The sequence below is a fragment of the Streptomyces kurssanovii genome (assembly GCF_040677245.1).
Classification (GTDB): Bacteria; Actinomycetota; Actinomycetes; order Streptomycetales; family Streptomycetaceae; genus Streptomyces; species Streptomyces kurssanovii.
Genome location: NZ_JBFAQK010000013.1, coordinates 1 through 55,755 on the forward strand (window position 1 = coordinate 1; position 55,755 = coordinate 55,755).

General features: G+C 71.8%; 52 protein-coding genes and 1 pseudogene (1 of these 53 only partly in view). 22 read left to right on the forward strand and 31 right to left on the reverse strand.

Features of this window, described 5'->3' with window-relative positions:
* Positions 1–100: 100 nt before the first annotated feature.
* Together AB0K36_RS12320 and AB0K36_RS12325 are read right to left on the reverse strand one after the other, a co-directional pair.
* A complete protein-coding gene (locus AB0K36_RS12320; protein ID WP_189465124.1) occupies positions 101–304 on the reverse strand; it encodes a cold-shock protein in 204 nt (67 codons plus the stop codon).
* Between the two features lie 337 nt (positions 305–641).
* Positions 642–1,850, reverse strand: a complete 1,209-nt coding sequence (locus AB0K36_RS12325; protein WP_364592071.1) for an NAD(P)/FAD-dependent oxidoreductase — start codon at positions 1,848–1,850, stop codon at positions 642–644.
* Between the two features lie 174 nt (positions 1,851–2,024).
* On the opposite strand from AB0K36_RS12325, the gene AB0K36_RS12330 reads away from it, so the two are divergent.
* Positions 2,025–2,678, forward strand: coding sequence for a GyrI-like domain-containing protein (locus tag AB0K36_RS12330; protein WP_364592074.1), 654 nt, complete (start codon positions 2,025–2,027; stop codon positions 2,676–2,678).
* A 105-nt stretch (positions 2,679–2,783) separates the two neighbouring features.
* Positions 2,784–3,290, forward strand: a complete 507-nt coding sequence (locus AB0K36_RS12335; protein ID WP_364592077.1) for a DinB family protein — start codon at positions 2,784–2,786, stop codon at positions 3,288–3,290.
* A 53-nt stretch (positions 3,291–3,343) separates the two neighbouring features.
* Here the strand turns inward: AB0K36_RS12335 and AB0K36_RS12340 are convergent, their stop codons facing one another.
* Complete coding sequence (locus AB0K36_RS12340) at positions 3,344–3,898, reverse strand: hypothetical protein (RefSeq protein ID WP_364592080.1); 555 nt, start codon at positions 3,896–3,898, stop codon at positions 3,344–3,346.
* Positions 3,899–4,077: 179 nt separating this feature from the next.
* Between AB0K36_RS12340 and AB0K36_RS12345 the strand changes: the two genes are divergently transcribed.
* Positions 4,078–5,007: an ankyrin repeat domain-containing protein gene (locus AB0K36_RS12345; RefSeq protein WP_435877852.1), complete on the forward strand. Its 930-nt coding sequence runs from the start codon at positions 4,078–4,080 to the stop codon at positions 5,005–5,007.
* A 100-nt stretch (positions 5,008–5,107) separates the two neighbouring features.
* Here the strand turns inward: AB0K36_RS12345 and AB0K36_RS12350 are convergent, their stop codons facing one another.
* The 4 genes from AB0K36_RS12350 to AB0K36_RS12365 all read right to left on the reverse strand — a co-directional run bounded on the left by AB0K36_RS12350 (position 5,108) and on the right by AB0K36_RS12365 (position 8,671).
* Positions 5,108–6,289 carry a glutathionylspermidine synthase family protein gene (locus AB0K36_RS12350; protein ID WP_364592086.1) on the reverse strand — a complete coding sequence of 394 codons (1,182 nt, stop codon included), beginning with the start codon at positions 6,287–6,289 and terminating at the stop codon, positions 5,108–5,110.
* A 6-nt stretch (positions 6,290–6,295) separates the two neighbouring features.
* Complete coding sequence (locus AB0K36_RS12355; protein WP_364592089.1) at positions 6,296–6,595, reverse strand: hypothetical protein; 300 nt, start codon at positions 6,593–6,595, stop codon at positions 6,296–6,298.
* A 439-nt stretch (positions 6,596–7,034) separates the two neighbouring features.
* Positions 7,035–7,754 (reverse strand): TetR/AcrR family transcriptional regulator, encoded by a 720-nt coding sequence (locus AB0K36_RS12360; protein WP_364592092.1) that lies wholly within the window; start codon positions 7,752–7,754, stop codon positions 7,035–7,037.
* 164 nt (positions 7,755–7,918) lie between these two features.
* On the reverse strand, positions 7,919–8,671 hold the full coding sequence (locus AB0K36_RS12365; RefSeq protein ID WP_364592095.1) for an SDR family oxidoreductase: 753 nt from the start codon (positions 8,669–8,671) through the stop codon (positions 7,919–7,921).
* A gap of 231 nt (positions 8,672–8,902) precedes the next feature.
* Between AB0K36_RS12365 and AB0K36_RS12370 the strand changes: the two genes are divergently transcribed.
* The gene (locus AB0K36_RS12370) at positions 8,903–9,514 is read left to right on the forward strand and encodes a GNAT family N-acetyltransferase (RefSeq protein WP_364592098.1); all 612 of its coding nucleotides are present in this window, start codon (positions 8,903–8,905) and stop codon (positions 9,512–9,514) included.
* 158 nt (positions 9,515–9,672) lie between these two features.
* On the opposite strand, the gene AB0K36_RS12375 is transcribed toward AB0K36_RS12370, so the two are convergent.
* From AB0K36_RS12375 to AB0K36_RS12395, 5 genes are all read right to left on the reverse strand, one after another.
* On the reverse strand, positions 9,673–10,275 hold the full coding sequence (locus AB0K36_RS12375; protein ID WP_364592100.1) for a DinB family protein: 603 nt from the start codon (positions 10,273–10,275) through the stop codon (positions 9,673–9,675).
* A 349-nt stretch (positions 10,276–10,624) separates the two neighbouring features.
* A complete protein-coding gene (locus tag AB0K36_RS12380; RefSeq protein WP_364592103.1) occupies positions 10,625–11,530 on the reverse strand; it encodes a transporter substrate-binding domain-containing protein in 906 nt (301 codons plus the stop codon).
* Between the two features lie 9 nt (positions 11,531–11,539).
* Positions 11,540–12,277: a hypothetical protein gene (locus AB0K36_RS12385; RefSeq protein ID WP_364592106.1), complete on the reverse strand. Its 738-nt coding sequence runs from the start codon at positions 12,275–12,277 to the stop codon at positions 11,540–11,542.
* Complete coding sequence (locus AB0K36_RS12390) at positions 12,274–12,723, reverse strand: hypothetical protein (RefSeq protein WP_364592109.1); 450 nt, start codon at positions 12,721–12,723, stop codon at positions 12,274–12,276. The genes AB0K36_RS12385 and AB0K36_RS12390 overlap by 4 nt, the downstream gene beginning before the upstream one ends.
* A 219-nt stretch (positions 12,724–12,942) precedes the next feature.
* Positions 12,943–15,858 (reverse strand): glycoside hydrolase family 48 protein, encoded by a 2,916-nt coding sequence (locus AB0K36_RS12395; protein WP_364592112.1) that lies wholly within the window; start codon positions 15,856–15,858, stop codon positions 12,943–12,945.
* 523 nt (positions 15,859–16,381) lie between these two features.
* Here AB0K36_RS12395 and AB0K36_RS12400 point away from each other — a divergent pair.
* From AB0K36_RS12400 to AB0K36_RS12420, 5 genes are all read left to right on the forward strand, one after another.
* On the forward strand, positions 16,382–18,133 hold the full coding sequence (locus tag AB0K36_RS12400) for a glycoside hydrolase family 6 protein (protein ID WP_364592414.1): 1,752 nt from the start codon (positions 16,382–16,384) through the stop codon (positions 18,131–18,133).
* A 198-nt stretch (positions 18,134–18,331) separates the two neighbouring features.
* Positions 18,332–19,339: a LacI family DNA-binding transcriptional regulator gene (locus tag AB0K36_RS12405; protein ID WP_364592115.1), complete on the forward strand. Its 1,008-nt coding sequence runs from the start codon at positions 18,332–18,334 to the stop codon at positions 19,337–19,339.
* Positions 19,340–19,377: 38 nt separating this feature from the next.
* Entirely contained in the window at positions 19,378–19,908 is a 531-nt protein-coding gene (locus tag AB0K36_RS12410) for a SigE family RNA polymerase sigma factor (RefSeq protein ID WP_364592118.1), read from the forward strand.
* Positions 19,908–20,621 (forward strand): hypothetical protein, encoded by a 714-nt coding sequence (locus AB0K36_RS12415; RefSeq protein WP_364592120.1) that lies wholly within the window; start codon positions 19,908–19,910, stop codon positions 20,619–20,621. The genes AB0K36_RS12410 and AB0K36_RS12415 overlap by 1 nt, the downstream gene beginning before the upstream one ends.
* Before the next feature lie 105 nt (positions 20,622–20,726).
* A complete protein-coding gene (locus AB0K36_RS12420) occupies positions 20,727–21,536 on the forward strand; it encodes a pectate lyase (RefSeq protein ID WP_364592122.1) in 810 nt (269 codons plus the stop codon).
* A 72-nt stretch (positions 21,537–21,608) separates the two neighbouring features.
* On the opposite strand, the gene AB0K36_RS12425 is transcribed toward AB0K36_RS12420, so the two are convergent.
* The 12 genes from AB0K36_RS12425 to AB0K36_RS12480 form a co-directional block, all read right to left on the reverse strand.
* Positions 21,609–22,736, reverse strand: a complete 1,128-nt coding sequence (locus AB0K36_RS12425; RefSeq protein ID WP_364592124.1) for a pectinesterase family protein — start codon at positions 22,734–22,736, stop codon at positions 21,609–21,611.
* Between the two features lie 19 nt (positions 22,737–22,755).
* On the reverse strand, positions 22,756–24,063 hold the full coding sequence (locus AB0K36_RS12430; RefSeq protein WP_364592126.1) for a pectate lyase family protein: 1,308 nt from the start codon (positions 24,061–24,063) through the stop codon (positions 22,756–22,758).
* 20 nt (positions 24,064–24,083) lie between these two features.
* Positions 24,084–24,884: a rhamnogalacturonan acetylesterase gene (locus AB0K36_RS12435; protein WP_364592128.1), complete on the reverse strand. Its 801-nt coding sequence runs from the start codon at positions 24,882–24,884 to the stop codon at positions 24,084–24,086.
* Positions 24,881–26,221 carry an ABC transporter substrate-binding protein gene (locus AB0K36_RS12440; protein WP_364592131.1) on the reverse strand — a complete coding sequence of 447 codons (1,341 nt, stop codon included), beginning with the start codon at positions 26,219–26,221 and terminating at the stop codon, positions 24,881–24,883. Before AB0K36_RS12440 ends, AB0K36_RS12435 begins: the two co-directional genes overlap by 4 nt.
* Entirely contained in the window at positions 26,218–27,837 is a 1,620-nt protein-coding gene (locus AB0K36_RS12445; protein WP_364592134.1) for a glycoside hydrolase family 43 protein, read from the reverse strand. The genes AB0K36_RS12440 and AB0K36_RS12445 overlap by 4 nt, the downstream gene beginning before the upstream one ends.
* On the reverse strand, positions 27,834–28,673 hold the full coding sequence (locus tag AB0K36_RS12450) for a DUF6807 domain-containing protein (RefSeq protein WP_364592137.1): 840 nt from the start codon (positions 28,671–28,673) through the stop codon (positions 27,834–27,836). Before AB0K36_RS12450 ends, AB0K36_RS12445 begins: the two co-directional genes overlap by 4 nt.
* On the reverse strand, positions 28,670–29,860 hold the full coding sequence (locus AB0K36_RS12455; RefSeq protein ID WP_364592140.1) for a Gfo/Idh/MocA family protein: 1,191 nt from the start codon (positions 29,858–29,860) through the stop codon (positions 28,670–28,672). The genes AB0K36_RS12450 and AB0K36_RS12455 overlap by 4 nt, the downstream gene beginning before the upstream one ends.
* A complete protein-coding gene (locus AB0K36_RS12460; protein WP_364592143.1) occupies positions 29,857–30,756 on the reverse strand; it encodes a carbohydrate ABC transporter permease in 900 nt (299 codons plus the stop codon). Before AB0K36_RS12460 ends, AB0K36_RS12455 begins: the two co-directional genes overlap by 4 nt.
* A complete protein-coding gene (locus tag AB0K36_RS12465) occupies positions 30,753–31,703 on the reverse strand; it encodes a carbohydrate ABC transporter permease (protein ID WP_364592146.1) in 951 nt (316 codons plus the stop codon). Before AB0K36_RS12465 ends, AB0K36_RS12460 begins: the two co-directional genes overlap by 4 nt.
* Before the next feature lie 120 nt (positions 31,704–31,823).
* Positions 31,824–33,548, reverse strand: a complete 1,725-nt coding sequence (gene araD / locus AB0K36_RS12470) for an L-arabinonate dehydratase (RefSeq protein ID WP_364592149.1) — start codon at positions 33,546–33,548, stop codon at positions 31,824–31,826.
* A complete protein-coding gene (locus AB0K36_RS12475; protein ID WP_364592152.1) occupies positions 33,545–34,459 on the reverse strand; it encodes a dihydrodipicolinate synthase family protein in 915 nt (304 codons plus the stop codon). Before AB0K36_RS12475 ends, araD begins: the two co-directional genes overlap by 4 nt.
* Positions 34,456–35,109: a GntR family transcriptional regulator gene (locus AB0K36_RS12480; RefSeq protein WP_364592155.1), complete on the reverse strand. Its 654-nt coding sequence runs from the start codon at positions 35,107–35,109 to the stop codon at positions 34,456–34,458. Before AB0K36_RS12480 ends, AB0K36_RS12475 begins: the two co-directional genes overlap by 4 nt.
* A 203-nt stretch (positions 35,110–35,312) precedes the next feature.
* On the opposite strand from AB0K36_RS12480, the gene AB0K36_RS12485 reads away from it, so the two are divergent.
* Positions 35,313–35,906 carry an HD domain-containing protein gene (locus tag AB0K36_RS12485; protein WP_364592417.1) on the forward strand — a complete coding sequence of 198 codons (594 nt, stop codon included), beginning with the start codon at positions 35,313–35,315 and terminating at the stop codon, positions 35,904–35,906.
* A gap of 173 nt (positions 35,907–36,079) precedes the next feature.
* Here the strand turns inward: AB0K36_RS12485 and AB0K36_RS12490 are convergent, their stop codons facing one another.
* Positions 36,080–37,609, reverse strand: coding sequence for an amino acid permease (locus AB0K36_RS12490; protein ID WP_364592158.1), 1,530 nt, complete (start codon positions 37,607–37,609; stop codon positions 36,080–36,082).
* 142 nt (positions 37,610–37,751) lie between these two features.
* Complete coding sequence (locus AB0K36_RS12495; RefSeq protein ID WP_364592161.1) at positions 37,752–38,777, reverse strand: hypothetical protein; 1,026 nt, start codon at positions 38,775–38,777, stop codon at positions 37,752–37,754.
* 427 nt (positions 38,778–39,204) lie between these two features.
* Between AB0K36_RS12495 and AB0K36_RS12500 the strand changes: the two genes are divergently transcribed.
* The 6 genes from AB0K36_RS12500 to AB0K36_RS12525 all read left to right on the forward strand — a co-directional run bounded on the left by AB0K36_RS12500 (position 39,205) and on the right by AB0K36_RS12525 (position 45,921).
* Complete coding sequence (locus AB0K36_RS12500; RefSeq protein ID WP_364592164.1) at positions 39,205–40,668, forward strand: FGGY family carbohydrate kinase; 1,464 nt, start codon at positions 39,205–39,207, stop codon at positions 40,666–40,668.
* A complete protein-coding gene (locus tag AB0K36_RS12505) occupies positions 40,665–42,062 on the forward strand; it encodes an FAD-dependent oxidoreductase (protein WP_364592167.1) in 1,398 nt (465 codons plus the stop codon). The genes AB0K36_RS12500 and AB0K36_RS12505 overlap by 4 nt, the downstream gene beginning before the upstream one ends.
* Complete coding sequence (locus tag AB0K36_RS12510; protein ID WP_364592170.1) at positions 42,059–43,336, forward strand: FAD-dependent oxidoreductase; 1,278 nt, start codon at positions 42,059–42,061, stop codon at positions 43,334–43,336. The genes AB0K36_RS12505 and AB0K36_RS12510 overlap by 4 nt, the downstream gene beginning before the upstream one ends.
* Positions 43,333–44,730, forward strand: a complete 1,398-nt coding sequence (locus AB0K36_RS12515) for a DNA-3-methyladenine glycosylase 2 family protein (RefSeq protein WP_364592173.1) — start codon at positions 43,333–43,335, stop codon at positions 44,728–44,730. Before AB0K36_RS12510 ends, AB0K36_RS12515 begins: the two co-directional genes overlap by 4 nt.
* A 107-nt stretch (positions 44,731–44,837) precedes the next feature.
* Positions 44,838–45,401 carry a DoxX family protein gene (locus AB0K36_RS12520; protein ID WP_364592176.1) on the forward strand — a complete coding sequence of 188 codons (564 nt, stop codon included), beginning with the start codon at positions 44,838–44,840 and terminating at the stop codon, positions 45,399–45,401.
* Between the two features lie 52 nt (positions 45,402–45,453).
* Positions 45,454–45,921 carry a nuclear transport factor 2 family protein gene (locus AB0K36_RS12525; protein WP_364592179.1) on the forward strand — a complete coding sequence of 156 codons (468 nt, stop codon included), beginning with the start codon at positions 45,454–45,456 and terminating at the stop codon, positions 45,919–45,921.
* Between the two features lie 74 nt (positions 45,922–45,995).
* Here AB0K36_RS12525 and AB0K36_RS12530 read toward each other — a convergent pair whose 3' ends face one another.
* Positions 45,996–46,886 (reverse strand): NAD(P)-dependent oxidoreductase, encoded by an 891-nt coding sequence (locus AB0K36_RS12530; RefSeq protein WP_364592182.1) that lies wholly within the window; start codon positions 46,884–46,886, stop codon positions 45,996–45,998.
* 76 nt (positions 46,887–46,962) lie between these two features.
* Here AB0K36_RS12530 and AB0K36_RS12535 point away from each other — a divergent pair, with 76 nt between their 5' ends.
* From AB0K36_RS12535 to AB0K36_RS12550, 4 genes are all read left to right on the forward strand, one after another.
* Positions 46,963–47,322: a winged helix-turn-helix transcriptional regulator gene (locus AB0K36_RS12535; RefSeq protein WP_364592185.1), complete on the forward strand. Its 360-nt coding sequence runs from the start codon at positions 46,963–46,965 to the stop codon at positions 47,320–47,322.
* 119 nt (positions 47,323–47,441) lie between these two features.
* Complete coding sequence (locus AB0K36_RS12540; protein WP_364592188.1) at positions 47,442–48,059, forward strand: TetR/AcrR family transcriptional regulator; 618 nt, start codon at positions 47,442–47,444, stop codon at positions 48,057–48,059.
* Positions 48,060–48,086: 27 nt separating this feature from the next.
* Positions 48,087–49,799, forward strand: a complete 1,713-nt coding sequence (locus AB0K36_RS12545; protein ID WP_364592191.1) for an acyl-CoA dehydrogenase family protein — start codon at positions 48,087–48,089, stop codon at positions 49,797–49,799.
* A gap of 226 nt (positions 49,800–50,025) precedes the next feature.
* Positions 50,026–50,412, forward strand: coding sequence for a DUF6223 family protein (locus tag AB0K36_RS12550; protein ID WP_364592194.1), 387 nt, complete (start codon positions 50,026–50,028; stop codon positions 50,410–50,412).
* 21 nt (positions 50,413–50,433) lie between these two features.
* Here AB0K36_RS12550 and AB0K36_RS12555 read toward each other — a convergent pair whose 3' ends face one another.
* From AB0K36_RS12555 to AB0K36_RS12570, 4 genes and pseudogenes are all read right to left on the reverse strand, one after another.
* Positions 50,434–51,639 carry a cytochrome P450 family protein gene (locus tag AB0K36_RS12555; RefSeq protein ID WP_364592197.1) on the reverse strand — a complete coding sequence of 402 codons (1,206 nt, stop codon included), beginning with the start codon at positions 51,637–51,639 and terminating at the stop codon, positions 50,434–50,436.
* A 278-nt stretch (positions 51,640–51,917) separates the two neighbouring features.
* Positions 51,918–52,046, reverse strand: a pseudogene (locus AB0K36_RS12560) (VOC family protein); the annotation flags it as partial.
* Between the two features lie 80 nt (positions 52,047–52,126).
* Positions 52,127–53,149 (reverse strand): LacI family DNA-binding transcriptional regulator, encoded by a 1,023-nt coding sequence (locus AB0K36_RS12565; protein WP_364592200.1) that lies wholly within the window; start codon positions 53,147–53,149, stop codon positions 52,127–52,129.
* 342 nt (positions 53,150–53,491) lie between these two features.
* Complete coding sequence (locus tag AB0K36_RS12570) at positions 53,492–53,812, reverse strand: L-rhamnose mutarotase (protein ID WP_364592203.1); 321 nt, start codon at positions 53,810–53,812, stop codon at positions 53,492–53,494.
* Positions 53,813–54,150: 338 nt separating this feature from the next.
* On the opposite strand from AB0K36_RS12570, the gene rhaI reads away from it, so the two are divergent.
* Positions 54,151–55,311 carry an L-rhamnose isomerase gene (rhaI, locus tag AB0K36_RS12575; RefSeq protein WP_364592206.1) on the forward strand — a complete coding sequence of 387 codons (1,161 nt, stop codon included), beginning with the start codon at positions 54,151–54,153 and terminating at the stop codon, positions 55,309–55,311.
* A 55-nt stretch (positions 55,312–55,366) separates the two neighbouring features.
* Positions 55,367–55,755, forward strand: partial view of a bifunctional aldolase/short-chain dehydrogenase gene (locus AB0K36_RS12580; RefSeq protein WP_364592209.1) — the beginning only. The gene runs 1,657 nt beyond the window's last position; 389 of the gene's 2,046 nt are visible here — the first part of the coding sequence; it begins with the start codon at positions 55,367–55,369; its stop codon lies off the right edge, out of view.

The following is a 55,755-nucleotide window of genomic DNA, read 5'->3' on the forward strand; positions in this document are numbered from 1 at the left end:
GGGGGGGGGGGGGGGGGGGGGGGGGGGGGGGGGGGGGGGGGGGGGGGGGGGGGGCCCCCCCCCCCCCCCCCGGCCGCTTTTGCCTACGGTGGCGGAAGGGTCAGGCGGGCGTGACGTTCTCCGCCTGGGGCCCCTTGGGCCCCTGTGTGACGTCGAACTGGACCTTCTGCCCCTCCGAGAGCTCTCGGAATCCGGTACTGGCGATGGCCGAGTAATGGACGAACACGTCGGGCCCGCCGCCGTCCTGCTCGATGAAGCCGAAGCCCTTTTCCGGGTTGAACCACTTCACGGTGCCGGTGGCCATTGATGATCTCCTTCGTGCGTGCGTGCGGGATGCGAAGCCCGCGCGTGGTGCGGGTGCCATGAGATCGTCTTCGCCTGCCGTGCTCACGGGGCGCAGACACGCCCACGCAGTGACACAAACGCGACCTGGCGCTGAGAAATCACAGCTCCGGGTGCTCGCGGGCCCGGCGGCGGGACAGCGTCGACGACCGGTACCGCCCCTGACCACGGGAGCGGCCGCAGCCTCCACGGTCCGAAGGAGAGCGGCCCGTGCGGGTGACCGGCCCGGCCCTGCCGGGCTGACCGGTCACACGACGAGGCAGGGTGCCCGCCCCCGTGGTCCTCGCAGCACGCACCGGTCAGGCTGCCCGGCCGGCGGCGGCCGGTGCCTCGGCGCGGTCGGCCCGCAGCAGCTGCTGGCGCTTGGCGACACCTCCCGGCATGCGGTGCAGGCTGAACGAGCCCGGCTTGTGCGCCTCTCCGGACAGGTGCTTGGGGATGCTCTTGCAGACGAATTCCTTGATCCTGGCGCCCAGGCCGGCGTCGATGTGGAGCCACACCGCGACGTCGGACCTGTTGGCGAACTGGTAGATGCCCGCGCTTCGCCCCAGGCTGATGCACTGGGCGTACATCGACTGGTGAAGGTTCTCCGGCTGCTCGCCCGCGAGCCGGCTGAGCACCGTGTCGGCGGCCCGGGCGCCCAGGGGCGTCGCGTTCAGGCAGCTCATCCGCAACGGCAGGCCGGACGGCGCCGCGGAGTCCCCGGCCGCGACGATGCGCGTGTCGTCCACGCTCGTGAGCGTCTCGTCCGTGAGCAGGCGGCCCACGGCGTCGGTGCTCAGCCCGCTGCGCGCGGCCAGGTCGGGAACGCCGAAGCCGACGGTCCAGACGGTGACCTCGCTCGGCAGCTCACTGCCGTCAGCGAGCCGCACGGCTTCGCGGGTCACCGCCGTCACCTTCGCGCCGGAGCCGTCGATGACCGTCACACCGAGTTCGGCCAGCCGCTTCGCAACCGAGCGCCGGCCCCGGGTGTGCAGGTACGGGCCGAGAACGCCGCCGCAGACCAGGGTCACCCGGCGGCCCTGCTCCGCCAGCTCTGCGGCGGTCTCGATCCCGGTCGGGCCGGCTCCGACGACCGTCATCGGGGCGGTCGCGGGCGTCGCGTCGAGGACCGACCGCAGGCGCTGTGCCTCCTCCAGGGTGGCGATCGGGTAGGCGAACTCGGCCGCCCCCGGCACGCCCGGTTCGGCGCTGCCACTGCCCACGGCGTAGATCAGGTAGTCGTAGTCGAGCGGGCCGTCGGCCGCCATCGTCACGCTGCGCTCGGCCGCGTTGATCCGGGTCACGGTGTCGATCACCAGGCGGACGCCCTCGGCCAGGACGTCCTGGTAGGCGACGATCGCGTCGTCGGACCCGCCCACCAGCTGGTGCAGGCGGACCCGGTGGACGAAGTCGGGGCGCGGGTTGATCAGCGTCACGGTCACGTCGTCGCGCTGCGTCAGCCGGTTCGCGGCCATCACGCCCGCGTAACCGCCACCGATCACGGCCACCTGCGTGTTCCCAGTCATGGTGCCTCCTCCGTTTCCAGGTGTTCGGCCTCAAGACACCGCGCCATCGGTGGCTGTGACAGGGTGTGAGCCGGATCACCTCGAGGGCTCCGCCGGAGGTCAGGTCCAGCCTGCGACGCGTCGCCCCGTACGCCGCCCCGCCGTATTGCTCGGCCGGCTCCCTACGATCTCGGCATGACTACCAAGTACGACGTCAAGCGCGAGCTCAAGAAGTGCTACGCGCCCAAGAACACCGACTGGGAGCTCGTCGACATCCCCGAACTCCGTTTCCTCGCCGTCGACGGCCACGGCGACCCGAACACCACCGCCGCGTACCGCCACGCGGTCGAGGCGCTCTACGCGGTCGCCTATACCGCGAAGTTCGCGAGCAAAGGCGATCTCGGCAGGGACTTCGTCGTGGGCCCGCTCGAGGGATTGTGGTGGGCGGACGACATGGACGACTTCCTGGCCAGGCTCAAGGACAACTGGCGGTGGAGACTGCTCATCAACGTCCCCGACTGGATCACTGACGGCATGCTCGAAGACGCCAAGCGCACCGCCCTGACCAAGAAGAACCTTCCGGCGATTCCGGACGTTCGGTCAGAGACGCTGCACGAGGGCACCAGCGCCCAGGTCCTCCACATCGGCTCTTACGACGACGAGACCCCGATCCTGACCAGGCTGCACCACGAGTACCTCCCCGCCAACAACTTGCGGGAGGCGGGGTTGCACCACGAGATCTACCTCAGCGACCCACGCAGGACCGACCCCGCAAAGCTCAGGACGATTCTGCGGCAACCCGTGGAAGCGCGGTCCCGGAAGACATCAGAAGATGATCGGCATGCCTGACTGGTGGACCGGACGTGCCAGGATGACCTGGCAGCCACAGGAGCAGGGTGGGCCCGGCGTTTAATGCCTCGACATCGGCCTCGGTGATCGGGGACGCTTCGCGCGATGACAAGAATCGACGACACACCGCCCGCGTGGGACGAGCGCACACAGCTCACCACGTTTCTCGACTACGCACGGGACACCGCTCGCGCCAAATGCGAAGGCGTCTCCGCGGAGAACGCACGCAAGGCTCTCCTGCCGGGCTCACCGCTGATGACCATGAGCGGCGTGATCAACCACCTCCGCTGGGTCGAGTACTACTGGTTCCAAGTGGTCTTCCTCGGCGAGGAGGACCGGGGCCCCTGGACCGAGGAGGACCCCGACCGCGAGATGCGCATCGCCGTCGACTTCCCGCTCACCCGGTTGCTCGACGAATACGCCGAACAGAGCGCCCGCTACCGCGAACTGGTCGTCGGGAACGACCTGGACGCCCAGGCCGAGCGAGCCATCCGCGACGGTCTCCATGTCGACCTGCGTTGGATCCTCCTCCACCTCACCGAGGAGACGGCCCGCCACAACGGCCACCTGGACATCCTGCGCGAGATGCTCGACGGCACGACCGGCGACTAGAGATGTTCTGTCCACGCAGGGTCGCGACGGTCACCTGACGCGCCGGACAGGCCCTAGGACGAGGCGGGGGACGGCCGCGGGGATTCCGTTCGAGGTGACGACTTCGAGCGGCCGCCGTCGCACATCAGCGTGATCACGATCATCGACGTGGGGGACGCGTCCGCACCCGAGGCACCCGGAAGGACGGTCGCAGCCGTCCAGTTGCCCTTGCGCAGGCTGAGCCATCCCTCACCCATGCCGTGACCGGTCTGCCAGCCGTGGTCCGACCGCGCCCGGGCGAACCCGGCCTTCAGGGCCGTGTCCGCCGTCGCCGACTCGTGTTCGGCCGTCAGACGCTCGTGGCACTCGGTCGGGATCAGGTCCTGCGGCGTCCGCTCCAGTGTGATGCCCTCGGCCTTGAGCGCCGAGGTCAGGTCGGAGACCACAGTGTCCGCGGGCAGCGGCGGACCCGAATGGCGCGGCGGGAGCGGGCCCTTGTCCTCCAGGAGCAGAGCGCCGCAGCCGGTCGTCGCCGTCATCGTCAGCACCGCCGTCATCGCCAGGCCCGTCAGGCCTGCGCGCCCCCGTCGCAGTCGCACCGTCTCGTCCGCCCCTTCCGTGCCGTTCACGGCCGCTCAGTCTTCCACTCCGCCGGACCACGACGGACGGCGGGCCCGGCCACGCGTGCCGGTTCGGCGGTCCGTTGTCGGACCCCTCTGCGAAGGTGTGGTGACGGGACGGTGCGGAGCCGTCCGCACCGGCGCGGTAGGGGGAAGCGGTGACACGTCGCAACGACGGCTGGGCGGGCATGGACTGGAACGGCTGGCAGGACCACGACGACATCCGGCGGCGGCTGGACCAGGGGGCGGACCCCGAACGATGGGGCGGAGGCCGGGCCTTGCACCGGGCAGCGGTGTTCGGATCGCCGGAGGTCGTCGCGGAACTGGCCGGACGCGTCGCGGACGTCGACGCGCTCGACGGCGGGACGACCGCGCTGTGGGAAGCGGTCCTGGCCGGCCGGCAGGCCAACGCGCGGGCTCTCGCCGCTGCGGGAGCCGATCCCTGGCGTCCCCTGATCGGTGGCTGGTCGCCGGGGCGGCTCAGCCTGGCCGGGCCGACGTCCGACCTGTTCGCGGTGCCCGCGGGGGAGCGAGGGCTGACAGAGGAGGAGGCCGCGGCGGCGCGGGAGGGCAGACGACTCGTCGCCGCACTGGGGGACATCCACTACGACGGCACGGGTCTGGCGTGCGTGGCAGGCATCGACGCGGAAGAGGCGATACGTCGCCTGGAGGCGACGCCGGTCGGAGCGCGGCCGACCGAACTGCCGGAGGACCCGGACGAGTACGAGATGGAAGAGAGCCTGCAGATCATCGGCGTGACGTCCGTGCCGGGCGGCTGCGTCGTCACCCAGCCGTGGGGGTACGGACCGCAGATGCCGGGCGTCCTGACCCGGCTGTCCGCCGGCACCGTCTGCTACGGGCTGTACGCCAACCCCAAGAGCGGCGACCAGGGCAGCATCGTCCGCAACGGGGTCATCGAGGGCTCCGACCTCCACCCGGGGGGTGAGCCGGACGTGGACGACACATCGGAGGAGGTCCTGGCCTCCTACCTCTACCGCTACAACGCGGTGGCCTACTCCTGCGCCTACGCGGGAGTGCGCCCGACCGACGCACGCGCTGTCGTCGGCCCGCCCGACATATGGGTTCGACTCCCGGAGCGGGACTACTGGACCCTCTGATTCGCGCGCGGGCGCGGACGCGGACTCAAGGGGAGTGGACGGGCCGGCCGTCCCGTCCGCGGCCCGGCCCCTGGGCGTGCGAAGCGCACGCGACCGGCCGCTAGAGGATCACGTGCGGCAGGAACCGGGCGTAACCGTCCGTGACCGGCCCCGCGGACTCCCGGATACCGAGACCGGCGGCCTCGTTCTCGACGACCCAGGCTCCCAGCACCACGCGGTTGCCGTCGAAGTCGGGCAGTGGCGCCAACTCCTGGTAGCAGCAGGGCGCTTCGCGCACCATGGGCGCGTCGCCGGGCGCGTGCAGGGTGATCCCGGCCCCCTCCCGGCCCAGGAGCGGCTTGGCCGCCCAGCCCGGGCCGTGGGCCAGTTCGCGGGGGCCGTCGAGGTAGGCGGCGAGCAGGTTCGGGTGGCCCGGGTAGAGCTCCCACAGGACCGCGAGCAGCGCCTTGTTCGACAGCAGCATCTTCCAGGCGGGCTCGATCCAGCAGGTGGTCCCGGTGCCGCCGCCGTTGTCCAGAGTGTCGAGGACGTGCGGACCGAAGTGGTCGGTGACCAGCCACTCCCAGGGGTACAGCTTGAAGCAGCTGCGGATGAAGCCCAGTCGCTCGTCGACGAAGCGGCCGGTGATCCGGTCCCAGCCGATGCGTTCCACAGACAGCGCCTCTGTCGCTATGCCGGCCTGCTCCGCGGTCTCCCGCAGATACGCCACGGTCATCAGGTCCTCTCCGCACTCGTCACCGTCGGTGTGCGCGAAGTGGACGGGGCCGGGCGGCAGCAGCGGGGCCTGGCGACGCCATGCGGCGACGAGGCGTTCGTGGAGCGAGTTCCACTGGTCGGCGCCGGGAAAGCGCTCCTCCATCCAGAACCACTGCGGGCTTGCGGCCTCGACCAGGGACGTCGGGGTGTCGGCGTTGTACTCCAGCATCTTCGCCGGCCCGGTGCCGTCGTAGCGCAGGTCGAAGCGTCCGTAGAGGGAGGGCAGTTCGTCGCGCCGGTGCCAGGACTCGGTGACGTGGGCGACAAGACGCGGGTCGGTGACGCCCAGCTCGGCGAAACGATTCTCCTTGACGATGTGCGCCGCCGCGGCCAGCGACATCGCATGCAGTTCCTCGACGACCTCCTCGAGTGCCTCCACCTCGGGCAGCGAGAACTCGTAGTACGCGCTCTCGTCCCAGTAGGGGCGCAGCGAGCCGTCCGGGTGACGGGTCAGCGGATAGACGCAGCCCTGCTCCTCGACGATGCGTTGCCAGTCAGGACGGGGCTCGATGGTGCGGCGCCGCACGGCGGATCACCCTCCTCCCGAGCCGGACGTGCCGAACCCGCCTCTGCTGACGGCGGACTTGTCGAAGCTGCCGCCGGTGACCTTGCCGTCGCTGACCGTGCCGCCGTAGTAGTACTTGCCGCCGCCGCCTCCGCCCGAGCCGCTCTTCCCGCTGTTCTGCCCGCACTTGTAGTCGGGCAGCACGTCGTACGACACGGGGTCGACGCAGCGCTTGTCCGGGTCCGAGCCGCATGCCGCGAGCGTCGCCGCGAGCAACCCCATGCCGCCGATCACCACCGTGCCCGACCTCAATCTCCGCCGTGCCATTGCCCGGCCACCCCCTTTTTCCTGTTCTTCCTCGTCGTCGTTGTCGCCGCCGCACCCGCACCCGCACCCGCAGCACGCGAGCCGCTGCGCAGTTCGCCCTGCGCCGGGACCGCGCGGCGCTCTGCCTCGCGCGAGACCGTCGTCTCCCGCCGACGGCGGGACGCCCTCGCCCTGGCCATGATTCTGTCGGGCGGCCGTCCCGGCCGCCCTGCCCTGACCCGGCAGTCTCCGGGTGCGGATGCTGCGTACGTCCGGCAGCACCGGCGCACACGTGTACCCCCGGCCGGGCACGCGTGCGACCTGCGCGCCTCCCGAGGCTGGGGGCCATGTCCGAGGCACACAGTAGACGGTGGCCAACGCCCGTCCCCACACCGGTGACCGGCCGCGTGCCTCCCGCACTGTCCTACGGCTACGAGCCGGCGGAGAGGCCCGGCCCTGCTCAAGAGGTGTCGGACAGTCGTCCCAGCCACTCGCTCAGCAGGCCGCTCTCCGCGCCGGTCAGTACCGGGGACGGTGCGTGGGCGAGCAGGGCGTCGAGTTGCGCCGCGGTCGCCGGGATGTCGGCCCCGCTCCGCCCGTCCGCCGGTCCGGCCGCCGACGCGGCCTCGGCGTAGGCGTCCGGGGTGAGGATCGCGGCGTGGACGGCGTCGCGGACCCGGGTGGACAGAGCCGCGTCCTCGAAGGTGGTGGGGCGGGACACCAGCATCAGCGCCACTCCCACGTTCGCCGCCATGACCATCTGGGCGGCCACGCGCGGCGCGAGCCGCAGCTTGCCGAGTGCCGCAGCGCGTTCCAGGTCCCCGGTGAGGATCCGGTGCGACTCCAGGGCGGCGGCGGGCGGGGTGCGCATCGCGGGGGAGTTCATCAGCCGATAGAGGTTGGGGTTGGCCAGGGCGAACGCCACATGGGTGTCCCAGCCGTCCCGCAGGTCCCGGACGGGGTCCGCTCCGGGGCCGCGCTCGCGCTTGGTCGCCAGGTACTTGTCGAAACCGTGGTCGACGACTGCCGTGAGCAGACCCTCCTTGTCCCCGAAGTGCCGGTAGAGCGCCGGGGCCCCCACACGGGCCGCGTCGCACACGGCACGGGTGGAGATGTCGCCGTCGGGGGAGGCCGCGACCAGGTCGGCAGCGACTTCGAGGATGCGGTCACGGGTGCTCATGGCAGCGACGCTACCAAGCCGCGTAGCGGTGCTACCCGCGCTCGGCACGGGAGGCGCCTCCACCGAGGAGGGCTGACGAGGACGGTGTCGCTCATGACCTGACCCCTCGCGTGAGGACGGCTCCGGTGAGTGGCGGACGAGTGGCCGATCGGCGCTTACCGGGCTCAGATCGCGCCGCCGTTGGCGCGCAGCACCTGGCCGTTGACCCAGCGGGCGGGTCCGGCGAGGAAGGAGACGACCTCGGCGATGTCGGCAGGGGTGCCGAGGCGCTCGAGCGGGTTCATCTTCGACATCCGCTCGATGGTCTCGGCGTCCTTGCCGTCCAGGAACAACGCGGTGGCGGTCGGCCCCGGGGCGACGGCGTTGACGGTGATGTCCCGGCCCCGCAGCTCGCGGGCGAGGATCAGCGTGATGGCCTCGACGGCGCCCTTGGTCGCGGCGTACGCGCTGTAGCCGGGGAGGGCGAGGCCCAGGACGGACGTGGAGAAGTTGATGACGGCGCCGCCCGGGCGCAGTCGGCGCGCGGCCTGCTGGTCGACGACGAACGTGCCGCGGATGTTGGTGCGGTGCATCCGGTCCAGCGCGTCCAGGTCGAGGTCGACGAGCGGCGCGAGCGTCATGACGCCGGCGGCGTGGACGACCACGTCCACGCCGCCGTAGGTGTCCTCGGCGAGGTCGAAGAGGGCGGCGACCGCCTGCTCGTCGGCCACGTCGGCGCGGAAGGCGACGGCCTGTCCGCCCGCCGCGGTGACGGCGGTGACGGCCGCCTCCGCCTCCGCCTGGTTGCCCGCGTAGTTGATCACGACGGCGAAGCCGTCCGAGGCCAGCCGTTCCGCGCTCTCGCGGCCGATGCCCCGGGAACCGCCGGTGACGATCGCGACGCGGCGGGCGGCGGGGGTCCGGCTCTGTTCGGTCATCGTGTCGCTCCTGTCGGCAGGTGGGGTCGATTCGGTTCGGGTGCCCGACGAAATCAACGCTAACACTTCTTGCGTAGCGATGCTACTGCGGTTCAAGGGCGGCCCCACCGCTGCCGCGCTCGCGCCCTTCCCCGCCTCCCCGAACTTCCGCAGCGGAGCGTCTCCTTGGCCCGCTCGCCCCGCGCACGGACAGGGACCCCCTCCCACCGGTCAAGATCATCGGGGTGCAGAATGGCACGTATGGCGATAACGAACATGCCGAGAACGGCCACGGTCGACGACGCTCCGCAGATCGGCCGTACCCTGGCCCGCGCCTTCGACGACGACCCGATGATGCGCTGGTTCTTCCCCGACGACGACGCGCGCGAGGCGGTACTGGCCCGCTACTTCGCCACGATCTTCACCCGGCAGTACGGGCGCCACGGCGTGTGTGAGCACACCCAGGCGGCCGCCGCGTTCTGGGTGCCGCCGGAGGCGCAGGCCAAGGCCGTTCCCGACGCGGAAACCATCCAGGAACTCCTGGATCTTCTCGGCGACCGGGCTCCGCTGTTCAGCGACGCCGTCGAGACGGCCGCGAAGCACACACCCGAGGAACCGCACTGGTATCTGGCGGTGATCGGCGCCGACCCGGCCGCGCAGGGCCAGGGACACGGGGCCGCCCTGCTGCGCTCGGGGCTGGCCAAGGCCGACGCGGCGGGTCTGCCCGCCTATCTGGAGTCCTCCAAGCCGTCCAACCTCCCGTTCTACGAGCACTTCGGCTTCTCCGTGCGCGAGGAGCTGCGGCTACCGGGGGGCGGACCGGTGCTGTGGGGGATGTGGCGCCGGCCGGCCGGCTCCCCCTGAGGGCCCGGGGAGCCGGCTCCCGCTGACGGCCCGGAACCGCCCCGACGGGACACCGCCCCGACGGGACACCGCCCCGACGGGACGGCGGGCGACCTGCCGAGCAGGGTGGTGGCCTCGCCGCGCCGGGCGCGACGGCCGAGCGTGCAGCGCCCCCGCGTTCACCGGGACTCTCGCGCCCGGCGACCGGCCTCCTCGGCCGTGCGCTCCAGCCGGCTTCGATGGTTCTCCCACCATGCCGAATCCCCGGGCGCCATGCTGCGGTTGCTCTTGTTCATCCCGACGGCACCGTCCATGAGTTCCCGGAGGATGTCGGCGTGCCCGGCGTGCCGGTGCGTATCGGCGATCACGCGCACGACGGCATGATGCAACGTCACCTCGTTCTTTTTGGGCCACCACGGCACCTTGCCGATCGTGTCCAGCGACAGCGCGTCGATCGTCGCGTCCGCGTGCGCCCATGCCCGGTGATAGAGCTCCACTATGTACTCGCGTGACTCGTCGGCGGTGGCCCACATGTCCGCGTTGGCCTCCGCACCCTCCTCCAGCCAGGGCAACGGCTCGCCGGACGGCCGTCCGAAGGTGTCGCCGAGGTAGCCCAGCTCCACACCCGCCGCGTGCTTGACCATGCCCAGGAGGTTGGTGCCGGTCGGCGTCAGCGGGCGGCGGACGTCGTACTCGGAGAGCCCTTCGAGCTTCCAGAGCAGGGCGTCACGGGCGGACTGGAGGTAGAAGCGAAGGTCAGCCTTGGCATCCGATGCGTTCATGGGACCAGTCTGCCGCTCACGTGATCTTTGTTCACCGCGTTTGCCGACCGCTCCCGGGAGAGGGCGTCCGGGTCCCGGCAGACGGCGACGGCGAACAGGTTGCGCTGATGCTCCCGGCCGCCATCCGTGCCCGCCTCGCCGAGGTGTGGTTCGACGGGCACGCGGCGACACCGCTGTGGTTCCGCGTCCCCGAACAGGCGGTGTACATCACTGTGGGCCGCCGGTGTCACGGCCGCACGGCGGCGCGTCGGCGCGCACACCCCGTCCCGGCGATGACCGTCCCGGCGATGACCGGGGCGGCGGTGGCCCGGGGCGGCGGTGGCCCGGGGCCACGGACGGCCGCTTCGGCTCAGGGGCTGGTCGTGTCCCGGCAGGACCGGGCCTCGATCGCCGCGGTGCTCGGCTTGTGGCTGCTGATCCAGCCGCGGTTCTCCTCGGTGAGAACCCGCAGGGACGTCTCGACGTCCCGGATCCAGGTGCTGGTGCCCACGTGCTTCTTCAACCATGCCTCGAGGCGGCGGCAGTCCTCCTTGTGCCCCTTCCGCAGCCCGATGCCGTAGTGCTGCGGTGCTCCTATCGTCACGTCCGGTACCACGCGTAGCCCGTCCTTCTCGTGCTGACGGGCGAAGCCGTACAGGATCGCCTGGTCGGTGGAGACCGCCTGGACCCGGCCGGCGACGAGTTCGTCGATGCAGTCGGACGCGTCGTCGAGGGTGACCGGGTCCGCGCCCACAGTGTCCTTGATGTCGTCCAGCGCTTCCTGGGACGTGGTCCCCTCCCAGGTGCAGATGCTGGTGCCGCGCAGGTCGGCCAGGGTCTCCACCTCGGTGCCCGACGCGACGAGGAACCCCTGACGGGTGGTCAGATAGGGGCCCACGAAGTCGATCTCGTCCATGCGTTCGGCGGTGATGGAGAACGAGGCGATCGTCATGTCCGCCTTCTTCTCCAGCAATTGGGTCACCCGGTCGCCGGAGGAGACGTCCACGGGCTCGCTGAACGCGACGTCGAGCTCCTCCTCGATGTGCTGGAGCAGCAGGAAGTCCAGCCCCGAACGGTCGTAGTTCGCGGAGTAGGACAGGCCGGGCAGGTCGTTGTGCATCGCGACGGTCACCCGGTTCACCCCGAGGAACGTCGGCTCCGGATCATCGGTGGAGCAGGCCGCCAGACTCGCAAGGGTGGCGACGGCTGTCGCCGTGCCGATCAGGCGCTTCGGCACGCGTACGGTGGAACGCCAGGATTCCTGGATGTCGGACACGGTGTCCTCTCAGTCGTGAAGTACGACGTCCGCGACGGAAAGGCTCATCCGGCAGCCTTCGTCGGTCAGCAGGGTGATCCGGGCCTCGATCTCGCCCTCCAGCCCGCCCAGCGGGAACTCGACCGCCTCGCCGCTGCGCACACCCTCGACCCGGGTGTTCGCGTTCCCGGGCAGTTCGGCGGCGTAGGTGGTCTCCGGGCCGCAGAACTGCGAGCCGCGGGCCGCGTCCCTGATCGTGAGGGTCAGACGCAGCCGTGAGCGGTCGGCGGGGCTGTCCACGACGAGCCGCAGCCGTGAGCCGTTCGTGGCCGTGTCCGGGGTGATCCGGGTCCGCCCGGTGACATCGATCTCGCCGTGCTCCGCAAGGTGGTCCATGCCGATGGTGCCGGCGACCGCGCAGATCACCGCCGTCGCCGACATGAGCACCCGCCAACGGCGGGCCCTCCGCTCGCCGGAGGGGGCTATCAGCCGTGCCAGCGCCAGCGCGACCGCGGCGCCGATCGCGGCATAGACCCACACGAACTGGTGGAGCGGCCCGTCGGGCGCGGTGATCAGGGCGACACTGCCGAGCGAGAGCACCAGCAGGAACGGCGGCCAGTTCCAGCCGCCCCAGCGCTTGGCCTTGTCGGCGAACTCGACGACGTCCCCGACGAACACGCTGAGGAACAGTTTGCTGACGAACCCGATCGCCGGGGACTGGTCGCCACTGGTGCTGGCGCGGCTGTCGACCGGGTGCTCACCGGTCAACTACCGGCCCCCTGACCGGGACGCGGGTTGAAGTAGAAGTTCGCGGTCTCCAGCTTGCCGATCGCGGGTGAGCCGTCGCCGTGCGACGTCACCTCGATCCGGTCGGCGCTGTGAGTGGTGCGACGGGCCAGTTCGATGTGCGACCGCAGGGACTCCGCGCTCAGGTCGGCCCCGGTGGTCAGCCAGGTGCCGATCGCTTCCTCCAGGACCTGCCGGTCGTCGGCGGAGAGTTGCTCGATGGCCGTGGCCGCGACCGTGTCCTCTTCGGTCTCCGGGGGGTCCTCGGGATTCCTGCGCAGCACCCTGCCCAGCAGGACCCGGCCTCTCTCCACCGCGCTGTCCGCCAGCCTGGTCTGAGCCGAATCGACGACGGCGCCGGCGAACGACGTCGCGGCGGTGCTGACGAACGGGGCGATGACAGCGGCGGCTGTCAGTAACTCGGACATGCGATCTCCCTCCGGATCAGTCTGAACTCTACTCAACGTTGCGTGTGGCGTAAGTGACTCAGCGCCACTGAAAAGGCGGTTGGGGGAGCACGACGGAGCCGGGCGGCATCACTCTGGATGCCGGCCCGGCTCCGCCGTCAACGACTGCCCGGTCCGGTGACCGCCTGGTGGCGACCTGCCCCAACAGGTCGCGGGCGGGCGCTCACCCCCGGTCGTGCGTCACTCGAGCAGCTCCGAGTACGCGCCCATGGCGAGGGCGATGTCCGCCTGCGCCCAGAAGCGGTGGTACGTGAACTCCGGTGCGGCGCCGCCCGCCAGGTAACTCTCGATCTTCGACCAGGCGGGGTCGTCCTGGTAGAAGGAGCGCAGCGACGCGAACGTCGACGACGAGTTGATCGTGTCGCCGTTGGGCATCGTGCCCGTCCAGCCGCTGGGCACGTACACCGGGTCGTCGAACCGGCTGTAGTCGGTACGCGTCTCGGGCACCGCGATGCCGAGCGCGTCCTGGTGGTGGTCCCACATCCCGTCGAGCAGCGCCTTGGCCACGGACTTGGCCTCCGCGTCACCCGAACGTGCGGCGTAGTACGTCAGCACCTTGGCGTACGCACCGGCCACGCCCACGTCCTGGGTGTAGTCGGCCACCGTCACGTGCAGACCGGCGTTGGCGCCCGGGTTCGTCGCGTTCCAGGTGTCCGGCTTGCCGGACCACTGGAGCGTGGACGGGATCCGGAACGTGCCGTCGGGGTTGACGGTCGTCTCGGAGAGCGCCCAGTCGACCCACTTGTCGAGCACCTCCTTCGCCTGCGCGTCACCCGTCTGCTGGTAGTACTCGGCGACCCGCTCCATCGACCACGCCTGGAAGCCGAACCACTGGTTCGACGGCGGGTCGTGGTAGACCGGCTTCTCGTCGTACGCCATCCCGTAGAAGGTGGGCGTACCGGCCGCCGGCGCCTCGTACCGGCCGCCGACGCTGTTCGTCGCACCGCCCGCGATGGCTCCCTCGTCGGCCTGCAGCCAGCGGTAGAACTCGATCTGCCGGTCCAGGCTCTTCGCCCAGTCGGCCTGCGCCGTGGCCGACTTGGGCTTCAGCGGGGCGTAGGCGCTGAGCGCGTAGGCCGCGAGCGGGTTCTGGTAACCGCCGTGCGCGTGGCTGGAGCCGATCCGCCAGGCCCAGCCCGCCGAGGTGTCGGCCGCGCCGCCCCATGCGTAGTACCAGGACAGCAGGTAGTGCGAGCTGTCCTTGCCGGTGCCGGCCGGGCAGGTCGTCGGACCCACGCAGTTGCCGACCTTCTTGAAGTACTTGTCGAACATGGCGTAGCGCAGGTAGTCGCCCATCTTGGCGGCCTTGGCGACCGTCCCGGAGACCTGGGAGCCCTTGCCCTGCTCCTTGGCCCACAGGTCTGCCCAGTAGGCGGCCTGCACGGCGCGGGCGTCCGCGTCCGGGGCGTTGGTGTACTTCCACTGCTTGGCGTAGGACGCGTCCTTGGTGAACAGGTCCAGGTAGCCGTTGGGACCGCCGTAGGCGAACCGGTCACAGGTCGGCTGCGGCACCGTCTCCCACACCGATTCCTGCGGGCCGCGCTGGAAGGTGTTGATGTACGAGGGGCCCGTCGCGCTCGGCCCGGCCTCGCACTTGCCGGGTTCGTTGCCGTACCCGTAGACGTTGTCGACGTCCTGGAGCCAGTGCATGCCGTAGACGTCGTCCGTGCCGTACGAGCTCTTCAGCTCGGCCGCGATCGGGTCCCTGCCGGATGTCACGGAGGGCTGGAGCTCGGCCGGGTACTGGGAGGGCTGGTCGTGCTCCGGCGCGTAGGTCGCCGGCTTGTTCGGGTCGTAGTAGGAGCCGGTGGCCTGGTCGGCGTGCGTGGGGATCATGTACTTCTCCATGATCTCCCAGGCGCCGTTGAACTTCGTCCAGTCACCGCTGATCCGGCCGTACATGGCCTGGAGCCAGATCAGGTAGCTGTACGCCTCCGACGTCGTCTCGTGCCCGTGGTCGGGGGCCTCGACGATCAGCGTCTCGACGGAGTGGTACGGAATGCCCTCGGGCGAGAAGTAGCCGTTGGCCGGGTCGGTGATCTTCCCGTACAGCTCGAGGAAGCGCCCGTCGTACTCCTTCGAACCGCCCAGTTGCGTCACCGTCACCTCGGCCGCCGTGTGGCCGGGGGCGGTCACCCTGAAGGTGGCCGCGCCGGTGCCCTGGCTGTCGGCGGCGATGGTCACCTTCTGCGCCGTGTTCCAGTTCGACCGGGTGAAGGTGAGACTTCCGCCGCTGCTCACGCTGAGGCCGGTGTTGCCCGCCGTGCGGGCCACGGACACCGTGACGTTCGAGGACGGCTGGGTGGACAGCTTGACGTCGAACGTTCCTGATCCGCCCTGCTGGACGCCGAGTTGCGTGGGTGAGGCGACCAGCGCGGGGCCGGTGGCCACGGTGATGCCGACCGGGGTCGACTCGGCCGAGGCGCCCTGGCTGTCGTAGGCCTTGGCGTAGAGCGAGTGGTCGCCGGCCGCGAGGCCCGCGGCGCTGAACGTGTACGGGGAGCTGGTGTCCGTGCCCAGCAGGGTCGTGTCGCTGTAGAACTCGACCTTGGTGACACTCGCGCCGTCGGCCGCGGCGGCCGTCGCGGCCAGCGGGACCGGGTCGCCGGCGGAGAAGACCGCGCCGGCCGTCGGGCTGGTGAGCACGGCGATCGGCGGCTGGTGGGCGCCGGTGCAGGTGGTGCCGTTGACGGCGAAGGAGGTGGGCGCGGCGTTGGCGCCGCTGTAGGAGAACTGGGCGCCGGTGCTGACGGCGGCACCGGCGGCGATCGACCGGCTCCAGGCGGGCGCCTTGACCGTGATGTTGCCGCCGGACTGCGACCAGGTGCCGTTCCATCCGTTGCCGAGCTTCTGGTTCCCCGAGTAGGCGTACGTCAGGGTCCAGTCGTCGATCACGTCGGAACCGCGGTTGGTGATGGTGAGGTCGGTGGTGAAGCCGGAGCCCCAGTCGCTGGTCCGGTAGTCGACGCTGCACTGGACGGCGGCGGCGTGGGCCGGCGAGGTACCGGTCGCGGTCAGGGTCAGGGGGAGCGAGAGGACGGCGGCCAGCGCCGTCAGTACGCGCCTCAGTGGGCGCCGTCTTCCTGGTGGAGACATGGGGGTGACTCTCCTAGCGGCTCGGGGAGTTGAGCACGGGCATGCTGAGCACAAGCCTTGAACCAGTGGGAGCGCTCCCACGGTGGGGTCGTGGGACAGAGCTGTCAAGAGTTGTCACAGAAACCGGGGTACTGAACTGCGCTCCGTCAAGAAATTTGCCAAGTCCCCTTCTCTGGCCCGCCGTTCGGCGCTAGCCTCCGGTGCAACCAGTGGGAGCGGTTCCATCACGGGACACGTCGTTTTCGGCGCGTCCGAGCTGCAAGGAGTCGCTCATGCGTCACCCCCCGCACCTTGCCGTTGCCCCGCCCGGTGTCCTGCCCGCACCGGGCGGTATCGCGCTGCGACGGTTCACGTATCCCTCAAAAGAGTCTCCGGAACGGGACAGAACCGCCCCCCGTTTTCGGTCACTTGGCTGGGAGCGCTCCCACTGTCAGGCCGTGTGCACACGGCAGCTCGACCAGCGCAATGCCCCCACCCCCGATTCGCCGACGAGAGGACACGTCACCCCATGAGCCGCGACACCATGAGCCGTGCCACCGCACCACCGCTGCGACGGAAGCGCACCGCCCTGCTCGCCGCCTGCAGCCTTCTGGCCACCGGCGCCGGCGCCGTCACCCTCATGCAGACGCCCGCCGCCGCCGCGGCGATCGCCTGCAGCGTCGACTACCAGACCAGTGACTGGGGATCCGGCTTCACGACCACGGTCAACGTCAAGAACACCGGCACCACCGCGATCGAGAACTGGACCCTGACGTACGCCTACGCGGGCAACCAGAAGCTCAGCAGCGGCTGGAACGGCACCTGGTCGCAGTCCGGCAGCACCGTCACGGTCAAGGGTGCCGACTGGAACCGGTCCATCGCCGGCGGCGCGACCGTCTCACCGGGCGCGCAGTTCTCCTACAGCGGCACCAACACCGCGCCGACGTCCTTCGCGGTCAACGGCGTGACCTGCAACGGCGGCACCACGCCGACCGACCCGCCGACCGACCCGCCCACCGACCCTCCGACCGACCCCCCGGCCGGTGACAAGGTCGACAACCCGTTCGTCGGCGCCAAGATGTACGTCAACCCCGAGTGGTCGGCGAAGGCGGCCGCCGAACCGGGCGGCAGCCGCATCGCCAACACCTCGACCTCCGTGTGGCTCGACCGCATCGCCGCGATCGAGGGCGTGAACGGCGGGATGGGTCTGCGCGACCACCTCGACGAGGCGCTCAAGCAGGCCGGCGGCAGCCCGCTGGCCATCAACCTCGTCGTCTACGACCTGCCCGGCCGTGACTGCGCCGCCCTCGCCTCCAACGGTGAGCTCGGACCCACGGAACTCCCGCGCTACAAGAGCGAGTTCATCGACCCGATCGCGGCCGCCGTCTCCGACCCGAAGTACGCGAGCCTGCGGATCACCACCGTCATCGAGATCGACTCGCTGCCCAACCTCGTCACCAATGCGGGCAGCCGGCCCACCGCCACCCCGCAGTGCGACGTGATGAAGGCGAACGGCAACTACGTCAAGGGTGTCGGCTACGCGCTGTCCAAGCTCGGCCCCATCCCCAACGTCTACAACTACATCGACGCCGGTCACCACGGCTGGCTGGGCTGGGACGACAACTTCGGCCCCTCCGCCGAACTGTTCGCCCAGGCCGCCCAGGCCGAGGGCAGCAAGCTGGAGTACGTCACCGGCTTCATCACCAACACCGCCAACTACGGCCCCCTCAAGGAGCCGCACTTCACCATCAACGACGCGGTGGGCGGCACCTCGGTGCGCCAGTCGAAGTGGGTCGACTGGAACCGCTACGTCGATGAGTTGTCCTACGCCCAGGCCTTCCGCCAGCGCCTGGTCCAGGCCGGCTTCGCCTCCAACATCGGCATGCTGATCGACACCTCCCGCAACGGCTGGGGCGGCACCGCCCGGCCCACCGGACCGGGGCCGCAGACCAACGTCGACACCTATGTCAACGGCGGCAAGCTCGACCGCAGGATCCACCTCGGCAACTGGTGCAACCAGGCGGGCGCGGGGCTCGGCGAGCGGCCGAAGGCGGCTCCCGAGGCGGGCATCGACGCCTACCTGTGGGTCAAGCCCCCGGGTGAGTCCGACGGCTCCAGCTCGGAGATCCCGAACGACGAGGGCAAGGGCTTCGACCGGATGTGCGACCCGACCTACACGGGCAACGCACGCAACGGGAACAACATGTCCGGCGCGCTGGGCGGTGCCCCGGTCTCCGGCCACTGGTTCTCCGCGCAGTTCCAGGAGCTCATGAAGAACGCCCACCCGGCGCTCTAGGGTCCCAGGGTCTTCGTCCGGACCGGGCACGGCAGGTTCCGGACGACAGGCCCCGGCAACGGGCACACCGCGCGAGCGGTGACCCGTGGGCGCACCGACGCGCCTCGGCCGACCTGGACAGGCCATGACCCGCAACTTTAGGGTCATGGCTCTCAGGACGCCGAGGCGCGTCACAACGTTCCGCCGTGGAGTACACGAATGGTCACCCTTGCTGATGTCGCCCGCCACGCAGGCGTCTCCGCCAGCACGGTCAGCTATGTCCTCAGCGGCAAACGCTCGATCTCCAGCAGCACCCGTGAGCGGGTCGAGCGGAGCATCGATGAACTCGGCTACCGGCCGCACGCCGGCGCCCGCGCACTCGCCAGCAACCGGTCCGGCATCATCGCGCTGATGGTGCCGCTGCGCACCGACATCTACGTGCCCGTGATGCTCCAGATCGCCATGGCGGTCACCACCACGGCCCGCGCGCACGGCTACGACGTCCTCCTGCTCACCGGGGAGGAGGGGCCGGAGGCCGTGCGGCGCGTCGAGGGCAGCGCGGTGGCGGACGCGATGATCGTCATGGACGTGGAACTCGACGACGAACGGCTGCCGCTGCTGCGGGCCGCCCGGAGCCCCGCCGTGCTGATCGGCCTGCCCGCCGACGCCGGCGGCCTCAGCTGCGTCGACCTCGACTTCACTGCCGCCGGGGCACTGTGCGTGGAACACCTGGCCGGGCTCGGCCACCGGGAGATCGCGTTCATCGGCGAGGCCCCCGGGGTCTACGAACGCCGCACCGGCTTCGCCGAGCGCACCCTCGCCGGACTGCGCTCCGCCGCCGGGACGCACGGCATGCGGCTCCTGCACCGTCCCTGCGCGAGCGGCTGGACCGCGGTCGCCGCCACCCTCGGGCGGATCCTCGAGGAACGCCCCGGCACCACGGCCTTCGTCGTGCAGAACGAGGCCGCCACCGACCCCCTGCTGGCCCTGCTGCGCCAGCAGCGGCTGGCCGTTCCGGAGGACGTGTCCGTCGTCGCCGTCTGTCCCGACCAGGTCGCGGCGCAGGCCCCGGTGCCGCTCACCGCGGTCACGGTTCCGGCGCAGGACATGGGCCGCCGCGCGGTCGAGCAGGTGGTGGCCATGCTGGACGGCGGAGAGACCGCGGAGACCGTGCTCCTCGCACCCGAACTCACCGTGCGGGCCAGTTCCGGCCCCGCTCCCCGCTGACGTGCCGCACCGCGCCGGGACCGGAGGGAGAGGACACCGTGGCCACAGCCGCCGATGAGGCGCGTGCGGAGTTCCAGGCGTTCTTCGAGCGCCACTACGCCGAACTCGCCCGTCTCGCCCATCTGCTGACCGGCGAGGCCGACGCCGCCGACGACCTCGCCGCCGACGCGATGCTCGCGCTGTGGGACCGGTGGGACCGTGCGCGCGCCGCCGACCATCCCGTCGCCTACGCCCGCGGTGTGGTCGCCAACCTCGCGCGGAGCCGCGTCCGGAGCGCCGTCAGGGAACGGCGCCGGGTGGCGTTGTTCTGGTCGCAGCGCTCCGAGAAGACCGACGGTCCCGACGTCCCCGTGGTCGTCGACGTGCGGGAGGCGCTGCGTGCGCTGCCCTTCCGTAAACGCGCCTGTGTCGTCCTGCGCCACGCCTTCGACCTGTCGGAGCGCGATACGGCCCTGGCGCTCGGCGTCTCGGTCGGCACGGTCAAGAGCCAGACCTCCAAGGGCATGGCGGAACTGCAACGGCTGCTGGGTCCCATGGCAGCCTCTGAGCTGGTCGGAGGCCGGAACTGATGGACGAGGTGCGCAGGCGGCTGCGGGAGGCGGCGGCGTCGCACCGCCCCGACCGGGAGCGGATGCTCGCCCGCGTCGAGCGCGGCATGGCGGAAGGTCGGCAGCCGGCCGGGGCGGTGCCGGCGTACCGGCCGGGCCGGGCGAGCCGGCTGACGATCGCCGGAGCGACGGCGGCGGTCGTGGCGGTCCTGGCGCTCGGAGGTCACACCGTGGCGACCATGGGCCACGACGACGACGGGGCGGCGGCGGCCGGTGCGGCCTCGCCGCCCGCCTCCCCGGCGCCCGGCGGCACCGAACGGCCGTCCCCTGCGCGGACCGAGGACGGCCATCTGTGGTCCGACGGCTCCGTGGACCCGCACAGCAACAGCTACTGGGCCCAGAGCAACGTCACGGTGAAGAACCGCAAGGCGCTGACCTCGCTCACCGTGGAGCTGAGGATCACCGACACCGGCGGCGTGGCGAGCACCGGCGGCTGGCGCACCCGCCCGGCAGGCGACTTCGACTTCTCCGTGCGGAAGGAGAGCGGCGCCCTCGTCTACCGCTGGACGCTGCGGCCGGGACGCACGGTCCCGCCGGGGCAGCACGTCTTCGCCGGCCAGTACGACCACGCCGAGGGCGGCCGTGACGCGGGCGGGGACACGTACACGGTCCGGTCCCAGGCGTCGGGGGAACCGGCCGCGGTCCAGGGGGACTTCGCGCGCACACCCTCCTGACCGGCCCGGGAAGAAAATCGCGTGGGGGCGGCAACCTGGGCCCTTTCCGTGGCGACCTTCCGGCGTAGGTCTTCACACCCCCACATCGGAAAGGGCCCAGAACACATGAGCCGACACAAGCGGAGCCTCCGGCGCCGCAGGACGGTCGCCGCGCTGGGTGCGGCGCTCGGGCTGACCGTGACCGGGATCGTCACCACCAGCATGCTCAGCACCGCGGGCGCGGCCACCCCGTGGCCCAAGCCCAACGGCAGCTCGGCCGTGACCGCCACCATCGAGGTGTCCGGCACGTACGACGGCGGCCTGAAGCGGTTCTACGGCAGCGGTGACCTCGGCGACGGCGGCCAGGGCGAGGGGCAGCCCCCGATCTTCAAGCTGAAGGACGGCGCCGTCCTGAAGAACGTCGTCCTCGGGTCGCCCGCCGCCGACGGCGTCCACTGCATGGGCAGTTGCACACTGCAGAACGTCTGGTGGGAGGACGTCGGCGAGGACGCCGCCAGCTTCAAGGGCAAGTCCGCGAGCTCCGTGTACACCGTGTACGGCGGCGGCGCGCGGAAGGCGTCGGACAAGGTCTTCCAGTTCAACGGCGCGGGCAAGCTGGTCGTCACCAAGTTCCAGGTCTCCGACTTCGGCAAGCTCGTCCGCTCCTGCGGCAACTGCTCCACGCAGTACAAGCGGTCGATCATCGTCAACGACGTGGACGTCACCGCGCCGGGGAAGTCCCTGGTGGGCATCAACACCAACTACGGTGACACGGCGGCCCTGCGCAACGTCCGTATCCACGGCGACAGCAGCCGGAAGATCAAGCCCTGCATCCGCTACACGGGCAACGACTCCGGCGACGAACCGGTCGAGACCGGCAGCGGCCCCGACGGCACGTACTGCCGGTACAGCTCCTCGGACATCAGCTACGACTGACGCCCGGGCACGGCGGAGGGCCCCCGCCGGCCGTGACCGGCGGGGGCCCCGCGTGCAGCGGTACCGGTGATGTCAACCGGTGTTCCGCCACGGCGCCCAGTCGCCCAGATACACCTCGCGCGTCGCCGACCGCGCCTGGACACGGTCCAGTTGGGGCCGGTTTTCGGGCACGGTGATCCGGGCCCCGGGGCCGGTGTTGCGGTACTCGGCGTACCGCTGCGCCTGCCACGGATAGGCGTCCTGCATGTTCGTGTACGGCTGTACCGGGTCGATCCCCGGACCGATCACGCTGTCCCGCACCACCAGCGACGGCCACGCGCTCGGGTCCGAACTGGGCACCCAGGGCCGGGAGAGCTTGTACGCGCCGTCCTCCGCGCCGCTGGTGATCCGGCAGCGCACGGCGAGGTATCCGTACGGGTTGCCCCGCGCGGTGGACGGGGCGAACACCATGCCCTTGGGAGTGAAGTCCACGTCCCTGGCGAGGGTGTGGAAGCGGCAGTGCTCGAACACGGCGCGCCCCCGTCCGAAGACGAAGTCGACGTCCCCCTCCGCGTAGCAGTGCGAGAAGAACTGCCGGGCGACGGTGGACACGGAGAGCGAGTCGGCGTACAGCGTGTCCTGGTGGCCCAGAAAACGGCAGTGATGGAACGCCGAACGGTCGCCGCTCACCTTGATCGCGACGGCCTGGGTGCCGCTGATTGCCGGATGGTCCGCCCGCAGCCAGTCGTTGGCGAAGGTGATCCGGCGGGCGGTGAACCCGGCGGCGCGGACCGTGGTGGTGGCGGAGCCGCTGGTGCCGTACGTACCCGAGCCGTCCGGCTTCGCGGTGCCGGCCGCGTTGTCGTACACGACGACGGTGTCACGGGGGTCCGGGCTCGCGCCGATCAGCGTGAGACCCGCGAGGGCCTCGCCGATCGTCACCACCTCGCGGTAGACCCCCGGGGCGACGACGATCGTGAAGCCCGCCCCGCCCGCCGCGGACACCGCGCCCTGGACGGTGGTGTGGTCGCCGAGCCCGCCCGGGTGGACGTACAGCGTCCGGCTGCCGGACCGGGCCGCGGGAGAACCGAACGGTCCGAAAGGCGAGCGGTCCGTGACGGCCCGGGCGGGACTGTGCACCGCCGCCGCGAGGGCCGCTCCGGCGCCCGCGGCGAGCAGGGCGCGGCGGCCGAGCGCCGCGCCCCGGGAGTGCGTGGTCATGATGAGGCTCCTTCCCTTCTCAGCGCAGCCGGCCCGCGCCCGCCCGGTGGGTGACCAGTCCGGGCACCGCCCGCGGGTGGTCGAGGCGGGTGCGCAGCGTCGGCGTCCAGCCGGCATCCGACCGCAGCGTCTCCTCGGGCACCTCCGCGTTGTGGACGGCCACCAGGTCGACCGCCCGGCCGTTGACGTGGTTGCGCTCGGCGGTGACGGGGGAGTCCTTCCACTTCTTGAGGATCCGGCCCGCACCCACACCGGCCGGGAGCGTGAACGAGTTGGCCTCGGCGACGAGCTGGGACTCCGCGCCGATGCCGAAGCTGTACGCGTAGGCGTCCTTGTCGACGACGTAGTGGTTGTTGTACGTGTCGACCTTGCCGAAGCGGACCCGCGGCGCGCGCTCGACGATGTCCCGGAACAGGTTGTGGTGCAGCGTGACCCGCAGCTTGCCGCGGTCCGTGTCGCCGGCGCTGTCGCTGTTGCCGATCATCAGGGTCTTGTCATGGTCGGCGAAGACGTTCCAGGATGCCGTCACCAGGTCGGCGCCCCTGACGATGTCGAGCTCACCGTCGTGCTGCTGGTACACCTCGCCGTAGTAGGACGGCAGCGAACTGTCGGGGTGACGCCCGTCGGTGAACGTGTTGTGGTCGATCCACACATGGGTGGACCCGTACACCACGAGGCTGTCGTACTCGGAGTTCCACGCGCCGGTCGCGCCGTCCGTCGGGTCCCACTGGGGGAAGCAGTCCAGCGGACTCTCGATGGTGAGGTTGCGGACGATGACGTTGTCGACGCCCTTGACCTGGAGACTGGCGCCGACGATGCCCGCGTCCCTGCCGACGCCGACGATGGTGGTGTTCGCCGGCACGTACGCCTTGATCGCCTGCGCCTGGTTGTCCGCCGACGCGGCGCGCAGGTCCTCCTGGGGGCCGCTGACAGGGGTGTCGTAGCCCCATACCGCGGGGTCGTAGTCGGCGAGATAGGTGTCGAGGTCGTAGCCCTCGGCCGCGAACGCGGCGCAGCCGGACGCGGTGGCGTCGAGGGTGCCCTTGACCTTGATGATCCGGGGTGCGTCGCCGTCGCCGGCGAGCGCGGCCAGGAACTCCTCCCAGGTGGTGACGGTGTGCACCTGGGCGGGGCGGGCCGCCGCACCGCCGGTGGTGCCGGTGCCGAGCGAGGCCCAGCCGTCGCGGGCGGGGAGGGTCTGGCGGGCGGGGTCCCGGTGGGGAGTGGCGTTCGCCGCCGCGGTGGCGGTCAGGACCAGTGCGGTGCATCCCAGGGCCGTTGCGATGATGCGTCCCTGACATCTCAGCGTGTGCGTGGTGCGGTGCATGGTGCGGCTCTCTTCCCGGTTCAGTCGGCGGTGGGCCAGGTGATCCACGACTCGGGGATCTCGTCCTCGAGCCGGCGGACGTCGCGCGGCGGGAGAACGCCGGCGTTCAGCAGTGCCTCGGCGGCCATGCGTGCCACGGCGATCGCTCCCGGCGGATTGAAGTGCGTGTTGTCCTGCTCTTCCGGCGTCCAGTTGAAGTACGCCTTGGTGCCCTCCGGGCCCAGCTCCTGCCAACGGGCGATCGACAGGGCCTGGACGTCCAGCAGCGCGGTCCCCTCCTCGGCGGCCAGCGCCCGCATCGCGGCCGGGTAGTCGCCGTGCGTCGGGACCGCGGTCCCCTGCGCGTCGAACCTGCGACGCTCCACGGACGTCGCGAGCACCGGCCGGGCGCCGCGCTCGCGGGCCCCTTCGACGTACCGGCGCAGATGTGCCTGGTACGTCGACCAGGGCTCGGTGTACCGGGCGGGGTCGGCGCTCTTCGCGTCGTTGTGGCCGAACTGGACGAGCAGCAGGTCACCGGGGACGATCCGGGCCAGCAGGGCCTCCAGCCGGCCCTCGTCGACGAAGCTCTTCGAACTCCGGCCGTTCACCGCGTGGTTGGCCACGCGCAGCCGCTTGTCCAGGAAGAAGGGGAGGGCCGTGCCCCACCCGGTCTCCGGCGCGGCGTCCGCGTACTTCTGCGCGGCGGTGGAGTCTCCGGCGATGAAGAGCGTGCGGCTCCGGCCGCCGGCGGACTGACCGGCCACGGCGGCGGGGGCCGCCGCGGCGGCGAGCGGAAGGCTCGCCGCCGCCGCGACCACCTGACGACGGGTCGGCCTCACCCGTTCTGCTGCTTCCACTCGGCCTGGGCCTCGTTGAGCTGTTCCGCCAGGGAGTCGAGGAAGTCCTTCGCCGACATCTTGCCGAGCAGCACCTTCTGGAAGGCCGGCTCGTTCTCGGCCTTGGAGATGGTGTTCCAGTCGGGCAGGTAGTAGGGCAGCTGCACGATCTTCGTCGAACCGCCGAACAGCGCCTCGGCCGCCAGCCTCGTGGGCTCCGCCTTCTGCACCCAGGCGTCCTTGACCGCCTCGGTGTGGGCCGGGATCGCGCCGGCCGACTCGTTCCACCGGCTGTTGGACTCGTGCGACGCGGCGAACTCGATGAACTTCCAGGCGGCCGTCTTGTTCTTGCTCGACTTGAACAGGCCCAGGCCGTCGACCGGGTTGGAGACCTGCACCCGTGTGCCGTCCTCGGCGGTCGGCAGCGGAATGCCGCGGAACTTCTCCGTGCCGAGCGCCTTCACATGGTCCTTGTAGGAGCCCAGGTTGTGGTTCAGCATGCCGATCTCGCCGCTGTCCCACTGGGCGACCATCTTGGTGAAGTCGTTGTTCACGTCCGCGGCGGGGGTGTTCTTCTTGAACAGCGCCGCGTACTTCTCCAGAGCCGCCACGTTCTCCGGGGCGTTGACCGTGGTCCTGTCGCCCTGCCAGAAGGTGTCGATGCCGCTCTGGCCGTACATCGCGTCCAGTGCCTGCGCGATGGACCCGGCGCCGCCGCGGATGGTGTAGCCGAAGCGGTTCTTGTCCTTCGCCGTGAGCTTGTCGGCGGCGGTGAAGAACTTCGCCCAGGTGGTGGGCGGTTCGAGACCGGCCTCCTCGAAGAGGTCGGTGCGGTAGTACAGCACGCCGTTGCTGGCGGACGTCGGCACGGTGAACATACGGTCCTGGCCGCCCGCGGCCTTGACGTTCTCCACCATGCCGGCGTTCAGCTTGCCGTTGAGAGGACTCGTGGCGATGCGCTCGTCGAGCGGCTCCAGCGCGTCCTGCGCGGCGATACCCGCCAGCATCGCCGCCCCGACGCCGCCGACGTCGGGCAGCCCGCCGCCCTGGATGGCGGTGTCGTACTTCGACTGGACCTCCGTCGAGGCGACCCCCACGTAGTTGACGTCGATGTCCGGGTGCTTCTTCTCGAACTCCGCGATGATCTCCTTCCACACGTCGGTGCGGACACCGCCGTTGTTGTCCCAGAAGGTGATCTCGCCCTTGCCGGACCCCTCGCCGCCCTTGTCCCCGGCGCCGCCGCTGCCGTCGTCGCCGCAGGCGGTGGCGGTCAACAGGAGCGCCGTGGTGAGGGCGAGGAAGGAGGCGGCTCTGCCCCGTCCCCGGTGGAAGATCGTCATGGTCGGCTCTTTTCTGCTCGTACGGGTGTGCGTGTTCGCGCGGGTGTGCGTGTCCGTGAAGGTGTGCGTGGAACGGTGATGCGGAACTGTGTGAACGTCGCGGCGCCGGCGTGACCCGCCGCCGCTGTCCGCTCCGCGGCGGGCGCGGCGGCGAACAGGCCGAGGAGAGCGCCGGTCCAGCGCCAGGGGGTGGCGGTGAAGACACGGCCGGACGGCACGAACCCGTCCTGGCCGGCTCCGGGCACGGCGGCGGAGAAGCGGCACCTGGCGCCGGCCCCGGTCTCGATCCGCAGCAGCGCCCGGCCCTCCGGCGCGGGCCGGGGGCGTGCCGCGTCCCGTTCGCGCGCCGCGGCCGCCTCCGCGAAGCGGTGCACCAGCTCGACCGTGCCGTCGGCGGCCCGCTCGAGGCCGATCCAGGCGTACGCGTCGCCGAGCACCGCGAGGCCCGCGCGGGCGCCCGGTTCCTCGTCGTCCAGGCGCAGTTCGACCTCGACGACCGCGTCGGCCGCGGGCAGCCGCTGGGTGAGGACGTTCGGCAGCCGGCGCAGGTCGTGCGCGTCGTCGCCGCGTAAGCACGTCAGCCGCAGACCGTCGCCCGAGTGCAGCGGGGCCCAGCCCTCGCCCGGGTTCGCCGCCCACTGCCACTGGCGTCCGAAGCGCCCTCCGGGGAAGCCGTCGTCGGCGGCGGGGGAGGACCGCGGCTGTTCCGGCAGGTCGGGTTTGGGGTGGAGGAGGACGGGCGAGCCCCCGTCACCGAGGACCGGCCAGCCGTCGTCGTCCCATTGCATCGGCTGGAGGTGGACCACGCGTCCGTAGGCCCCGCGGTCCTGGAAGTGCAGGAACCAGTCCTCGCCGTACCGGGTGCGCACCCAGCCGCCCTGGTGCGGCCCGTTGACGGGCGTGTCGCCCTGTTCGAGCACGACACGCTCTTCGTACGGGCCGAAGAAGTCCCGGGAGCGCAGCGCGCCCTGCCACCCCGTGGCGACTCCGCCGGCCGGGGCCAGGATCCAGAACCAGCCGTCGTGCCGGTACAGCTTGGGGCCCTCGAGCGTGAACCAGCCCGGGATGGCGTCCCCGTCGACGACGGTCTTCCCCTCGTCGAGCAGCGCGCTGCCGTCGGGCCGCATCCGATGGCCGGTGAGCCGGTTGTTGATCCCCGACCGGGACCGGGCCCAGGCGTGGACGAGGTACGCCTCGCCGGTCTCCTCGTCCCACAGCGGGCAGGGGTCGATCAGTCCCTTGCCCTCCTTCACCAGATGCGGACGGCTCCAGCCCCGTCGCACGTCGGTCGAGTTGACCTGCCAGATCCCGTGGTCCGGGTCGCCCCAGAAGATCCAGAAACGGTCGTCGTGATGACGGATCGAAGGCGCCCACACCCCGCTGTCCTGCCGGGGCAGCGCGAAGGCCGCCGCTGGCTCCAGCCGCTCCAGCGCGTGCCCGATCAAGGTCCAGTTGACGAGGTCCCGGGAGTGCAGCAGCGGCAGTCCGGGGGCCCGGCCGAAGCTGGACGCGGTGAGATAGAAGTCGTCGCCGACCCGGACCACGTCGGGGTCGGACCAGTCGGCGGCGAGAACGGGATTGCGGTACGTCCCGTCGCCGAGGTCCCCGGTCCTCATGCCGTCACCGCCTTGTGGACCAGGGCCGCGGCGCCGTCCCGGTCCAGGCGCCCGTCGGCGACGACGGTGACGACGCGGCGCACCAGCGTCTCCTCCGGCCCCAGCGGCAGCCGCTCCACCGGGGCGAGCGACGAACCGACGCCCGGGTACTCGCCGGCCCGGACGAACCACGGGTCCTCCCGGGTCCGCGCGGTCGCCCCGGCGAAGACCAGCGTCCAGCCCTGCCCCGCGACGGCCAGCCAGTCGGCCCGCGCACCGTGCACCGCGGCCTCGCCCTCCGCTTCCGCGGTGAACACGTCCGGAGCCGCCGGCTCCTTCGGCGCACGCCAGAAGAAGCCGCCGTAACCGGCGCCGTCGCGCCCGTTGGTGGCGGGACTGCCCACGGACAGAGACCCACCGCTCGCGTTGGTCAGGGAGAACGTGAGGTCCAGCGCCCAGGCGGTGTCGGTGAGCGCCGTGACCGCCACCGTGCGGTGCTCGCGCAGCAGCCGGCGCCCGCCGGCCACCCAGCTCAGCTCCTCCACGAAGCCGTCCGGGTCGCGCAGCTTGAACCCGTCGTGGCGTTGCTGCCCGTGGTTGTCGAGCTCGGTGGGGCCCTGCCCGCGTACGAAGGTCCGTCCCCCCCAGAAGTTGTGGCCCTCCACGTCCGGTACGGCGACCCCCGCGCCCAGGTGGTGCGGATGGTCCGGCGGCGCCAGTTCGGTCACCGGGACGCCGGCCAGCGTGGTGACGGGATGGAGGCAGGGACGGGGGGAGGAGCGCCGGTCCAGGTCGGCGGGGAGCGAGTATCGGCCGACGGGCCGGCCCGAGCAGTACAGCTGCGTCATGGAGCTCATGGCGTGGTGACCTCCGTCGGTAGGGCCCAGGGCGCGCCGAGTTCGGAGTACAGGCGGAGCGACTCGGCGCCGGCGGCGACCAGCGCGTCGACGCCCGGGACCACCCGGCGCGGGGCGCTCCCGCCCTCGGCGTGCCGCCACGCGTCCGGCGGCAGCCGGACCGGTTCCGGGGCGGTGCGCACCGCCTCGACGACGCGCATGAACGCGCCGCAGGCATCGGGCGGCACCAGCAGGGCGTCGCCGCGCGTCAGGTGCCGGACGAGGTTCTCCAGCAGATCCGTCCGGCCGTGAACGGTCTCGAGCGGGCCGTGCCCGGACCGCTGGACCAGCACGCGGTCCTGCTTGTACCAGAACGTGACGCGCCCGCTGCTGCCGTGCACCACCACGTATGGCTCGGAGGCCACCTCGGCGCAGAGCGTGGCCGCCACGGTGACACGGCCCCCGCGGGACGTCGTCACCCGGACGCAGGACGTGTCGTCGGACTCGATGTCGTTGGCGCGGAACAACTCCGTCTCCACGCCCGCCACTTCCTCCGCCCGTGTGCTGCCGTCCAGCGCCAGAGCCGTCGACACCGCGTGCGCGAGCGGATTCGTCAGCACGCCGTCCACCACGTCGACACCGTCGAGACGGCGCCGGCCCGCCCACGGGGAGCGCCGGAAGTACGCCTCGCCGCGCCCCCACGCCCCGGCCGCGCCCACGCCGCGCACCTCGCCGATCACCCCGTCCTCGATGAGCGCGCGAACGGCCGGCAGCGCGTGCGAGCCCAGCGACTGGAACCCGACCTGGCAGACGGCACCTGCCTGGGCGACCCCGTCGGCCATCCGCCGGAACTCCTCGTACGAGGGGGCGGGCGGCTTCTCGAGCAGCAGGTGCGCACCGTGCCGGGCGGCCGTCAGCGCCAGGTCCGTGTGCGTCTGGATCGGTGTGCAGACGACGACGATCCGGGCGCCGGTCGAGGCGAGGAGCGCGTCCAGGTCCGGCCCCTGCTCCGGCGCGAGGGGCGCCGCGGATCCGTCGAAGCCGTCGAGGCCGGCGAGCTCGTCGGGCGACAGCGGGCGCAGCTCGCAGACCCCGGCCAGGCGCACCAGGCCCTCCTTCTGGAGCCGGGCGATGTTGGCCAGGTGCTGCCGGCCGTGACCCCGGGCGCCCGCGAGCACGACGGGCAGCGGCTCCCGCATGGTGCTCATCCCTTCACCGCCCCGGCGCTGAAGCCCGTGATCAGCCACTTCTGGATGAACGCGAACACGATGACGACGGGAACGGCGGCGATCACACCGCCCGCGGCCAGGGCGCCCAGGTCGACGCTGTCCGCGCCCATCAGCGTGTTGAGACCGACCGGGATGGTCTGCTTGTCCTGGTTGTTGAGGAACATCAGCGCGAACAGGAAGTGGTTCCAGGCGTGGACGAACGCGAAGGAGCCGACGGCGACGAGCCCGGGCCGGAGCAGGGGCAGCACCACGATCCGGAAGGCGCTGAAGCGGTTGCAGCCGTCCACCCACGCCGCCTCCTCCAGGGAGTACGGCACGTTCCTGATGAAGCCGCTGATGAGGATCATCGACAGCGGCAGCTGGAAGACGGTCTCCGCGATGATGACGCTGACCAGCGAATTGATCATCTGCAGACCGGCGAAGATCTCGAAGAGCGGTACCAGCAGCAGCGCACCCGGTACGAACTGGGAGCACAGCAGGGCCAGCATGAAGCCCTTCTTGAGGCGGAAGTCGAAACGGGCGAGGGCGTAACCGCCGGCCAGCGCGACCACCGTGGTCATCACCAGGACGGCGATGCCGGTGATGAGGCTGTTCTGGAAGAAGGTCGCGAAGCTGCGCTCCGTCCACACCTTCTCGAAGTGCTCGCCCGTCATCGGCCACGGCACGAGCGAGGTGGAGCCGGTCGGACGGACCGCGAACAGCAGGATCCAGTAGAAGGGGATGAGGGTGAAGAGAAGGTAGACGCCGAGCGGCAGATAGATCTGCCACCGCGGTACCTCGTCCCAGGCACGCCGGCGCTTCGCGGCGGCCGGCCGGACGGGGGGCGGGACGACGGGCACGGGCGCCGCGCCGCGAGTGGCCTGTGTGGTGATCATTTGTCCTGGCCTCCGAACTTGCTCAGGCGCAGATAGACCATCGAGAAGAAGAGCAGGATCACGAACGCCACCGTCGTCAGCGCGGAGGCGTAGCCGAAGTCATGGGCGTCGACACTGGTGTTGGCGATGTAGAGCGGCAGCGTGGTGGTCTCGCCGGCCGGTCCGCCGCCGGTGAGGGTGTAGAGCAGGTCGACGTTGTTGAACTCCCAGACCGCCCGCAGCAGCGTGGAGAGGATGATCGCGTCCTTGAGGTGCGGCAGGGTGATGTGGAGGAACTGCCGTACCCGGTTGGCGCCGTCCACCTCCGCCGCCTCGTACAGGTCCTTCGGCACGGACTGGAGGTCGGCGAGGATGAGGATGGCGAAGAAGGGGACACCGCGCCACAGGTCCGCGACCACCGCGGCGGGGAAGACAGTGGCGGTGTCGGACAGCCACGAGGTGCCGTACTCGCCGATGCCCATGTCCGCGAGGTAACGGGTGATGCCGGTCTGGGAGTTGTAGAGCAGCACCCAGATCGCGGAGGTCAGCACCCCGGAGACCGCCCAGGGCGAGAAGACCAGCGCGCGCCCGAGGGCCCGGCCGACGAATGTCTGGTTGACGATGAGGGCGAGCGCCAGTCCGAACAGCAGCTGGAGACTGACCTCGACGACGACCCATTTGAGGCTGAACGTCAGCGTGCCCCAGAAGTGCGGGTCGTCCGTGAAGATCGTCGTGAAGTTCGACAGGCCCGCGAAACCGTTCCGCCAGGGCTTGGTCGGGTTGTACTCCTGAAGGCTGTAATAGAAGACGCTGAGCACCGGATAGGCGATGAAGCCCAGCATCAGCAGCCCGGCGGGGGCTATCAGCAGATACGGCAGCCGGCGGGGTGCCGCTCCCGTGCGGCGGCCGCGGGCTCCGGGCCGCCGGGCCGGTGGCCCTGGCGATTTCTGCGCCACAGCGTGGGCCATGACTGCATCTCCGATCTGGGTAAGCGCTTTCTCCGGCGCTGTGCGGATGTCGGGCGAGAAGAGGGGTGTGGGCGAAGAGAAGAAGAAGCGGGCGTGCGAGGTGGGGCAGGGGCCGCGGGCTCAGCCCGCGTACGGATCCGGCACTTCGCCCGGCCTGGCCAGGAAGGCGAAGTCGCATCCCGTGTCGGCCTGGGTGACCTGCTCGCTGTAAAGAGCTCCGTAGCCGCGCTCGTAGCGGGCCGGCGGCGGCGTCCACTCGGACCGGCGGCGCTCCAGCTCGGCGTCGGTGACCTCCAGACGGAGGGAACGCGCCTCGACGTCGAGGGTGATCAGGTCCCCGGTGCGGACCAGGGCCAGCGGCCCTCCGACGTAGGACTCGGGCGCGATGTGCAGGACGCACGTGCCGTAACTGGTGCCGCTCATGCGGGCATCGGAGATCCGGACCATGTCCCGCACACCCTGCTTGAGCAGATGGTCCGGGATCGGCAGCATCCCGTACTCCGGCATGCCGGGACCGCCCTTGGGGCCGGCGCCCTGAAGGACCAGCACATGGCCGGCGGTGATACCGAGCGCGGGATCGTTGATCGTGCGCTGCATCGTCCGGTAGTCCGGGAACACCACGGCAGGACCGGTGTGCTTCAGCAGATTCGGATCGGCGGCGACGTGCTTGATGACCGCCCCGTCGGGGCAGAGGTTCCCGCGCAGCACCGCGACGCCTCCCTCCTCCGCGACGGGGTTGTCACGGGGGCGGATCACATCGTCGTTGTGCACCTGGGCGCTCTCGAGCTGCTGCCGCAAGGTGGCGTGGGCGACCGTGGGCCGGTCCAGGTGGAGCAGGTCACGGATGCGGGACAGGAAGCCGGGCAGCCCGCCCGCGAAGTGGAAGTCCTCCATCAGGTAAGGCCCGCCGCCCGGACGGACGTTGGCCAGCACCGGCACCGTACGGGCGATCCGGTCGAAGTCGTCCAGGCGCAGTGTCACCCCCGCACGCCCGGCCATGGCGATGAGATGGATGACGGCGTTGGTGGAGCCGCCGAGACCCAGGACCGTGGTCACCGCGTCCTCGAACGCCTCGCGCGTCAGGATCCGCGACAGCCTCAGGTCCTGGCGCACCAGTTCCACGATCCGCATCCCGGACGCCGCGGCCATGCGGTCGTGCCCGGAGTCGACCGCCGGGACGGACGAGGCGCCGGGGACGGTCACCCCGAGTGCCTCGGCCGCGGCCATCAGGGTGGCGGCGGTCCCCATCGTCATACAGGTGCCGGGGGAGCGGGCGAGACCGCTCTCCAGCTCGCTCATCTCGCAGTCGCCGATGAGCCCCGCCCGCTTGTCGTCCCAGTACTTCCACATGTCCGTGCCGGAGCCGAGCACTTCGTTGCGCCAGTGGCCCGGCAGCATCGGCCCCGCGGGCACGAACACCGTCGGCAGGTCCGCGCTCGCGGCACCCATCAGCAGCGCGGGCGTGGACTTGTCGCAGCCGCCCATCAGCACCGCGCCGTCCACCGGGTAGGAGCGCAGCAGCTCCTCGGTCTCCATCGCCAGCATGTTGCGGTAGAGCATCGGCGTCGGCTTCTGGAAGGTCTCCGACAGTGTGGAGACCGGGAACTCCAGCGGGAACCCGCCTGCCTGCCACACCCCGCGCTTGACGGCCTGGGCGCGGTCACGCAGATGCACATGGCACGGGTTGATGTCCGACCAGGTGTTGAGGACCGCGATCACGGGCTTGCCGAGGTGCTCCTCCGGCAGATAACCGAGCTGACGGGTACGGGCCCGGTGGGAGAACGAGCGCAGTCCGTCGGTCCCGTACCACTGGTGGCTGCGCAACTGCTCCGGCCGCAGGCTCATATGCCCCACCCGGCCACGAGCCCGGCGACCTCGGCCCGCCGCTTCTGCGGCAGCGGACTGCTCGGCGGCCGCACGTCACGGCGGCACAGGCCGAGCGCGGCGAGGGCCTCCTTGACGACGGTGACATTGTCCGCCGACCGGTGGGCGGCGCGCAGTTCCTCCAGCGGCCGGATCCGCTCCCACACCTTCATCGCCGCCGCGTGGTCCCCGGCGCGCAGCGCGGCGAGCATCTCCAGCGAGATCGACGGGGAGATGTTGACCAGGCCGGAGGTGAAGCCGGTGGCGCCGGCGGAGAAGTAGGCGGGCGCGTACAGCTCCGCGAGACCGGCGATCCACACGAACCGCTCGAGGCCCGCGTCGCGGGCGAACGCCGCGAACTGCGCCGCGTCCGGCACCGCGTACTTCACCCCGACGACGTTGGGGCACAGCTCCCCGAGACGCGCCATGCGCTCGCCGCGCAGATGCGGGCTGCGTACATAGGGGACCACGCCGAGCTCGGGCACGGCCTCGGCGATCGCCCGGTGGTAGTCGAGCCAGCCGTCCTGCGACACATAGGGGTGCACCGGCTGATGCACCATCACCATCTGTGCGCCCGCGTCCCGCGCGTGCCGTGCGGAGGCGACCGCGGTCGGCACGTCCAGGCCGACGCCGACGAGGACGGCGGCCCGGCCGGCGGACTCCTCGAGGGTCAGTTCCGTGACGGCGCGCCGCTCGTCGGGATCGAGCGCGTAGTACTCGCCGGTGTTGCCGTTGGGGGTGAGGGTGCGCACCCCGCCGTCCAGCAGCCGGCGCACCAGCGCCCGGTGCGCGACGGTGTCGACGGTGTCGTCGGGGGTGAAGGGCGTGACCGGGATGGCCACCACGTCGGCGAGGGCCTCGCGCAGCGAGCTGAAGCCGGGCTCCGTGCTCATGCCTGGTCCTCCTCGGTCTGCTCGGGGAACGCCCGCTGTACGAACGAGTCGATGTGCTCGTGCAGCGCGCGGGCCGCGGCGTCGGCGTCCCCGGCAAGGGCGAGCTGGAGGATCTCGCGGTGCTCGTCGGCCTCCCGCTGCCAGGACGGGTCGGCGGCCCACGCCACGGTGGAGACCAGGGCCGCCTGGTCGCGGACCTCGTCGAGCATCCGGGCCAGCAGCGGATTCCCGCAGGGCAGATACAGGGCCCGGTGGAACTCCCGGTTGGCCAGCGAGCGTTCGGCCTGGTCGGCCGCTTCGTCGGCCCTGACGAGCGCCGTCCGCGCGTCCTCGAGCGAGGCGTTGCGGGTGATGGAGCGCCGCAGCGCCTCCGGCTCCAGCAGCAGCCGCACGTCGTACACCTCGCGTGCCATGTCGGCATCGACCATGCGGACGGTGGCGCCCTTGTACTGGCTCATCACCACGAGTCCCGTGCCGGCGAGGGTCTTGAGCGCCTCCCGCACCGGGGTCTTCGACACACCGAACAGCGCGGCCAGTTCGGTCTCGACCAGGGACTGGCCCGGGCTGAGGCCGCCGGTGAGGATGGCGTGCTTGATCGCCTCCAGCACGTACTGGGTGCGGGAGGGGATCGGGGTGGGAGCGAAGGTCATCAGCACTCTCAGATCTCGCGTATCGCGTCTCATATATGACGTACGAAGTGCAACGCGCCGAACGTAGGGCCCACTTGGCGTGCAGTCAATGCTTCGGACGTGATTCGATGCGATGTCCGGTTTGTTGCGGCACAAGGCCGAGAACCAGCAGATGACCGGGCGGGTGGTCGAGTGGTGGCTGCGGTCAGTACCCTGCCGTGGTGATGACGAACGCCCTCTTGTCGAGAGCCATGAGCGGCACCGTCGGCCTGCCACTGCTGCCTCTGCCGGATCGTGTCGCAGAGCTTTTGTCGGAGCGGGGAAGTCCGCCGCGGCTGGCGGCTCACCTGCGAGCTGTCCATGATGTCGCGCACCAGCTGGTCGATCGGCTGAAGCAGGGCCACCCCGCCGTGGTCTTCGACCGCGAGGCCGTGCTCTTCGGGGCGGCCACGCACGACGTGGGGAAGACGGTGCACGTCTCTGAGCTCTCCGGGCCCGGGTCGGCGCATGAGGAGGCAGGTCGGGCTCTTCTGCTTGACCACGGCGTCAGTCCGGAGCTGGCCCGCTTTGCCGCGACCCATGCGTCGTGGGCGGAGTCACGTGTCGGCCTGGAAGACCTTTTGGTGAGCCTCGCCGACAAGATCTGGAAGAACAAGCGTGTTGCCGGCCTGGAGGATCTCGTCGTGGCTCACCTGGCCGAAGCGACTGGACGGCCGGCATGGGAGGAGTACATCGCGCTCGACGAGATTCTCGTCGGCATCGGAGACGGGGCCGACGAGCGCCTGGCGTTCCAGGCATCCTTCCCGATCCACGGCTGAGAGCCCGAAGCCGCCGGGTCGTTTCAGCAGGCGAGGTGTCGTGGCCCGGACGTCGGCGAATCACACGTCGACGCGGCGAAGGATCCACCCGGGACTCGACGCTCCGGCCGGGGCCCCTGAACGCGCGAGGGCCCGGCCGTCACGGCCGGGCCCTCGCACGGGACAGGGGAGCGTCAGACGATGTTCTCCGCGATCTCCGCCTGCTCACGGGCGGTTCCGTACGCCGCCGGCGTGCCGTACGAGCGGCGGGCGACGAACCACCACACCGTGGCCAGGATCAGCACCGCCGCCAGCGCGATCGAGGCGTAGTTCATCGAGTCGACCGTCACCGGGTTCGACTGGGGCAGGCAGAACAGGACGGTCACGCACGCCACCCACACCACGGCGGTCCAGCCGATCGGCCTGCTCCAGCGGCCCAGCGACCACGGACCGGGCTGGAAGCGGTCGCCGGCCCGCAGCCGCAGATAGATCGGGATGGCGTACGCGGGCGTGATGCCGATGACGTTGATCGCGGTGACCGCTCCGTACGCGGTCGCCGAGTACAGCGACGGGACGGCCAGCAGACAGGCGAAGGTGACCGACAGCCACACCGCGGGGACGGGCGTCTGCGTCCGGCTGCTCACCTTGCGCCACAGGGCCGAACCGGGCAGCGCGTTGTCCCGGCTGAAGGCGAACACCATCCGGCTGGCCGCGGCCACCTCCGCGTTGCCGCAGAAGAGCTGCGCGACGATCACCACGAGCAGCAGCGCCGTGGCGGCACCGGTGCCGAGGGCGTCGATGAAGATCTGCGCCGGCGGCACGCCGGTCGCGGTGTCCTGGGTGCCCGCGTAGTCCTGGATGGCGAAGGTCAGGCCCGCCAGCAGTGCGAACCCGGCGATCCAGGAGACCCAGATGGAGCGCACGATGCCCTTGGCGGCCGCCACGGACGCGTTGGAGGTCTCCTCCGAGAGGTGCGCCGAGGCGTCGTACCCGCTGAAGGTGTACTGCGCGAGCAGCAGGCCGATCGCGGCGACGTAGACGGGGTTGTCCCAGCCGGTGCCGTTGACGAACTCGCCGAAGACGAACTCGGGGGACTGGTGGTCGGACGGCACGATCGCGAGGGCGCCCACGATCAGGGCCACGCCGCCGAGGTGCCACCACACGCTGACCGAGTTGAGCAGGCTGACGAGCCGTACGCCGAAGAGGTTGAGGGTGGCGTGCAGCAGCAGGATGCAGATGAAGATGATCATCGTGGAGCCGGGCGTGGGCTCGATCCCCCACTGGAGGTTCAGAAACGCGCCGGTGAACAGGGCGCAGCCGTAGTCGATGCCGGCGATGGCACCCAGCAGACCGAGAAGATTGAGCCAGCCCGTGTACCAGCCCCACTTACGGCCGCCGAGCCGGTCGGCCATGTAGTACAGCGCGCCCGACGTCGGGTAGGCGCTGGTCACCTCCGCCAGGGCCATGCCGACGCAGAGGACGAAGAGACCGACGCCCAGCCAGCCCCACAGCATCACCGCGGGACCACCGGTGCCCAGCCCGAATCCGTACAGCGTCATACAGCCGGACAGGATCGAGATCACGGAGAAGCTGATGGCGAAGTTGCCGAAGCCGCCCATCCGGCGGGCCAGGACGGGCTGATAGCCGAGCTCCCTCAGCCGTTCCTCCTCGTCCTTGGGAGGGGTCCGGCCGGAATCCGGCCACTTCGGCGGGGATATGGACATCGAGGTACCTCCGGGGAAAGGCGATGTACGTGAGCGGACAGGACAAAGCGGTGGTGCGGCGGGGGCAGGACACGGCGCGAGGGGGGAGTACGCGCCAGGGGAGAACGGGGAGGGGACGCGGCCCGGTCGGGCGGAGACGGGCTCAGCCGTACGGCCCCCCGGCGGGGCCGGGGCCGGGCCCGGCGTCACGCGCCGCCGCGAGGCAGCGGGCGCGTGCGCGCAGGAACACCTCCTCCGCGAGCGCCGCGTCACCGGGATCGGGCGTGCGGTACGCCCACGGCAGCGTCGCGTAGAACGGGCCCAGCGCCTCGAACACCCGGGCGGCGTCGGCGAACTGGAGCGCGCCCCACAGAGCATGGGCCAGGTGGCTGAGATCGAGCAGCGTGCGCGTCGCCGTGGGTGCGACGTCGAACCAGTCGTGCAGCGCCAGCCGGCCGTCGCGGGCCGCGTCGTCCGTGACCCAGTGCAGGTCCAGCGCCTTCTCCTGGCCGTTCTCCCGGCGGTAGCGCTCCACCCGTACATAGAGCGGCAGCACCTTCAGCGGCGATCCCAGGGGCGCGGAAGAGGACGCCCACTGGACGAAGTTGACCGCCTCGGAGAGATGGGTGCCGGACCGCCGGGCGTACACGAACTGCAGCATCCGGTGGTACGCCTCGCGATTGTGCGGATCGCGCTTGTCCGCCTGCGCCAGCAGGCCCCACGGGCCAGGGAAGAGCATCGGCCCGGGCGGTGCCATGCGGTGCTCGTCGAGCCGCTGCCCCTCGTCGAGCCGGGCCAGCGCCAGCAGGCACACCCACGGCACCGGATCCTCGGGCGACCGGTGCGCCGCCGCCCGGCACGCTTCCCAGGCCTCGTGCCACAGGTCCTGGGTGTGCCGGTGGGCGTCGCGGTGCGCCCGTAACGCGCGTTCGACCGCGACCCGGCAGTGCATCACCGCCGCGGCGGCGCTCTCGGGCTCCTCCGCACGCCACGTCTGCACCGTGTCGGAGCCCGCGGCCACCGCCGCCAGCACCTGGGTGCGCTGGGTCCACAGGGCCCAGTCGGCCGTCGACTCGAGAAGGTTCCGCATCGACAGCCAGCGACCCGTGCGTAAGTCCTGGAGGGCGCTGCGCAGTTCCGTGTCCTGGCCGGCCGGATGGTAGACCGGGCGGAAGGAGTCCGCGGCCATCAGCACGCTCCCCTTCCCGGGCATGCCCGGGAGAGGTCGCCTAACACGGCTGCCGGACCGTCGGGCCCGTCACCGTGCCGACCGGTCCGCCGACCGTCGCGCGGTCCGCTCCGTGTTCCGTCGCAGCGTGGAGCCAGGGGGGAGAACTGGTCGTCATCGGGCCTCTTGGGGCAGTGGGGGCTGAGGCGAGCGTCGACGGCGGTGGTCGGCCGGCATCGACGACGGTCGGACACGTACGGGGAACCGCGCCGTCCCCCGCATCGCTTCCGCGTGCGGGCCGATCTTACTCAAGCCGCGCCGTGCGGCAACCGGTTGACCGTGCCGCCGCCCGACGGGGGGTGTCCCACCGCCCCTTGACGGCGGCGGCGGCCTGCCCCACGCTTTCGTCTGCGATCAAGGTTTCTTCTACCGGAGAGCGGGGTGGCCGATGACGGGCCCGGTGCTTGCCGTCGACCAGGGCACCTCCGGCACCAAGGCGCTCGTCGTCTGTCCCGAGCGCGGTGTGATCGGCACCGGCTTCGTGCCCGTGTCCCCCCGCTACGGCCCCGGCGGACGCGTCGAGGTCGACCCCGCCGAGCTGCTCGACTCCGTCCTCGGCGCAGGGCGCAGGGCCCTCGCCCACGCCGGCGAGCCCGTGGAGGCGGTCGGCCTGGCCAACCAGGGCGAGACCGTTCTCGCCTGGGACCCGGCCACCGGCGAGCCGCTCACGGACGCGATCGTCTGGCAGGACCGGCGCGCCGAACCGCTCTGCGCCGAACTCGCCCCGCACGCCGAAGAGTTGAAGCAGCTCACCGGATTACCGCTGGACCCGTACTTCGCCGCACCCAAGATGGCGTGGATCCGCCGCGAGCTCACCCGCGAAGGCGTCGTCACCGCCAGCGACTCATGGCTCGTGCACCGGCTCACCGGCGCGTTCGTCACCGACGCGGCCACCGCGGGCCGCACCCAGCTCCTCGACCTCGACCAGGTCGCCTGGTCGCAGCGGGCACTCGACCTGTTCGGCCTCTCCGGTGAACGGCTGCCCGACGTCGTGGACGCCGCCGGCCCCGTCGGCGTCACCACCGCCTTCGGCCCCGGGACACCGCTCACCGGACTGCTCGTGGACCAGCAGGCGGCCCTCCTCGCCCAGCGCGTCACCGAACCGGGCGCCGCCAAGTGCACCTACGGCACAGGCGCCTTCCTTCTCGCCCACACCGGTCACCGGCCGCACCGCTCGACCACCGGGCTCGTCGGCTGCGTCGCCTGGCGGCTCGGCGGGAAGGCGAGCTACTGCCTGGACGGCCAGGTCTACACCGCGGCCTCCGCCGTCCGATGGCTCACCGACCTCGGGGTCGTCTCCGGCGCCTCGGACCTCGACACCGTCGGCTCGACCGTCCCCGACAGCGGCGGCGTCACCTTCGTACCGGCGCTCGCCGGACTCGCGGCGCCCTGGTGGCGCGGCGACGTCAGAGGCTCGGTCACCGGACTCGGACTCGACACCGGTCCCGGCCACCTCGTGCGCGCACTGTGCGAGGGCATCGCCGCACAGGTCGTCTCCCTCACCGAAGCCGTCGCCACCGACCTCGGCTCCCCGCTGACGGCGCTGCGCGTCGACGGCGGCCTCACCCGCTCCGCGCTCCTCATGCAGACCCAGGCCGACCTGCTCCAAATGCCCGTGGAGGTCTCCGCACTGCCCGACGCGACCGCACTGGGAGCCGCCGCCGTGGCCCGGCTCGGCATCGACCCCGGTCTGACGCCGGAGCAGGTTGTCCCCGACCGGAAGCCGTCCGCCGTCTACGAGCCCCGGATCAGCGCCGACCGGGCCGCCGAACGGCTCGGCGCCTTCCGCGCGGAGGTCGAGGCGCTCCTCGAGCGCGCCCCGTCGGCCGCCGGGGACCACGGCACGCGATGACCGTCACCACCAGCGGCGAACTGCCCGACCGCCTGTACGACGTGACCGTCGTCGGCGCCGGAGTCGTCGGCACCGCCGTCGCCCGCGAACTCGCCCGCCACCGCCTGCGCGTCGCCCTCGTCGACGCGGGCGACGACGTCGGAAACGGCACGTCCAAGGCCAACACGGCCATCCTGCACACCGGTTTCGACGCGGCGCCCGGCACCCTGGAGTCCCGGCTGGTACGCGAAGGCCGGCACCGCCTCGCCGCCTACGCCGAACAGAGCGGCATCCCCGTCGAACCCGTCGGCGCGCTCCTCGTCGCCTGGGACCGGGAACAGCTCGCCACCCTCCCCGCGCTCGCCGCCAAGGCCGCCCGTAACGGCTACCACGCCACCCGCCTGCTCGACGCCGCCGAACTCGCCCGCAGGGAACCGCACCTGGGCCCCGGGGCGCTCGGTGCCCTCGAGGTCCCCGACGAGTGGATCATCTGCCCCTGGACGACGACGCTCGCCTACGCCACCCAGGCCGTCCGCGCCGGCGGCGACCTGCACCTGAACTGCCGGGTGCAGTCCGTCACCGCCGGGACCCACCACGAACTGTCCACCTCCCGGGGCCTGTTGCGTACCCGCTACCTCGTCAACGCGGCCGGACTGCACGCCGACGAGCTCGACCGCCGCCTCGGCCGCCAGGACTTCACCGTCACCCCCCGGCGCGGCCAGCTCATCGTCTACGACAAGCTCGCCCGCCCCCTCGTCGGGCACATCCTGCTCCCCGTGCCCACGGCGCTGGGCAAGGGCGTCCTCGTCGCACCGACCGTGTACGGGAACGTGATCCTCGGCCCGACCGCGGAGGACCTCGACGACAAGCGGGCCACCGGGTCGAGCGCCGAAGGCCTCGAGACCCTGCGGGCCAAGGGCGGACGGATCCTGCCCGCGCTCATCGACGAGGAGGTCACCGCCGTCTACGCCGGACTGCGCGCCGCCACCGGGCAGGACGACTACCGCATCCGGGCGCACCCCCGCCTGCGCTACGTCACCGTCGGAGGCATCCGCTCCACAGGACTGACCGCCTCCATGGCGATCGCCGACTACGTCACCGGCCTCCTCGGCGACGCGCGACTCCACCTCGGACCCGCCCGCGATCTCGAACCGGTACACATGCCGAACATCGGCGAGGCACGGCCACGCCCGTACCAGCGGGCCGACCTGATCGCCGCCGACCCCGCGTACGGCACCATCGTCTGCCACTGCGAACGCGTCACCCGCGGCGAGATCCGCGACGCGCTCACCAGCACCGTGCCGCCCGGATCGCTCGACGGACTGCGGCGCCGCACCCGGGCCCGCGGCGGTCGCTGCCAGGGCTTCTACTGCGGACCCGCCGTTCGCGCGCTGTTCGAGGACGGCCGCCGATGAGCCGCGCCGATCGGGCCGTGGACGTCCTCGTCGTCGGCGCGGGACCCGCCGGCCTCGCCGCCGCGGCCCACCTCGCCGCGGCGGGCGCCGGCCGCGTCGAGGTGCTCGAACGCGAACAGGAACCCGGCGGCATCCCACGCCACAGCCACCACCGGGGCTTCGGACCACGCCACCGCTCGACCACCGGGCCCCGCTACGCCCGGCGCCTCGCCGCCGCGGCCCTCGCGGCCGGAGCCGCGGTGCGCACGGGCGTCACGGCCACCGGCTGGGCGGGGCCCCGCACCCTCGACACGACAGGCCCGCACGGCCTCGAGCGCCTCACCGCAACCGCCGTCGTCCTGGCGACCGGCGCCCGCGAACGGCCGCGCAGCGCCCGGCTGGTGCCCGGCACCCGGCCGGCCGGCGTCCTGACCACCGGCGAGCTCCAGCAGGCCGTCCATGTCCACGGCCAACCGGTCGGCAGCCGGGCCGTCGTCGTGGCGACGGCCGGCGCCGACGCCGTCGCATGTGCCGCCGTCGACACGCTGCGGACGGCCGGGGCCCACGTCGTCGCCCTGGTCACCGAAGCGATCCGCGGCCCCTTGCGGTCACCGCGCCACCGGTTCCCGGTGCTCACCGGGTCGACCGTCGTGGAGCTCACCGGCCACGGCAGGCTGACCGGCGTCCGCGTACGGGGTGACGACTGCCGCGGCACACTCCTCGACTGCGACACCGTCGTGTTCACCGGCGACTGGATCCCGGAGCACGAACTCGCCCGGCGCGGCGGCATCGCCCTCGACACCGGCACCCGCGGACCGGCCGTCGACACCACCTTCCGCACCGCCCTGCCCGGTGTGTTCGCCGTCGGCAACCTGCTCCACGGCGGCGAGCCGGCGGCACGCGCGGCCGCCGAGGGCCGGGGCGTCACCGGCCCGGTCCTCGCGCACCTGGCCGGTACGGACCCCTGGCCCGGCGGGGGAGTGCCGCTGCGGGTCGAGCCGCCGCTGCTGTGGGTCGCGCCGAGCCGCGTCCGCCCCGACGGCCCGCCGCCCCTCCAGGAGCGCTTCACCCTGCGCACCGCGGAACGCCTCCCCGCGCCCGTCCTCGTCGTGCACCAGGACGGCCGGATCCTGGACCGGCAGCGCCTGCCGCACACCGCCCTGCCCGGCCGGCCTCTCGACCTGCGCGCCCGCTGGACGGCCGCGGCCGACCCCGACGGCGGTCCGGTCCACATCAGCGTCATGTCCGATTTCCGCCGGCCGGGCGTCGGAGGGCCGCCGATACTGGCCGTATGACCACCGAGGCACGCACGGCGGAGGACAGCCGGTACCAGGCGGTGACCAGCCGGGACGCACGCTTCGACGGCGTGTTCTTCTTCGCCGTCTCCACGACCGGCATCTACTGCCGGCCCAGCTGCCCCGCCGTCACGCCCAAGCGCGAGAACGTGTCGTTCCACCCCACCGCCGCGGCCGCCCAGAGCGCCGGCTTCCGCGCCTGCCGGCGCTGCCGGCCCGACGCGGTCCCCGGCTCCGCCGAATGGAACGTCCGCGCGGACGTCGTCGGCCGGGCCGTGCGGCTGATCGGAGACGGCATCGTCGACCGGGAAGGCGTCGCGGGCCTCGCGGACCGGCTCGGCTACAGCGCCCGCCAGGTACAGCGCCAGCTCAACGCCGAACTCGGCGCCGGGCCCATCGCGCTGGCCCGCGCCCAGCGCGGCCACACCGCACGCGTACTCCTCCAGACGACGACCCTGCAGGCCGCCGAGATCGCCTTCGCGGCCGGTTTCGCGAGCGTCCGCCAGTTCAACGACACCATCCGGGAGATCTACGCCGCCACCCCCACCGAACTGCGCGCCCTCAGGCCCGGCCGCCCCGCCCCCGACAAGGGCGCTGCCGGGATCCCGCTGCGGCTCGCGCACCGGGGCCCCTACGCGGCGGACCGGGTGTTCGACCACCTGGCCGCCCATGCCGTCACCGGCGTCGAGGAGGTCACCGGCGAGCCCGGCGACCGCACCTACCGCCGCACCCTGCGGCTGCCCGGCGGCGCCGGGATCGCCGAGGTCCGCGAACGCCCCGGCAGCGGCCGCTGGCTGGACTGCCGGCTGCATCTGACGGACCTGCGCGACCTGACCACCGCCAACCAGCGGATGCGCCGCCTCCTCGATCTCGACGCCGACCCGTGCGCCGTCGCCGAGCGCCTCGGAGCCGACCCGTCCCTCGCCGCTCACGTCGCGTCCCGCCCCGGCCTGCGCATCCCCGGTGCCGCCGACCCCCATGAATCGGCGATCCGCACGGTGGTCGGAACGTCCGCCGCGAGCACGCTCGTGGCCGCGCACGGCGAGCGGCTCCCCGCACCGAGCGGAGGCCTCACCCATCTGTTCCCCCGCGCCCGGGACCTGACCGGCACCGACCACCCCGCGCTGCGCGCCCTGGCAGAGGCGCTCGCCACGGGCGACGTGGTGCTCGACCCCGGCGTGGACCGCGAGGAGACGGAGCGCCGCCTGCTGCGACTGCCCGGCATGGACGCCCGGACCGCCGCCCGGATCCGCATGCAGGCCCTGGGCGACCCCGATGTCCTGCTGCCCGCCGACCCGGCCGTGCCCGCCGGCGCGGACACCGGGCGCTGGCGGCCGTGGAGCTCCTACGCGATGCACCACCTGTGGGCGGCGGCCGGCAGCCCGGCGAGCTGAGCCGGCACCGCCCGCCTCACCCGGACGGTCCAGCAACACCACGGCCCCGGCTCCCAGCGGCCCGAGAGTGGATGACGTCGCCCATCCTCACCGCTCCGGGAGTACCGATGACCCCCCTCAACCGACGTGACCTCGGCCTGCTCGTCCTGCGCGTCGGGACCGGCGCCGTCCTCGTCGCCCACGGCACCCAGAAACTCTTCGGCTGGTTCGGCGGCGGCGGCCTGGAAGGCACCGCCAAGGGCATGGAGGCCATGGGCTTCCACCCGCCCAAGCAGAGCGCGATGGCCGCGGGCATCGCGGAGGCGGGCGGTGGCGTGCTGCTCGCACTCGGCCTCGCCACTCCCGCGGCGGGCGCGGCGGTGACCGGCAACATGGCGGGCGCCGTCTCCGTCCACGCACCGGCCGGCTTCTTCGCCCAGTCCGGCGGCTTCGAGTACCCGGCGTTCCTCGGCTTCACCGCGGCGGCCATCGGCGTCATGGGCCCCGGCCGCTACTCCCTCGACCATGTGACCCGCCACCGCTTCGACGGCCCGTGGATCCTCGGCGCCGCCTTCGCGGCCAGCGCGCTCGCCGCGTCCGCGGTCGTCGGCAAGCGGGCGAAGGGCCAGATCGGGGCGGACGTGGACCCGGGCTCCGAGAAGGACCAAGGGGTCGACACCCTGGAGGACTAGCGCACCCGGTCCGTCGAAGTCCCCTCTCCGGTGCATGGCAGGATCACCTGTCATGACCCAACTGCGCCCGCCTTTCCCGCCGTTCGACCTCGACAGCGCCCTGGCCAAGGTCCAGGCCGCCGAGGACGCGTGGAACACCCGCGATCCGCACAAGGTGGCCCTCGCCTACACCGAGGACTCCGTCTGGCGGAACCGGGACGTCTTCCTGACCGGCCGTGAGCAGATCGCCGAGTTCCTCACGGCCAAGTGGAAGCGTGAGCTGGACTACGTACTGCGCAAGAGCCTGTGGGCCTTCCACGAGAACCGCATAGCCGTCCGCTTCCAGTACGAATGGCACGACGCCGAGGGCCGGTGGTTCCGCAGCTACGGCAACGAGCTGTGGGAGTTCGACGAGCACGGCCTGATGAGCCGCCGCGAGGCAAGCATCAACGACGTGGCCATCCAGGAATCCGACCGCCGCTACTTCGGGCCGCGCCCCGAGGAGGAGCGTGGCGCGGGCCACGACATCCCCCTCCAGTAGTGCGACCGTGCCGGTCGCCCGGCGTGAGGGCCGGCGGCTCGGTGGTCCGCCGGCCCTCAGCCGTCCGCCGGGCCTCACTCGCCCCTGAGCAGGTCGACCGTGCCCGCCAGCCCCTCGTCGCCGTGGCCCTGGGCCACCCGTCGGCGCATCAGCTCCATGAAGGGCGTGAGGAGCCGGGGGTCGACCGACTGGCCCTCTGCCGTGGCCAGGAGCGCGTCGTTCCCCGCCGACATCATGGCGAGGTTGGAGGTGACCCCCTCGGTGTAGTCACCGCTCTCCAGTTGGGCGGCCATCTCGTGGGTCATGCCGGCCATGGCGCCGAGCCACTCCGCGAGCAGCGCGGCGAAACCGGCACGGTCGAGGTCCTTCTCGGGGCGTACCAGGGCGAAGGCGTGAGTGACGCCCGCGAACATGCCGGTCATCGCGCTGAGCAGGGCGATGTCGTGCAGTGCCGCGTGACCGGCGTCCTCGCCGACGAACTTCGCGCCGGTGGGAGCCTCCAGCACCTCCCGGTGGCGTTCGAACAGCGCGCGGTCGCCGCTGTAGAACACATAGCCGCCGGTCTCCGGCCGGCCGATCATCGGGGGAACGGCCATGATCCCGCCGTCCAGGAACCGGGCCCCTCGTTCCTCGGCCCATGCCGCCCGGAGCCGGGACCGGGCGGGTGTGTTGGTGGTCAGGTCGATCAGGTCCTTGCCGGTCAGGTCGATGCCGTCCAGCGTCTTGCCCACGGAGGCGTCGTCCAGCAGGCACAGCACGACGGGACCGGTGGCCGAGGCCAGCGCCTCGGCCGGCGTCGCCGCCACCCGGGCGCCCTCAGCCGCCAGGCGCTCGGCCTTGGCCGGGGTGCGGTTCCAGACGGTCAGCGGGTGTCCCGCGGCGAGCCAGGCGCGGGCGAGAGCGGTGCCCATGTCGCCGAGGCCGAGGAGGGTGACAGGGGTCTTCGAAGAGGTGTGGTCGTCCATGCCTCACAGGCTCGTACGGGCACCGACCTTGATCAAGTACGCACTATTTTGTGGGTGGTTACCTTAAGGTGAGTGCATGACCAGGCGTGACGCGTACGTGTGCGGCATCGACGCGGCGATCGACGTGGTCGGCGGCAAGTGGAAGGTCCTCGTCCTGTGGGCGCTGGAGGCCGGTCCCTGCCGGTTCGGTGAGCTGCGACGCGGCATCCCCGGCGTCAGCGAGAAGGTTCTCGCCTCTCATCTGCGGGAGTTGGAGTCCGACGGCATCGTCGTCCGGGAAGAGGACCACGAGGGAGCGGTACGCCGCGTCACCTACGCGCTCACCCCGCTGGGCATCTCCCTGAACGAGGCGCTCGGCCCCCTCGGCGCCTGGGGCAGGCAGCACCTGCTCGATGACCGGAGTTCGCACGACGAAGTGTCCGACCACGCGCGCTGACCGCCGGTTTCCGCGCACGTCTTTCCACCCTCACCGCCCGTCCGTGCCGCACCTTCGGCATGCCCGAACCAGGGGCCCAGGGGCTGGCTCGAAGTTCTGAACAGTGGTTCACTTGTTGTGTGGCCTACCGCAAGACACCCGCTGTGCAGAGCAGGCTCGACGCCGCGAGGGAGCACCTTGTGGAGCAGGCGACCTCCGTGGTCGCCGAATCCGGCTGGGCCAACGCGTCCGTCACCGCGGTCGCCGCCGCGGCCGGCATGTCCGTCGGGTCGGTCTACCAGCACTTCCCGTCCAAAGGCGCACTGGCCGTCGAGGTCTTCCGGCGCGCCTCCGGACGTGAGGTCGAGGTGCTCGCGGAAGTCCTCAAGGACGCCGGCGGAGACCCCGTCGAGCGGCTCGCGCACGGCGTGCGCGTCTTCGCCCGCCGCGCCATGGAGCGCCGCGGCCTCGCCCACGCACTCCTCGCCGCCCCCGCCGAACAGGCCGTGGCCCGTGAGCGGCTGGAGTTCCGGCGCCGCTACCGCGACGTGTTCGCAGAGGTGATCCGGGAGGGCATCGCGGGCGGACAACTCCCGCCGCAGGACCCCGACGTCACCGCCGCCGCACTGACCGGCGCGATCGGTGAGGTGCTGGTCGACCCGTTGTCCGGTCCCGCGGACGGCGACGCCGCCGAACACCTGGTCGCCGAACTGGTCGCGATGTCCCTGCGCTGCGCCGGCGCCCGGACCGCCGGCTGACACCCCTACGACTCCCCGAGGACCACGATGACGACGACTCCCGCCGCAGCCGCTGGCACGACCGCGAACGCCGCCGCGGCCGACGCCTCCCCGAACAGCCGGCCCACGGCCGAGACCCATGTTGTGACCAACCAGCCGCCGCCGCTCGTCGGACACGACGTCGCGGACGACGCCGTACTGCTCGAGGGCCTGCGGCGCGAGGGCGCCGGCTGGTACACCGAGGACCTGCACCGCATCGGCAGGCTCGCCGGCTCCGAACAGGTCCAGCGCTGGGCCGAGGAGGCCAACCGCTGCGAACCTGTGCTGCGCACCCACGACCGGTACGGGAACCGGATCGACGAGGTGGACTTCCACCCGTCCTACCACGCGCTCATGGACGTCGCGATCAGAGAGGGACTCGGCGGCGCCCCCTGGGCCGACGACCGGCCCGGCGCCCACGTCGCCCGCGCGGCGGGATTCATGGTGTGGTCCTCCGCGGAGCAGGGCCACGGCTGCCCCGTGTCCATGACCTACGCCGTGGTGCCGGCCCTGCGGTCCGAGCCCCGGCTCGCCGCCGTGTACGAGCCGTTGCTGACCAGCCGGGTGTACGACCCCGGGATGCGCGCGCCGGCCGGCAAGCGCGGGCTGCTCGCCGGCATGGGCATGACGGAGAAGCAGGGCGGCACCGACGTCCGCGCCAACACCACCACCGCCACCGAGCACCCCGACGGCACCTGGCGGCTGCGCGGCCACAAGTGGTTCACCAGCGCACCCATGAACGACCTCTTCCTGGTGCTGGCCCAGGCCCCCGGAGGCCTGTCGTGCTTCCTGGTGCCGCGGGTGCTCCCCGACGGCAGCCGCAACACCTTCCGCATCCAGCGGCTCAAGGACAAGCTGGGGAACCGGAGCAACGCCAGCAGCGAGCCCGAGTTCGACGACACCGTCGGCATGCTGGTGGGCGCGGAGGGGCAGGGCGTGCGCACCATCATCGACATGGTGACGATGACGCGGCTGGACTGCATCCTCGGCTCGGCGTCCGGCATCCGTACCGCTCTGACACAGGCCGCCCACCATGTCCGCCACCGTTCCGTGTTCGGCGCCAAGCTCATCGACCAGCCGCTGATGCGCAATGTCGTCGCCGATCTGAGCATCGAGTCCGAGGCGGCGACCACGCTCGCGCTCCGGGTCGCCGGAGCGGCCGACCGCGCACAGCGGGGCGACACCCAGGAGAAGGCCTTTCTGCGGCTGGCGACGGCGGTCGGCAAGTACTGGGTCTGCAAGCGGCAGCCGGCAGCCGTCGCCGAGGCACTGGAGTGCCTCGGCGGGAACGGCTACGACGAGGCGTCCGGCATGCCGAGGCTCTACCGCGAGGCACCGCTGAACGGCATCTGGGAGGGCTCCGGCAACGTCAACGCGCTGGACGTACTGCGCGCGCTGACCCGTGAACCCGGCTCCCTGGAGGCGTACGGCGCGGAGATCGAGGCCGCTGCCGGCGCGGACGCCCGACTGGACGCGGCATGGCGGGAGTTGCGTGGCGCACTTGTGCTCACGGAGGACGCCGCTCTGGGCGCCCGCCGCCTCGTCGAGCGCATGGCCCTCGTCCTGCAGGGCTCCCTCCTCGTCCGGCACGCACCGGCCGCCGTGGCCGACGCCTTCTGCGCGTCCCGCCTCGCCGGCGACCGCGGCCTCGCCTTCGGCACGCTCCCCACGCGCCTCGACCTCGCCGCGGCGATCGACCGGGTGCCGGCGGGGGCGGTCTGAGCGGGAGGCACTGACGCCGCGGACCACCCGCGGGTCGGCACTGACGCCGCGGACCACCCGCGGGTCCCCCTCGAGGACCAGCGGCCGCCTACCGCGGACGCAGTACCTTCGCGGCGACTGCGGCATCGGCGGCAGCGCGAAGTGTCTGCGTCCGGCGGACGACCGGGGGCAGCTCCGGCGGACATGATCGGCTGACATCGAGCCGTATCAGCAGAAGGAGCACCTCATGTCGGTTCCGTCCGTGCTTGCCGCACCAGTGGTCGCGCACCTCTCCGTCCCGGCCGCCGCCGATGCCTACGCCATGAGCTCCGGGCGCCTCGTGGCCGCCGTGGCCGCGTTGCTGGGGCTGATCGGCGTGGCCGCCGGCGGGCTGGCGTCGGCCCGGCCCGCCGGTCGCTTCGCCGGCCTCGCCGGCACCGGGCGGAGCAGGGCCGTCGTGGCACTGGGGGCGGGCCTGATCAGCATGGCCCTCGGCGGAGTGGTCGTGGCCACCGCCGAGGGTGGTCTCGGCACCGGCAACGGGCTGGGCGGCGGTGTCGTGGCGCTGGTGGTGGGACTGTTCGGTGTGGTCCTCGGAGGGCTGGCCCTGGCTCGCCTCCGCCGCACCGGCTGACCGGGGCCGGCCCGCCGCCGGTCACCAACGCACGGGCAGCCTGCGCACGCCTCTGATCAGCAGGCCCGGCATCCACGGCAGGTCCGCCTCGTCCGCGTCCTGCGCCAGGTCCGGGCAGCGTTCGAGCAGTGTGCGGAACGCGATCCGGCCCTCGAGCCGCGCGAGCGGCGCACCCAGGCAGTAGTGCAGACCGTGACCGAAGGCGATGTGACCGCGGGCGTCCCGGCGGATGTCGAACCGGTCGGGGTCCTTGAAGCGCTCGGGATCGCGGTCGGCGTCCGCCATGGTGATCAGGACGGTGGAGCCGGCGGGAATGGTCACCCCGCCGATCTCGACATCCTCCAGCGCGAGGCGGTCCGTACAGGTCTCCACCGGACCGTCGTAGCGGAGCATCTCCTCGATCGCTCCGTCGAGCAGCCCGAAGTCGTCCCGCAACGCGGCCAGTTGATCGGGATGCGAGAACAGGGCCCGCATGCCGTTGCCGATCAGATTGACCGTCGTCTCGTGCCCGGCGATGAGCAGCAGGACGGACATGCCGATGAGCTCTTCGGGCGACAGCCGGTCCCCGTCGGCGTCCGCCGCGTGGATCAGCGCGCTGAGCAGGTCCTCGCCGGGACGCGCCCGCTTGGCGGCGATCAACTCCGCCAGATAGGCGGGCATCTCCTCGTAGGCGAGCGCCTCCGCCTCCGGACTGGTGCGCGCCACCATCTCGTTGGACCAGCGCCGGAAGGCGTCCCGGTCGAGCTCGGGCACACCGAGCAGGTCGCAGATGACGGTCATGGGCAGCGGGAAGGCGAAGGCCGCGATCAGATCCGCCCGTCGCGACGGTTCGGCCAGCATGGCGTCGAGCAACTCGTCCGTGACCTGCTGGATGCGCGGCGCCAGCGCGTCGATGCGGCGCGGGGTGAAGCCCTTCGTCACCAGCCGCCGCAACCGGGTGTGGTCCGGCGGGTCCGACATCAGCATGTGCGCGAGGGCAGGCTGGTCCTGGCCGGTGTTGATGATCTGGCTGACGTCGCCGGACTTGACCCAGTCCCGGCTCAGCCGCGGATCCGTGAAGGCGGCGCGAGCGGTGTCATGGCCGAGGACGAGCCAGATCTCCTCGCCGTCGGGGTCGAGCACCCGGTGCACGGGCGCCTCGGCCCGGAGCCGGGCATAGACCGGATAAGGATCGCGGACGAAGTCCGGGCCGAAGTCCCGCAGATCGACGATGGGCGTGGCCGCCATGTATTCCCCCAGTTCACGAGTCGAATCGCACGCTAGCGCGAACGGAGGGCGGACGGACATCGGGTTTCGGTCAATGAATCCGCCCCTGCGTGCGATGAGGCGAGCGCCGCGGCCGGCGCCGGTCGCGGCGCCCCACCGGCCCGGTCGACGTGCGGCCCGCGTGCACCGGTTCCGCGTCGACGCGAGCTCTCGCCGCCAGGACCGAACGGGAGCGGCCCTGTCACGGGGGTCATGGCGCATGAGCACACACCGTGTCGGGGTGTGGCCAAGGCTCCGCGTCAGGACGGGGCGAGGACGCGGAACTCGAGGCCCGCCGGGTCGGCCGGGCACGTCCACGGGACGTCGCCCCGGCCGAGGTCGAGGTCGGTGGCGCCGAGGGCTCGTAGCCGGGCCACCGCCACTGCCTTCTCGTTCCGGGGGCAGCACGGCCGAGAGCCGGTCCGACTGCCGCGCCCGCCACGGCGCGTTCCCGTCCCCGGTCGCGATCTCAGCGGGGCGGCAGGCTCGAGCGCCGAACGACCAGCTCCGGTTCCAGCACCACACGGCGGTGTTCGTGGTCGCCGCCGTCGGCCGTCTCTATCTCCTCCAGCAGGAGTTGGGCGGCCAGGGTGCCCATGGTGCGGGCCGGCTGGCGCACCGAGGTCAGGGGCACGGCCGCGGCCGCCGCGAACTCGATGTCGTCGTAGCCGACGATCGCGAGGTCCTCGGGGACGCGTACGCCCGCCGCGAAGACCGCCTGGAGCACGCCGAGAGCGAGCAGGTCGTTGGCGCAGAAGACGGCGGTGGGCCGGTCCGTCATGCCCAGGAGGCGGGCTCCGGCATCGCGGCCGGCGGCGACGTCGAGGCGGTCGGTGGGCAGTTCCCGCATCGCCCCCGGCGGCAGGCCGGCCTCGGCGAGGGCCTGCAGCGCACCGGTGCGGCGGTCGCGGATCTGGCTGAGGCCGGGCGGCCCGCTGACGTAGGCGAGGGAGCGGTGGCCGGACTCGACGAGGTGGCGGACGGCGAGAGCGCCGCCGGTCACGTCGTCCACGGACACGGAGCATTCGGCGTTGCCCTCGGCGACCCGGTCGACCAGCACGAAGGGGATCTTGTGACGGCGGAAGGTCCTGATGGTCCCGCCGGTGGCGTCCGCGGGAGTCACGAGAACCCCGCGGACGCGCTGCTCGGCGAACAGCGCCAGGTACTCGGCCTCGTCCGCCGGGCTCTGAGCGCTGTCGCAGATCATGACGCCGAGCCCCGAGCCGCGGGCGGCCTGCTGCGCGCCGCGTGCGATGTCCGCGAAGAACGGGTTGCCCATGTCGAGGACGAGCAGCCCCATCATGCGGCTGTGGCCGGCCCTCAGTTGGCGGGCCGATTCGCTGCGGACGTACCCGAGACGGCTGATCTCGGCCTCCACCCGGGCGCGGGTGGGGGCCGAGACCGTGGTCGGGCGGTTGATCACGTTGGAGACCGTGCCCACGGACACGCCGGCGGCGCGGGCGATGTCCTTGATACCCACCGAGCGGGCCATCGGGTCAAGACCTCCAGGGTAGGAAGAGCAAAGGCAGGCCTCAGATTACCCACGGCCGCCCCGCGGGCCGCCGGTGCCGTCGGCGGCGCGTGACCGCGGTGGCGTGTCGTCCGGTCGAGCGGTGCCCTGCCGGAGCCGGCCACCGCGCCGGCATGGGGCCACGTCGTTGTCGAGACGGAGCCGCGGCGCACGACCGCGGTGGCGTGCCGTCCGGCGAGACGGCCCTGCCCCGGCGGAGGCCGCGCCGGCCCGACGCCACGCCGGCCCACTGCGGGGGCGGCCCGACGCCACGCCGGCACGGCGCCGCGCCGGCCCGCTGTCGGGGCGGAGCCGGTGGTCGCTTCAGGCCAGGTGGAACACCTCCGTGAGGGGTTTCATGGCCTCGTCGGGCCGCTGTCCGTCCAGGGCCTCGAAGCAGTCGGCCATCTCGGCCTGCCAGCGGGCGTTGACGCCGGTCGCCTCCATCGCGGCTCTGGCCGCGTCGAAGTCGTCGGTCTCCAGGTAGCCGACGAGCAGACCGTCGTCCCTCAGGAAGAGCGAGTAGTTGCGCCAGCCGCTAGCGGAGAGGGCGTGGAGCATCTCGGGCCACACGGTCGCGTGGCGCTCCCGGTATTCGGTGAGCCGGTCCTCGCGGACCTTGAGCAGGAAGCAGACGCGCTGCATGGGGGCCGTCCCGAGGGTCGGAGTGTACCGGTCGGCATGTTCTCCTCCGTGATCCCCGGCGGCGCCCGGGACGTACCCCGGATGTGCGGTGAAAGGTTTCACTGAAGGTGGTCGGGAGATTAAGCGTCGCAGCGATTTCACGTCAATGGCAACACTGTCGGAACGTCGGTCCATCGGCGACTCCCAAGCGCCTGGCGGGTGTCCGCCCCGACGGGGGTTGACGTCCCCGGGCCCACACACTTAGCGTCCTCTTGAATCGTTTCACCTCCCCTCGTCCGAGCACGCACCGCACTGGGTCCATGGGCACCACGCCGGGCCCCGATGCCGTAGGAGCCCACGTGACCGACCGCGCCGCCGCGAAAGCAGCCCTGCAGGCCCAGACCGTAGAGACGCCGTCATGGGCGTACGGGAACTCGGGCACCCGCTTCAAGGTGTTCGCCCAGCCCGGCGTCCCACGCACCCCGTACGAGAAGCTGGACGACGCCGCCCAGGTGCACGCCCGCACGGGCGTCGCGCCCACCGTCGCCCTGCACATCCCCTGGGACCGGGTCGACGACTACGCGGCTCTGGCGAAGTACGCGGCCGAGCGCGGCCTGCGGCTGGGCACGATCAACTCGAACGTCTTCCAGGACGACGACTACAGACTCGGCAGTGTCTGCCACCCCGACCGCGCGGTGCGGCGCAAGGCCCTGGACCATCTGCTGGAATGCGTCGACATCATGGACGCAACCGGCTCGCGCGACCTGAAACTGTGGTTCTCCGACGGCACCAACTACCCCGGCCAGGACGACATCCGGGCGCGTCAGGACCGCCTCGCCGAAGCACTCGGCACCGTGTACGAGCGGCTCGGTGAGAAGCAGCGGATGCTCCTGGAGTACAAGCTCTTCGAGCCGGCCTTCTACACCACCGACGTGCCGGACTGGGGCACGGCCTACGCCCACTGCCTGAGGCTCGGCCCCAAGGCACAGGTCGTCGTGGACACCGGTCACCACGCACCCGGCACCAACATCGAATTCATCGTGGCGCTGCTGCTGCGCGAGGGGAAGCTCGGCGGCTTCGACTTCAACTCCCGCTTCTACGCCGACGACGACCTCATGGCCGGCGCCGCCGACCCGTTCCAGCTGTTCCGGATCATGTACGAGGTCGTCCGGGGCGGCGGGCTGACGCCCGACGTGGCGTTCATGCTCGACCAGTGCCACAACATCGAGCAGAAGATCCCCGCCGTCATCCGCTCGGTGATGAACGTCCAGGAGGCCACCGCGAAGGCCCTCCTCGTCGACGGTGACGCCCTGTCCGCCGCCCAGCGCGCCGGCGACGTGCTCGCCGCGAACGCCGTGCTGATGGACGCCTACAACACCGACGTCCGGCCGCTGCTCGCCGAACTGCGCGAGGAGACGGGCCTCGACCCGGACCCGGTCGCCGCCTACCACCGCTCGGGCTGGCAGCAGCGGATCACCGAGGAGCGGGTCGGCGGACAGCAGGCGGGCTGGGGCGCCTGAAGACAACCGCCCCGGCAGGTCATCCCCGTACGCACCCACCTCGAAGGACACACACATGGCCTCCTCGCCCCACCCCGCGGCCAAGGCTCTTGTCGCACGCTCCCACCGGCTCGGCTCCGACCCGCGCAACACCAACTACGCGGGCGGCAACACCTCCGCCAAGGGCGTCGCCACGGACCCGGTGACCGGCGCGGACACGGAACTGATGTGGGTCAAGGGCTCCGGCGGAGACCTCGGCACGCTCGCCGCGTCCGGCCTCGCCGTGCTGCGGCTGGACCGGCTGCGTGCCCTCGCCGCCCGGTATCCGGGTGTGGAGCGCGAGGACGAGATGGTCGCCGCGTTCGACTACTGCCTCCACGGCGGGGGAGGGGCCGCCCCGTCCATCGACACCGCCATGCACGGCCTCGTCGACGCCGCCCATGTCGACCATCTGCACCCGGACTC

Excerpts from the sequence above, each read along its gene's own strand:
- AB0K36_RS12525 (WP_364592179.1), top strand. The coding sequence starts at position 45,454 with ATGACCCAACTGCGCCCGCCTTTCCCGCCGTTCGACCTCGACAGCGCC.
- AB0K36_RS12465 (WP_364592146.1), bottom strand. The coding sequence starts at position 31,703 with ATGGCCCACGCTGTGGCGCAGAAATCGCCAGGGCCACCGGCCCGGCGG.
- AB0K36_RS12330 (WP_364592074.1), top strand. The coding sequence starts at position 2,025 with ATGACTACCAAGTACGACGTCAAGCGCGAGCTCAAGAAGTGCTACGCG.
- AB0K36_RS12375 (WP_364592100.1), bottom strand. The coding sequence starts at position 10,275 with ATGAACGCATCGGATGCCAAGGCTGACCTTCGCTTCTACCTCCAGTCC.
- AB0K36_RS12365 (WP_364592095.1), bottom strand. The coding sequence starts at position 8,671 with ATGACCGAACAGAGCCGGACCCCCGCCGCCCGCCGCGTCGCGATCGTC.
- AB0K36_RS12400 (WP_364592414.1), top strand. The coding sequence starts at position 16,382 with ATGAGCCGTGCCACCGCACCACCGCTGCGACGGAAGCGCACCGCCCTG.
- AB0K36_RS12460 (WP_364592143.1), bottom strand. The coding sequence starts at position 30,756 with ATGATCACCACACAGGCCACTCGCGGCGCGGCGCCCGTGCCCGTCGTC.
- AB0K36_RS12355 (WP_364592089.1), bottom strand. The coding sequence starts at position 6,595 with ATGGCACGGCGGAGATTGAGGTCGGGCACGGTGGTGATCGGCGGCATG.
- AB0K36_RS12370 (WP_364592098.1), top strand. The coding sequence starts at position 8,903 with ATGGCACGTATGGCGATAACGAACATGCCGAGAACGGCCACGGTCGAC.
- AB0K36_RS12550 (WP_364592194.1), top strand. The coding sequence starts at position 50,026 with ATGTCGGTTCCGTCCGTGCTTGCCGCACCAGTGGTCGCGCACCTCTCC.
- AB0K36_RS12530 (WP_364592182.1), bottom strand. The coding sequence starts at position 46,886 with ATGGACGACCACACCTCTTCGAAGACCCCTGTCACCCTCCTCGGCCTC.
- AB0K36_RS12430 (WP_364592126.1), bottom strand. The coding sequence starts at position 24,063 with ATGCACCGCACCACGCACACGCTGAGATGTCAGGGACGCATCATCGCA.
- AB0K36_RS12415 (WP_364592120.1), top strand. The coding sequence starts at position 19,908 with ATGGACGAGGTGCGCAGGCGGCTGCGGGAGGCGGCGGCGTCGCACCGC.
- AB0K36_RS12490 (WP_364592158.1), bottom strand. The coding sequence starts at position 37,609 with ATGTCCATATCCCCGCCGAAGTGGCCGGATTCCGGCCGGACCCCTCCC.
- AB0K36_RS12555 (WP_364592197.1), bottom strand. The coding sequence starts at position 51,639 with ATGGCGGCCACGCCCATCGTCGATCTGCGGGACTTCGGCCCGGACTTC.
- AB0K36_RS12545 (WP_364592191.1), top strand. The coding sequence starts at position 48,087 with ATGACGACGACTCCCGCCGCAGCCGCTGGCACGACCGCGAACGCCGCC.
- AB0K36_RS12425 (WP_364592124.1), bottom strand. The coding sequence starts at position 22,736 with ATGACCACGCACTCCCGGGGCGCGGCGCTCGGCCGCCGCGCCCTGCTC.
- AB0K36_RS12445 (WP_364592134.1), bottom strand. The coding sequence starts at position 27,837 with ATGAGGACCGGGGACCTCGGCGACGGGACGTACCGCAATCCCGTTCTC.
- AB0K36_RS12405 (WP_364592115.1), top strand. The coding sequence starts at position 18,332 with ATGGTCACCCTTGCTGATGTCGCCCGCCACGCAGGCGTCTCCGCCAGC.
- araD (WP_364592149.1), bottom strand. The coding sequence starts at position 33,548 with ATGAGCCTGCGGCCGGAGCAGTTGCGCAGCCACCAGTGGTACGGGACC.
- AB0K36_RS12480 (WP_364592155.1), bottom strand. The coding sequence starts at position 35,109 with ATGACCTTCGCTCCCACCCCGATCCCCTCCCGCACCCAGTACGTGCTG.
- AB0K36_RS12535 (WP_364592185.1), top strand. The coding sequence starts at position 46,963 with ATGACCAGGCGTGACGCGTACGTGTGCGGCATCGACGCGGCGATCGAC.
- AB0K36_RS12500 (WP_364592164.1), top strand. The coding sequence starts at position 39,205 with ATGACGGGCCCGGTGCTTGCCGTCGACCAGGGCACCTCCGGCACCAAG.
- AB0K36_RS12345 (WP_435877852.1), top strand. The coding sequence starts at position 4,078 with ATGGACTGGAACGGCTGGCAGGACCACGACGACATCCGGCGGCGGCTG.
- AB0K36_RS12320 (WP_189465124.1), bottom strand. The coding sequence starts at position 304 with ATGGCCACCGGCACCGTGAAGTGGTTCAACCCGGAAAAGGGCTTCGGC.
- AB0K36_RS12450 (WP_364592137.1), bottom strand. The coding sequence starts at position 28,673 with ATGAGCTCCATGACGCAGCTGTACTGCTCGGGCCGGCCCGTCGGCCGA.
- AB0K36_RS12510 (WP_364592170.1), top strand. The coding sequence starts at position 42,059 with ATGAGCCGCGCCGATCGGGCCGTGGACGTCCTCGTCGTCGGCGCGGGA.
- AB0K36_RS12475 (WP_364592152.1), bottom strand. The coding sequence starts at position 34,459 with ATGAGCACGGAGCCCGGCTTCAGCTCGCTGCGCGAGGCCCTCGCCGAC.
- AB0K36_RS12455 (WP_364592140.1), bottom strand. The coding sequence starts at position 29,860 with ATGAGCACCATGCGGGAGCCGCTGCCCGTCGTGCTCGCGGGCGCCCGG.
- AB0K36_RS12390 (WP_364592109.1), bottom strand. The coding sequence starts at position 12,723 with ATGTCCGAGTTACTGACAGCCGCCGCTGTCATCGCCCCGTTCGTCAGC.
- AB0K36_RS12335 (WP_364592077.1), top strand. The coding sequence starts at position 2,784 with ATGACAAGAATCGACGACACACCGCCCGCGTGGGACGAGCGCACACAG.
- AB0K36_RS12440 (WP_364592131.1), bottom strand. The coding sequence starts at position 26,221 with ATGACGATCTTCCACCGGGGACGGGGCAGAGCCGCCTCCTTCCTCGCC.
- AB0K36_RS12485 (WP_364592417.1), top strand. The coding sequence starts at position 35,313 with ATGACGAACGCCCTCTTGTCGAGAGCCATGAGCGGCACCGTCGGCCTG.
- AB0K36_RS12495 (WP_364592161.1), bottom strand. The coding sequence starts at position 38,777 with ATGGCCGCGGACTCCTTCCGCCCGGTCTACCATCCGGCCGGCCAGGAC.
- AB0K36_RS12565 (WP_364592200.1), bottom strand. The coding sequence starts at position 53,149 with ATGGCCCGCTCGGTGGGTATCAAGGACATCGCCCGCGCCGCCGGCGTG.
- AB0K36_RS12515 (WP_364592173.1), top strand. The coding sequence starts at position 43,333 with ATGACCACCGAGGCACGCACGGCGGAGGACAGCCGGTACCAGGCGGTG.
- AB0K36_RS12570 (WP_364592203.1), bottom strand. The coding sequence starts at position 53,812 with ATGCAGCGCGTCTGCTTCCTGCTCAAGGTCCGCGAGGACCGGCTCACC.
- AB0K36_RS12325 (WP_364592071.1), bottom strand. The coding sequence starts at position 1,850 with ATGACTGGGAACACGCAGGTGGCCGTGATCGGTGGCGGTTACGCGGGC.
- AB0K36_RS12520 (WP_364592176.1), top strand. The coding sequence starts at position 44,838 with ATGACCCCCCTCAACCGACGTGACCTCGGCCTGCTCGTCCTGCGCGTC.
- AB0K36_RS12505 (WP_364592167.1), top strand. The coding sequence starts at position 40,665 with ATGACCGTCACCACCAGCGGCGAACTGCCCGACCGCCTGTACGACGTG.
- AB0K36_RS12360 (WP_364592092.1), bottom strand. The coding sequence starts at position 7,754 with ATGAGCACCCGTGACCGCATCCTCGAAGTCGCTGCCGACCTGGTCGCG.
- AB0K36_RS12420 (WP_364592122.1), top strand. The coding sequence starts at position 20,727 with ATGAGCCGACACAAGCGGAGCCTCCGGCGCCGCAGGACGGTCGCCGCG.
- AB0K36_RS12395 (WP_364592112.1), bottom strand. The coding sequence starts at position 15,858 with ATGTCTCCACCAGGAAGACGGCGCCCACTGAGGCGCGTACTGACGGCG.